The sequence below is a fragment of the Leclercia pneumoniae genome, from assembly GCF_017348915.1.
In the GTDB taxonomy this organism is placed as follows: domain Bacteria; phylum Pseudomonadota; class Gammaproteobacteria; order Enterobacterales; family Enterobacteriaceae; genus Enterobacter; species Enterobacter pneumoniae.
On record NZ_CP071383.1, the window covers coordinates 3,954,001 to 4,011,671 of the forward strand.

47 protein-coding genes and 1 pseudogene (2 of these 48 only partly in view) are annotated in these 57,671 nt (G+C 56.0%); 19 read left to right on the forward strand and 29 right to left on the reverse strand.

What is annotated here, in order from left to right; all coding sequences use genetic code 11:
* The 8 genes from damX to JZ655_RS19310 form a co-directional block, all read right to left on the reverse strand.
* Positions 1-353: the start of a cell division protein DamX gene (gene damX, locus JZ655_RS19275; RefSeq protein WP_207292516.1), read on the reverse strand. 910 nt of this gene lie to the left of the window's left edge; the window shows 353 of its 1,263 coding nt (coding positions 1-353); it begins with the start codon at positions 351-353; its stop codon lies off the left edge, out of view.
* Between the two features lie 92 nt (positions 354-445).
* On the reverse strand, positions 446-1,534 hold the full coding sequence (aroB, locus tag JZ655_RS19280) for a 3-dehydroquinate synthase (protein WP_040078301.1): 1,089 nt from the start codon (positions 1,532-1,534) through the stop codon (positions 446-448).
* Positions 1,535-1,591: 57 nt separating this feature from the next.
* Positions 1,592-2,113, reverse strand: a complete 522-nt coding sequence (aroK, locus tag JZ655_RS19285; RefSeq protein WP_010436374.1) for a shikimate kinase AroK — start codon at positions 2,111-2,113, stop codon at positions 1,592-1,594.
* 296 nt (positions 2,114-2,409) lie between these two features.
* Positions 2,410-3,645, reverse strand: a complete 1,236-nt coding sequence (gene hofQ, locus JZ655_RS19290; protein WP_207292517.1) for a DNA uptake porin HofQ — start codon at positions 3,643-3,645, stop codon at positions 2,410-2,412.
* A complete protein-coding gene (locus JZ655_RS21685; RefSeq protein ID WP_425352458.1) occupies positions 3,590-3,961 on the reverse strand; it encodes a HofP DNA utilization family protein in 372 nt (123 codons plus the stop codon). Before JZ655_RS21685 ends, hofQ begins: the two co-directional genes overlap by 56 nt.
* Positions 3,951-4,415, reverse strand: a complete 465-nt coding sequence (locus JZ655_RS19300) for a HofO family protein (protein ID WP_207292519.1) — start codon at positions 4,413-4,415, stop codon at positions 3,951-3,953. The genes JZ655_RS21685 and JZ655_RS19300 overlap by 11 nt, the downstream gene beginning before the upstream one ends.
* A complete protein-coding gene (locus JZ655_RS19305; protein ID WP_207292520.1) occupies positions 4,396-4,935 on the reverse strand; it encodes a PilN domain-containing protein in 540 nt (179 codons plus the stop codon). The genes JZ655_RS19300 and JZ655_RS19305 overlap by 20 nt, the downstream gene beginning before the upstream one ends.
* Positions 4,932-5,714, reverse strand: coding sequence for a type IV pilus biogenesis protein PilM (locus tag JZ655_RS19310; RefSeq protein WP_207292521.1), 783 nt, complete (start codon positions 5,712-5,714; stop codon positions 4,932-4,934). The genes JZ655_RS19305 and JZ655_RS19310 overlap by 4 nt, the downstream gene beginning before the upstream one ends.
* Before the next feature lie 120 nt (positions 5,715-5,834).
* On the opposite strand from JZ655_RS19310, the gene mrcA reads away from it, so the two are divergent.
* Positions 5,835-8,387, forward strand: coding sequence for a peptidoglycan glycosyltransferase/peptidoglycan DD-transpeptidase MrcA (gene mrcA, locus JZ655_RS19315; RefSeq protein ID WP_046886760.1), 2,553 nt, complete (start codon positions 5,835-5,837; stop codon positions 8,385-8,387).
* A 47-nt stretch (positions 8,388-8,434) separates the two neighbouring features.
* On the opposite strand, the gene nudE is transcribed toward mrcA, so the two are convergent.
* The gene (gene nudE / locus JZ655_RS19320; RefSeq protein ID WP_046886761.1) at positions 8,435-8,995 is read right to left on the reverse strand and encodes an ADP compounds hydrolase NudE; all 561 of its coding nucleotides are present in this window, start codon (positions 8,993-8,995) and stop codon (positions 8,435-8,437) included.
* A gap of 322 nt (positions 8,996-9,317) precedes the next feature.
* Here nudE and JZ655_RS19325 point away from each other — a divergent pair, with 322 nt between their 5' ends.
* The 5 genes from JZ655_RS19325 to pckA all read left to right on the forward strand — a co-directional run bounded on the left by JZ655_RS19325 (position 9,318) and on the right by pckA (position 15,509).
* On the forward strand, positions 9,318-11,453 hold the full coding sequence (locus JZ655_RS19325) for an intracellular growth attenuator family protein (RefSeq protein ID WP_207292522.1): 2,136 nt from the start codon (positions 9,318-9,320) through the stop codon (positions 11,451-11,453).
* A 66-nt stretch (positions 11,454-11,519) separates the two neighbouring features.
* Entirely contained in the window at positions 11,520-12,203 is a 684-nt protein-coding gene (gene yrfG / locus JZ655_RS19330) for a GMP/IMP nucleotidase (protein ID WP_207292523.1), read from the forward strand.
* Complete coding sequence (gene hslR / locus JZ655_RS19335; RefSeq protein ID WP_040078288.1) at positions 12,200-12,601, forward strand: ribosome-associated heat shock protein Hsp15; 402 nt, start codon at positions 12,200-12,202, stop codon at positions 12,599-12,601. Before yrfG ends, hslR begins: the two co-directional genes overlap by 4 nt.
* A gap of 23 nt (positions 12,602-12,624) precedes the next feature.
* A complete protein-coding gene (gene hslO / locus JZ655_RS19340) occupies positions 12,625-13,503 on the forward strand; it encodes an Hsp33 family molecular chaperone HslO (protein ID WP_040078654.1) in 879 nt (292 codons plus the stop codon).
* 389 nt (positions 13,504-13,892) lie between these two features.
* Positions 13,893-15,509: a phosphoenolpyruvate carboxykinase (ATP) gene (pckA, locus tag JZ655_RS19345; RefSeq protein WP_046886763.1), complete on the forward strand. Its 1,617-nt coding sequence runs from the start codon at positions 13,893-13,895 to the stop codon at positions 15,507-15,509.
* Between the two features lie 102 nt (positions 15,510-15,611).
* Here pckA and envZ read toward each other — a convergent pair whose 3' ends face one another.
* Both envZ and ompR read right to left on the reverse strand, forming a co-directional pair.
* On the reverse strand, positions 15,612-16,958 hold the full coding sequence (gene envZ, locus JZ655_RS19350) for a two-component system sensor histidine kinase EnvZ (protein WP_046886764.1): 1,347 nt from the start codon (positions 16,956-16,958) through the stop codon (positions 15,612-15,614).
* Entirely contained in the window at positions 16,955-17,674 is a 720-nt protein-coding gene (gene ompR, locus JZ655_RS19355) for an osmolarity response regulator transcription factor OmpR (RefSeq protein WP_001157751.1), read from the reverse strand. The genes envZ and ompR overlap by 4 nt, the downstream gene beginning before the upstream one ends.
* A 227-nt stretch (positions 17,675-17,901) precedes the next feature.
* Between ompR and greB the strand changes: the two genes are divergently transcribed.
* From greB to feoC, 5 genes are all read left to right on the forward strand, one after another.
* Positions 17,902-18,375: a transcription elongation factor GreB gene (gene greB, locus JZ655_RS19360; protein WP_040078285.1), complete on the forward strand. Its 474-nt coding sequence runs from the start codon at positions 17,902-17,904 to the stop codon at positions 18,373-18,375.
* Between the two features lie 87 nt (positions 18,376-18,462).
* Positions 18,463-20,790, forward strand: coding sequence for a Tex family protein (locus tag JZ655_RS19365; protein WP_207292524.1), 2,328 nt, complete (start codon positions 18,463-18,465; stop codon positions 20,788-20,790).
* A gap of 303 nt (positions 20,791-21,093) precedes the next feature.
* On the forward strand, positions 21,094-21,321 hold the full coding sequence (feoA, locus tag JZ655_RS19370) for a ferrous iron transporter A (protein ID WP_040078283.1): 228 nt from the start codon (positions 21,094-21,096) through the stop codon (positions 21,319-21,321).
* A 30-nt stretch (positions 21,322-21,351) separates the two neighbouring features.
* Positions 21,352-23,670, forward strand: coding sequence for a Fe(2+) transporter permease subunit FeoB (gene feoB / locus JZ655_RS19375; protein WP_207292525.1), 2,319 nt, complete (start codon positions 21,352-21,354; stop codon positions 23,668-23,670).
* 10 nt (positions 23,671-23,680) lie between these two features.
* Positions 23,681-23,917, forward strand: a complete 237-nt coding sequence (feoC, locus tag JZ655_RS19380; RefSeq protein WP_040078281.1) for a [Fe-S]-dependent transcriptional repressor FeoC — start codon at positions 23,681-23,683, stop codon at positions 23,915-23,917.
* A 36-nt stretch (positions 23,918-23,953) separates the two neighbouring features.
* On the opposite strand, the gene JZ655_RS19385 is transcribed toward feoC, so the two are convergent.
* Together JZ655_RS19385 and bioH are read right to left on the reverse strand one after the other, a co-directional pair.
* The gene (locus JZ655_RS19385; protein ID WP_040078280.1) at positions 23,954-24,223 is read right to left on the reverse strand and encodes a YdgH/BhsA/McbA-like domain containing protein; all 270 of its coding nucleotides are present in this window, start codon (positions 24,221-24,223) and stop codon (positions 23,954-23,956) included.
* 112 nt (positions 24,224-24,335) lie between these two features.
* Positions 24,336-25,109: a pimeloyl-ACP methyl ester esterase BioH gene (gene bioH, locus JZ655_RS19390; protein ID WP_207292526.1), complete on the reverse strand. Its 774-nt coding sequence runs from the start codon at positions 25,107-25,109 to the stop codon at positions 24,336-24,338.
* Positions 25,110-25,146: 37 nt separating this feature from the next.
* Here bioH and gntX point away from each other — a divergent pair, with 37 nt between their 5' ends.
* The 3 genes from gntX to gntT all read left to right on the forward strand — a co-directional run bounded on the left by gntX (position 25,147) and on the right by gntT (position 28,131).
* Positions 25,147-25,830 carry a DNA utilization protein GntX gene (gntX, locus tag JZ655_RS19395; protein WP_207292527.1) on the forward strand — a complete coding sequence of 228 codons (684 nt, stop codon included), beginning with the start codon at positions 25,147-25,149 and terminating at the stop codon, positions 25,828-25,830.
* Between the two features lie 58 nt (positions 25,831-25,888).
* Positions 25,889-26,464, forward strand: a complete 576-nt coding sequence (nfuA, locus tag JZ655_RS19400) for a Fe-S biogenesis protein NfuA (protein ID WP_040078277.1) — start codon at positions 25,889-25,891, stop codon at positions 26,462-26,464.
* A 350-nt stretch (positions 26,465-26,814) separates the two neighbouring features.
* Positions 26,815-28,131, forward strand: a complete 1,317-nt coding sequence (gene gntT, locus JZ655_RS19405; protein WP_207292528.1) for a gluconate transporter — start codon at positions 26,815-26,817, stop codon at positions 28,129-28,131.
* A gap of 31 nt (positions 28,132-28,162) precedes the next feature.
* Here gntT and malQ read toward each other — a convergent pair whose 3' ends face one another.
* Entirely contained in the window at positions 28,163-30,253 is a 2,091-nt protein-coding gene (malQ, locus tag JZ655_RS19410) for a 4-alpha-glucanotransferase (RefSeq protein ID WP_207292529.1), read from the reverse strand.
* Positions 30,254-30,262: 9 nt separating this feature from the next.
* The gene (gene malP, locus JZ655_RS19415; protein ID WP_207292530.1) at positions 30,263-32,656 is read right to left on the reverse strand and encodes a maltodextrin phosphorylase; all 2,394 of its coding nucleotides are present in this window, start codon (positions 32,654-32,656) and stop codon (positions 30,263-30,265) included.
* 638 nt (positions 32,657-33,294) lie between these two features.
* Between malP and malT the strand changes: the two genes are divergently transcribed.
* Positions 33,295-36,000, forward strand: a complete 2,706-nt coding sequence (gene malT / locus JZ655_RS19420; protein WP_207292531.1) for an HTH-type transcriptional regulator MalT — start codon at positions 33,295-33,297, stop codon at positions 35,998-36,000.
* 134 nt (positions 36,001-36,134) lie between these two features.
* Here the strand turns inward: malT and JZ655_RS19425 are convergent, their stop codons facing one another.
* Genes JZ655_RS19425 through glpE form a run of 3 tightly spaced genes read right to left on the reverse strand, consistent with a single transcriptional unit; the run spans position 36,135 to position 38,116 of the window.
* Complete coding sequence (locus JZ655_RS19425; protein ID WP_040078270.1) at positions 36,135-36,893, reverse strand: DeoR/GlpR family transcriptional regulator; 759 nt, start codon at positions 36,891-36,893, stop codon at positions 36,135-36,137.
* Positions 36,894-36,911: 18 nt separating this feature from the next.
* Positions 36,912-37,742: a rhomboid family intramembrane serine protease GlpG gene (gene glpG / locus JZ655_RS19430; RefSeq protein WP_040078268.1), complete on the reverse strand. Its 831-nt coding sequence runs from the start codon at positions 37,740-37,742 to the stop codon at positions 36,912-36,914.
* A 44-nt stretch (positions 37,743-37,786) separates the two neighbouring features.
* Complete coding sequence (glpE, locus tag JZ655_RS19435) at positions 37,787-38,116, reverse strand: thiosulfate sulfurtransferase GlpE (protein WP_040078267.1); 330 nt, start codon at positions 38,114-38,116, stop codon at positions 37,787-37,789.
* A 211-nt stretch (positions 38,117-38,327) separates the two neighbouring features.
* Between glpE and glpD the strand changes: the two genes are divergently transcribed.
* A complete protein-coding gene (glpD, locus tag JZ655_RS19440; protein ID WP_207292532.1) occupies positions 38,328-39,836 on the forward strand; it encodes a glycerol-3-phosphate dehydrogenase in 1,509 nt (502 codons plus the stop codon).
* Between the two features lie 81 nt (positions 39,837-39,917).
* Here glpD and glgP read toward each other — a convergent pair whose 3' ends face one another.
* From glgP to asd, 6 genes are all read right to left on the reverse strand, one after another.
* On the reverse strand, positions 39,918-42,365 hold the full coding sequence (gene glgP, locus JZ655_RS19445) for a glycogen phosphorylase (RefSeq protein WP_040078265.1): 2,448 nt from the start codon (positions 42,363-42,365) through the stop codon (positions 39,918-39,920).
* 19 nt (positions 42,366-42,384) lie between these two features.
* Positions 42,385-43,818, reverse strand: coding sequence for a glycogen synthase GlgA (glgA, locus tag JZ655_RS19450; protein ID WP_207292533.1), 1,434 nt, complete (start codon positions 43,816-43,818; stop codon positions 42,385-42,387).
* Positions 43,818-45,113, reverse strand: coding sequence for a glucose-1-phosphate adenylyltransferase (glgC, locus tag JZ655_RS19455; RefSeq protein ID WP_040078263.1), 1,296 nt, complete (start codon positions 45,111-45,113; stop codon positions 43,818-43,820). The genes glgA and glgC overlap by 1 nt, the downstream gene beginning before the upstream one ends.
* A gap of 17 nt (positions 45,114-45,130) precedes the next feature.
* Positions 45,131-47,104 carry a glycogen debranching protein GlgX gene (glgX, locus tag JZ655_RS19460; protein ID WP_207292534.1) on the reverse strand — a complete coding sequence of 658 codons (1,974 nt, stop codon included), beginning with the start codon at positions 47,102-47,104 and terminating at the stop codon, positions 45,131-45,133.
* Positions 47,101-49,287 carry a 1,4-alpha-glucan branching enzyme gene (glgB, locus tag JZ655_RS19465; RefSeq protein WP_207292535.1) on the reverse strand — a complete coding sequence of 729 codons (2,187 nt, stop codon included), beginning with the start codon at positions 49,285-49,287 and terminating at the stop codon, positions 47,101-47,103. Before glgB ends, glgX begins: the two co-directional genes overlap by 4 nt.
* 250 nt (positions 49,288-49,537) lie before the next feature.
* Positions 49,538-50,641, reverse strand: coding sequence for an aspartate-semialdehyde dehydrogenase (gene asd, locus JZ655_RS19470; protein ID WP_207292536.1), 1,104 nt, complete (start codon positions 50,639-50,641; stop codon positions 49,538-49,540).
* Positions 50,642-50,819: 178 nt separating this feature from the next.
* On the opposite strand from asd, the gene yhgN reads away from it, so the two are divergent.
* Together yhgN and JZ655_RS19480 are read left to right on the forward strand one after the other, a co-directional pair.
* Positions 50,820-51,413 carry an NAAT family transporter YhgN gene (yhgN, locus tag JZ655_RS19475; RefSeq protein ID WP_015960802.1) on the forward strand — a complete coding sequence of 198 codons (594 nt, stop codon included), beginning with the start codon at positions 50,820-50,822 and terminating at the stop codon, positions 51,411-51,413.
* Between the two features lie 397 nt (positions 51,414-51,810).
* Positions 51,811-52,065, forward strand: a pseudogene (locus JZ655_RS19480) (hypothetical protein); the annotation flags it as partial.
* Positions 52,066-52,435: 370 nt separating this feature from the next.
* Here JZ655_RS19480 and gntU read toward each other — a convergent pair.
* The 5 genes from gntU to JZ655_RS19505 form a co-directional block, all read right to left on the reverse strand.
* Entirely contained in the window at positions 52,436-53,776 is a 1,341-nt protein-coding gene (gene gntU, locus JZ655_RS19485; protein ID WP_040078256.1) for a gluconate transporter, read from the reverse strand.
* A gap of 3 nt (positions 53,777-53,779) precedes the next feature.
* A complete protein-coding gene (gene gntK / locus JZ655_RS19490) occupies positions 53,780-54,307 on the reverse strand; it encodes a gluconokinase (protein ID WP_207292538.1) in 528 nt (175 codons plus the stop codon).
* 126 nt (positions 54,308-54,433) lie between these two features.
* Complete coding sequence (gene gntR, locus JZ655_RS19495) at positions 54,434-55,429, reverse strand: gluconate operon transcriptional repressor GntR (RefSeq protein ID WP_040078254.1); 996 nt, start codon at positions 55,427-55,429, stop codon at positions 54,434-54,436.
* Positions 55,430-55,519: 90 nt separating this feature from the next.
* Positions 55,520-56,215: a pirin family protein gene (locus JZ655_RS19500; RefSeq protein WP_040078253.1), complete on the reverse strand. Its 696-nt coding sequence runs from the start codon at positions 56,213-56,215 to the stop codon at positions 55,520-55,522.
* Between the two features lie 123 nt (positions 56,216-56,338).
* Complete coding sequence (locus tag JZ655_RS19505; RefSeq protein ID WP_207293884.1) at positions 56,339-57,376, reverse strand: oxidoreductase; 1,038 nt, start codon at positions 57,374-57,376, stop codon at positions 56,339-56,341.
* A 228-nt stretch (positions 57,377-57,604) separates the two neighbouring features.
* On the opposite strand from JZ655_RS19505, the gene JZ655_RS19510 reads away from it, so the two are divergent.
* On the forward strand, positions 57,605-57,671 hold the start of the coding sequence (locus JZ655_RS19510; RefSeq protein ID WP_040078251.1) for a bactofilin family protein. Its footprint extends 605 nt past the window's final position; 67 of the gene's 672 nt are visible here — the first part of the coding sequence; its start codon is at positions 57,605-57,607; its stop codon lies off the right edge, out of view.

Below are 57,671 nucleotides of genomic sequence, written 5' to 3' on the forward strand. Positions count from 1 at the left end.
GAAGGTGCTTTGAGTGCGGAACCGACGCCAATAATCAACAGCAGCAGAACCAGCACACCCAGCCCCATCATCACATACTGGCGGGAGGCGGGCTTAGCGGCGGCTTTTTTACGTTTACGCGGGCGACGCTCTACGGGCGCTTCGTCCATTGAATCATCTTCGGACTCATACTCTTCTTCACGCTCATCGCGTGCCGTGCGGGCTCGCGACGGACGGCGGTCGTCACCATCAAGATCAACGTCATCAAAATTAATCTGCGGCTCGTTATCACGTTCTGAAGATTGACGAGTACGACCAGTACGACGATCGCTGGGATCGGGTTTCAGATCGTCTTCTGGTTTGAATTCATCCATTTAACACCCCACTCAACGGCTCATGCTTACAACGCTGCATATCACCTGAAGCAAAATGGCTACGTTTTACGGTAGCCGGACCTTTCTAGTTGTTACGCTTGCTGGCAATCAGCAATAGCGCCAAGAACGACATCGTGCGGCACTCCGCCGCGTACTTCACTCTTTCCTATTGCCAGCGGGAGCACCAGACGCATCTCGCCAGCCAATACTTTTTTGTCGCGCATCATATGAGGCAGGTAAGCCTGCGCCGACATCTCCTGCGGGCCGCTTACTGGCAAGCCAGCGCGCTTGAGCAGGGTAATGATGCGTTGCGTCTCGTCGGGGGTAAACTGTCCCAGGCGTTCAGAAGTGCGGGCCGCCATAACCATGCCCGCAGCAACCGCCTCGCCGTGCAGCCAGTTGCCGTAGCCCATTTCGGCCTCAATAGCGTGACCGTAAGTGTGCCCCAGATTCAGTAAAGCACGTAAGCCGGATTCGCGCTCGTCTGCGGCAACGACTTCTGCTTTCAGCTCACAGCACCGACGAATGCAGTACGCCATCGCCTGACCATCCAGACGCAACAGCGCATCCATATTCTCTTCCAGCCAGCTAAAGAACTCACCGTCGAGAATAATGCCGTATTTGATCACTTCCGCCAGGCCAGAGGCTAACTCACGCGCAGGCAAGGTTTGCAGACAGTCGAGATCCACCACCACCGAAGCGGGCTGGTAGAACGCGCCAATCATGTTTTTGCCAAGCGGGTGGTTAACGGCCGTTTTGCCGCCCACGGAGGAGTCCACCTGCGAAAGCAGTGTGGTAGGAACTTGAATAAAGCGCACACCGCGCTGATAGCTTGCCGCAGCGAAACCGGTTAGATCGCCAACAACGCCGCCCCCAAGGGCAACCAGCGTCGTATCGCGACCGTGCGGTTTTTGCAGCAGCGCGGTGAAGACGGTATCAAGAACCGCCAGGCTTTTAAATTGTTCGCCATCCGGCAGGATGACGCTGTCGACTTTCACACCCGCCTTTTCAAGAAGAAGGCGGATTTTTTCGAGATAAAGCGGCGCCAGCGTCTCATTGGTGACCAGCATCACCTGATCGCCCGCTTTCAGTGGCAAAAAGGAAGCTGGATCGTTAAACAAGCCAGCCGCGATGGTGATGGGGTAACTACGTTCCCCGAGAGTGACGGTAATCCTCTCCATGACGCGACATCCACCTTAAATGCTTATACCCGCAGGCGAGTGTGTATTAAGCCAGAATCAGTTGCTTTCCAGCATATGAATAATCTGGTTTGCGACCACTTTAGCGCTCTGATCGTCCGTGCGAATGGTGACGTCAGCAATCTCTTCGTACAGCGGATTGCGTTCACCTGCAAGGGCTTCCAGAACTTCGCGCGGAGGCGTTTCAACCTGCAGTAATGGGCGCTTTTTATCGCGCTGCGTACGTGCCAGCTGTTTTTCGATGGTCGTCTCGAGATAAACCACGACACCACGGGCGGAGAGACGGTTACGGGTCTCGCGTGATTTTACAGAGCCGCCGCCGGTTGCCAGCACGATGCCCTGTTTTTCCGTAAGTTCATTAATAACTTTTTCTTCACGGTCACGGAAACCTTCTTCGCCTTCTACATCGAAGACCCAGCCCACATCAGCTCCGGTTCGTTTCTCAATCTCTTGATCAGAATCGTAAAATTCCATATTGAGTTGTTGAGCTAACTGGCGCCCAATAGTGCTTTTGCCGGCACCCATAGGCCCAACCAGAAAGATATTGCGTTTCTCTGCCATTTTTTCGGTACTACTAAGACTATTCGTTAATGGTAAACCCGCTTCGCCGACACCTGGCGTAACAGGGCATGAACTGAAACCTCATATGCGATAGAGCGAGAGTCAGACTAAAAATTATCTCAGTACTCCCGGTTGTTTGGCAACAGAATAAATCACCGGACCAGAAGCTTAAGGCGTAAAGGCGCATGACCAGACAAGCTGACACTCAAATCGGTACTCCTTGTATGCTAATTCATGCCCCACGTCAAACATCTGCAACAAACTGAATGCAAAATCACTACGGGGATCGTTACCTGTTAGCGCGTCGTCACCAGACGAGGCGTAATAAAAACCACCAGCTCCCGGCGCTCTCTCTCTTTTCCGTCATGGCGAAATAGCTGCCCTAACAACGGAAGCCCTCCCAGCCCCGGAACCCGTTGACTGCCGGTTTTATGCTTCTGCGAAAAAATGCCGCCTAGCGCCAGCGTTTCACCGCTTTTGACTTCGACCTGGGTTTCAATCTCTTGCTTATCGATCGCCAGCGTTTCCCCCTCCGCCTGCTGCAATACCTGGCCTGGGGTATTTTCGCTGATCCGCAGCTTTAAGCGCACGCGTCCGTTGGCCAGTACCACGGGCGTCACCTCCATCCCCAGCACCGCCTCTTTAAATTCTACCGAGGTGGCACCGCTCTCTCCGCTGGAGACCTGATACGGGATCTCACTGCCCTGTTTGATGCTGGCAGGCTGCATATGCGAGGCCAATAGCCGCGGGCTGGCAATGATCTCCAGCTGCTGTTTCTGCTCCAGCGCAGAGAGCTCAATATCCAGCAGCCGACCGTTAATCCGCCCGATATTGAACCCCAGCCGCCCGGTAGCATTGGCGACCGCCAGCTCGCTGTTCAGCGTGGTGAGCTGCCCGGGTTTACCCGCCTGCTGCGCTTCCGCCAGGTTCCACTTTACCCCCAGCTCACGCAGGCTCTTTTCGCTGATGGTGACAATATGCGCGGCCAGTTCAACCTGTGCCACGGGCAGATCCATCTGCTCAACCCAGCGCGATATTGACTCCAGGACTGCCCGGCTATCACGAACCAGCAGCCGGTTGGTGCGTTTGTCCACCGCCAGCGTCCCCCTGGCACTGAGCAGTTTCTCCGCCACAGCCTGCAGATCGCTGGCATCCGCATAGGAGAGGGGGATGCTACGCGCTTCCAGCGGAGCGTTCTGGGCCCTTTTATTGCGCTCAGCCTCCTTGCCCGCCTGCTGTTGTTGCTGCCATACAGCGGTATGAACGAAATAAATGCCGTTCTCTTCCCGCAGTACCAGCCCGGCGCTGTTCACCACCGTCTGGATTGCCTGGCGCCACGGCACGTCCGTCAGCCGTAGGGATACCTTGCCCGCCACCTCGGGAGAGATGATCAGATTGCGGTTTTCCTGCTCGGCCAGCGCTTGCAGGACCTGCGCGACGGGTACCTCGTCCACCACCAGGCTGATGGTTGTGGGCTTAGCCATCAGCGGCGGCGTGCAGATCAGTAATAGCGCGACGATCCCTGTTCTCATTTTTTGTTGTTCCTTCTCGTGGCCATCGCCAGTGCTGCGGTTCACACGCAGCTAAGGTATCGATGACGAGTTCCTTCTCATTAAATGCCAGCACTCGCCAGCCGGTGGGCAGCGTTTCACCGTCCCGCACGCGAAGCCAGCGGCCATTCGCATCCCGTACAATCCCGAGCGGCCTCTTTCCACTCACTACCCCTGAATAGCGCCACTCGCCTGTTTTGCCGTTGGGGCAGTTCGACGGCGGCGGCTGAAACGGGTCGCGCATGCCCAGCAACAGGGGCAGGCTGATAAGCAGCCACCCTATCCTCCTACCCCGCATTCTGGCGCTCCAGTTGTAAAACCACCTGTAAACTTTGCTGCTCTGGCGCAACGCTAAAGCTCGTCACCGCCACATCACGCTGGGCCAGCAAGCTGAAGAGCGCAGGGATTACTGCCCAGGTGGCATCCAGGACCAGTTCCCCACCTGCCGCAGCCGGTTGCCAGCGCACCAGACGCAGGCCATTGGCGTTGAACGCCAGCGGCGTAAAAGGCTGAGCGGGAGAAGTTATTGCCTCAGCCGGGGGCGGAAAGAGTTTTCTCGCCGCAGACCACATAGCGCGATGAGAAGCCGCTTCACGTTGTCGCTGCGCCTCCAGCGAAATGAGCTGTTGTTGAGCTGGGCGGTAAAACGAGAGCCACCAACCCAATAGCAACAACAGGGAACTGGCCAGCCAGACGGCGCATCGCCCGCGCGGCGTAAGCGCGTACCAGCGCTCAAAGGGGACCGGCATCATTCTCCTCCCGCTTACTCAGGGCGTAGCTAAACTGCCAGCGTCCCTGCGCATCCTGTCGCATCTCGCCTGCGGGCTTGAGCAGGAAACCGGGGAATCCCTCAAGCGCGCGCTCCAGCCGATTCAGGGCGCCTGGCGTGGAGGTGAAACCGGTCAGGTAGAGTGTGGATTGCTGAAAGCGCAGACGGGTAAGCCATGCCTGCGCGGGCAGAGTGTCTGAAAGGGTGGTTAGCACCGGCTGCCAGTCGCGAGTGGCGGCTTTTTTCTGCTCCCAGCGTTGCCGCTGCTGGCGCTGATTCTGCATCGCCAGCCACTGTTTTTTGCGCTGTTCGAGCGCCTGCTTTAGCGTCAGGTTGCTGTCGCGCCACTGCTGAGATACTGGCAAAGAAGCGAAATGGCTGGCCCGTCCGCTCAGGTACAGCGACAGGACTAGAAACAGTGAGCCGGTAAACAGCAGTCCCCAGAAGCGCACACAGAGGCGCTGGCGGCTCTGGCGCCAGGGCAGTAAATTGGCGGTTCTCACTGGGCGCCCTCCCCCATGGCCAGCGCCAGCGCTACGCTAAATTCTCCACCATTTTCCGGGAGCGGAGGCTGGCAATAAGAGAGCGTTGCCCAGGGGTCGAAGCTATCGCTACCACAGCAGACGATCTCCTCTGGCTGCAGCGCCAGCAGGGCCGCCAGCCGATCTGGCGTCTCCGCCTCGACCAGCGTTCGCCGCCCCCACTGGTGGCGCATCGCCCATAGCCATTGATCCTTGTCGCGCCAGGCGATGCACTGGGCCGGCAAGCTGAGCCAGGGAAGAAAATGCGCCAGCGCACCCGCATCGGGGGTAATGGTTGTCAGCCGCAGCCGTAACGCCACTGCCAGATCAAGTAGCGTCGCAATCTCTCTGTTTTGCGCCGCAGTGACGTGAAAAGCGTGGCTGAAGGTGTCTTCGGTGTAGTCGAAGCGTAGCGCATCAGGAGCCATCTCCAGTTCACGACTGATGGCTGTGTGAATCCAGGCCACCTGCTCGTTTTCACGCAGGGTCATTTCCGGGCGCGGCAGGGTGCGCTGCAGGGTACGGGAAGCAGGGAACGCGAGGAAAATCTGATGCTGCTGTGGCAGCAGCCTACGCCACTCCCCCAGCGCGGTTACCAGCTGTTGGGGTTGCAAAATTTGCCCGTCGCGGATGATGCCAGGCACCAGCGGGATCTGCCACCAGCGGCGTAAACCCCAGCCCGCCTTCTCCTTGACCAGTGCGACGGCAAGCACCTTATCCTGTTGAATATGCAGGCCTGTTCGCCATGTTTTGAACGCCATGTTTCACGATCTCCTTATCACCGCCGGGGATGACGGCTATATCAATGATCCAGGCTTGCCTTTATACTACCGCGCGATTGTTTAGAAACTGCCCAGGTCCAACTAAATGGAAAATCTCCGGTGAAGTTCGTAAAGTATTTATTGATCCTTGCAGTCTGTTGCATTCTGCTTGGAGCAGGCTCGATTATTGGTTTGTACAAATATGTAGAGCCCCAGCTACCTGATGTTGCCACGCTGCGCGATGTGCGACTCCAAATCCCCATGCAGGTCTATAGCGCTGATGGCGAGCTCATTGCTCAATACGGTGAGAAGCGCCGTATCCCGCTGACTTTAGATCAGATTCCGCCGGTGATGGTGAAAGCGTTCATCGCAACGGAAGACAGCCGTTTTTATGAGCATCATGGCGTTGACCCGGTGGGGATTTTCCGTGCCGCCAGCGTCGCGATGTTCTCAGGCCATGCGTCTCAGGGTGCAAGTACCATTACCCAGCAGCTTGCGCGTAACTTCTTCCTCAGCCCTGAAAAGACGCTGATTCGAAAGATCAAAGAAGTGTTCCTGGCGATCCGCATCGAACAACTGCTGAACAAGGACGAGATCCTTGAGCTTTACCTCAACAAGATCTATCTCGGCTATCGCGCCTATGGCGTGGGGGCTGCGGCTCAGGTCTATTTTGGTAAGTCGATCGATCAATTGACGTTAAGCGAAATGGCGACCATTGCCGGCCTGCCGAAGGCGCCGTCAACCTTTAACCCGCTCTACTCGCTGGAGCGCGCAACTGCCCGTCGTAACGTGGTGCTGTCGCGTATGTTGAGCGAAGGCTATATCAGCCAGACGCAGTACGAGCAGGCGCGTAACGAGGTGATTAACGCCAACTATCACGCCCCGGAAATCGCCTTCTCGGCCCCTTATCTCACCGAGATGGTGCGTCAGGAGATGGTTTCCCGCTACGGCGAGCAGGCGTACGAAGATGGCTATCGTATTTACACCACCATCACCCGCAAAGTGCAGCAGGGTGCGCAGCAGGCCGTGCGTAATAACGTCATGGATTACGATATGCGCCACGGTTACCGTGGCCCGTCGAACGTCCTGTGGAAGGTGGGTGAAGCGGCCTGGGATAGCAAAAAAATCACGGATTCCCTGAAAACGCTGCCGACGTATGGCCCGCTTATCGCCGCAGTCGTGACCAGCGCCAACCCGCAAGAGGCCACGGCGATGATGGCCGACGGCACCTCAGTGTCACTGCGTATGGAAGGGATCCGCTGGGCGCGTCCGTACCGCTCTGATACCGCACAGGGCCCAACGCCACGTAAAGTGACCGATGCCGTCCAGGCGGGCCAGCAGATCTGGATCCGCCAGGTCGGAGACAGCTGGTGGCTGGCACAGGTTCCGGACGTCAACTCTGCGCTGGTCTCAATCGATCCCCACAACGGTGCCGTGCTGGCGCTGGTAGGTGGCTTCGATTTCAACCAGAGCAAATTCAACCGTGCAACCCAGGCGCTGCGCCAGGTCGGCTCGAATATCAAGCCATTCCTCTATACCGCGGCGATGGATAAAGGGTTGACGCTCGCCAGTATTCTGAACGACGTGCCGATTTCTCGCTGGGATGCCGGGGCCGGTTCCGACTGGCGTCCGAAAAACTCCCCGGCGGAGTATTCCGGGCCTATCCGCCTGCGTCAGGGGCTGGGTCAGTCGAAGAACGTGGTGATGGTACGTGCGATGCGTGCCATGGGCGTGGATTATGCCGCTGAGTACCTTCAGCGTTTCGGTTTCCCGGCACAGAACATTGTCCATACCGAATCGCTGGCGCTGGGTTCCGCCTCCTTTACGCCGCTGCAGGTGGCGCGCGGTTATGCGGTGATGGCGAACGGCGGTTTCCTTGTCGATCCGTACTTCATCAGCAAAATCGAGAACGATCAGGGCGGCGTGATTTTTGAAGCGAAGCCTAAAATTGCCTGCCCGGAGTGTGATATTCCGGTGATTTATGGCAACACGCCGAAGTCTGACGTGCTGGAAGGCAAAGATATGGAAGATGTTGCCGTGTCGCAGGAGCAGCAAAACGCCACCGTGCCAATGCCGAAGCTCGAGCAGGCTAACCAGGCGCTGGTGTCGCAGGTGGGTGCGCAGGAGTACGCTCCGCACGTCATCAACACCCCGCTCTCCTTCCTGATTAAAAGCGCGCTCAACACCAATATCTTTGGTGAGCCGGGCTGGCAGGGCACAGGCTGGCGCGCAGGACGTGATTTACAGCGTCGAGATATCGGCGGAAAAACCGGTACCACCAACAGCTCGAAAGATGCGTGGTTCTCCGGCTACGGCCCGGGGGTGGTGACCTCCGTCTGGATCGGCTTTGACGATCACCGCCGTGATTTGGGCCGTACCACTGCCTCTGGCGCCATTAAGGATCAGATCTCGGGCTACGAAGGCGGAGCGAAGAGTGCTCAGCCAGCATGGGATGCCTATATGAAGGTGGCCCTGGACGGCGTACCGGAACAACCTCTGACCCCGCCGCCAGGCGTGATCACGGTGAATATCGACCGCAGCACCGGTCAGTTAGCGAACGGCGGCAACAGTCGTGAAGAGTTCTTTATCGAGGGCACCCAGCCAACGCAGCAGGCTGTGCACGAGGTAGGTACAACGCTAATTGATAACGGCGAAACGCACGAGCTGTTCTGACAGCCATAAAAATAGCCCGGCTCGCCGGGCTATTTTTTTATAAGCGATTACAACCGCCCCTGTCCTTTTAGCCATTCCCTCACCAGGAACAACGCACTGACGTTGCGCGCTTCATTGAAATCAGGTTCTTCCAGCAGATCCATCAGATGCGCCAGCGGCCAGCGTACCTGCGGCAGCGGCTCGGGCTCGTCGCCCTCCAGCCACTCCGGGTAGAGATCTTCTGCCAGAACAATATTCATTTTGCTTGAGAAGTAGGACGGCGCCATGCTCAGTTTTTTCAGGAACGTGAGATCCTTCGCACCAAAACCCACCTCTTCTTTCAACTCACGGTTTGCTGCCTCAAAGACAGATTCACCCGGGTCGATAAGCCCTTTCGAGAACCCCAGTTCATAAGACTCTGTACCTACCGCATATTCGCGGATCAGAATCAGATGATCGTCAATAATCGGAACAATCATTACCGCTTCGCGCGTGGACGGCCGCATACGTTCATAGACGCGACGCACGCCGTTGCTGAATTCCAGATCCACGCTTTCGACATTAAACAGACGCGACCTGGCGACAGTTTCAACATTCAGAATCGTGGGCTTTTGTAATGGTTTGCTCATATTGGGGGGTCTTTGCTGAGTGGACTCACGTCATTGTGCGATATGCCGCACGGGTTCGGCAATGTTCATCGCTCTGTATTTACATTTATGCAACTTATAGGGATTCATCCCCTATTTCAAACTGAAAGTCAAGAGGTTGAAATATGTCCAGGAATTTGCTGATATCCGCCATAGATTGCCTTTGCTATCATGACGGATCACTGGGACGCGTTTCAAATTGCTCAAGTTTGACTCCACACATGCCGATAGCCGAACACAGATTCTCATTCATTGTAAAAGGTGCAACTGATTACACCTGTAAAATAAGTAAGATGGGGAAAGCATGAGCACCATTTTGTTTTTTATCGCTGCTATGCTGGCCTGCGCAATGATTGCAGGGTGGGTGTACAGGCGTCGGGCAAAACGTCAGTATCGACTGCCCTTTTTAAATGCGTTTGCTGGCGCAGGCACGCGTAAACTCACTGCCGAAGAGCGCAGTGCCGTTGAGCAATATCTTGACGCCTTTAACCGCATTCAGCTAACGCCAGGTCCTACAGGCGCCAGCGCGGCACCGGTTTCCCTTACTCTGAATGCGCAGAGCAATACCGTGCTTTGCGTAACACGTTCTATTACCCGCTACGGCATTACCACTGACGATCCCAACAAGTGGCGTTATTACCTGGACTCTGCCGAAGTCCACCTGCCGCCGTTCTGGGAGCAGTACATCAATGATGAAAACAGCGTTGAACTGATTCAGACCGACTCCATTCCACTGGTGATTGCCCTTAACGGCCACACCATTGGTGAGTATGTGCAGGAAGCGCCTCGCTTTGCGCTGGAACATGTCAGCGCTACCCAGGCCTCTATCCGCGGTGAAGAGACCGAGCAAATCGAGTTGCTTAATATCCGACAGGAGACGCACGAAGAGTATGCCTTAAGCCGCCCGGACGGGATCCGCGAAGCGGTACTGATTGTGGCCTCTTTCCTGCTGTTCTTCTTCTGCCTGGTTACGCCAGACGTGTTTGCTCCCTGGCTGGCTGGCGGCGGTGTTCTGCTGCTGGCTGCCGGTTTATGGGGGCTTTTTGCCCCGCCAGCGAAAAATACCCTGCGTGAAATTCACTGCCTGCGCGGTACGCCAAAACGCTGGGGTCTGTTTGGCGAGACCGATCAGGACCATATCAATATTTCGCTCGGTATTATCGACCTGATTTATCCCCGTCACTGGCAGCAGTGGATTGCCCAGGACATCGGACAAAAAACCGATATTGATATCTATCTCGACAGGCACGTCGTGCGCCAGGGGCGCTATTTATCCCTGCACGATGAAGTAAAAAACTTCCCCCTCCAGCACTGGCTGCGTAGTACCGTCATTGCGGGCGGCGCAGCCATTGTGCTGGCGATGCTGTTCTTCCTGGTGCCGCTGGATATGCCGCTCAAATTCACCCTGTCATGGATTAAAGGGGCGCAAACCGTTGAGGCCACCAGCGTCAAACAGCTTGAAGAAGCAGGTATCCGCGTGGGTGACACCCTGCGTCTGAAAGGAACAGGAATGTGTAACATCCACGCGCCTGGCACTTGGACGACCCGACAGAACTCGCCGTTCTCGCCGTTTGACTGCTCACAACTTATCTGGAATGACGCCCCGCCGCTGCCGCTGCCGGAGTCCGACACCGTTAACAAAGCCGTTGCGTTAACCGAGGCGCTGAGTAACCAGCTCCACCCGAAACCAGACACGAACTCTCGCGTTAGCCCGGCGCTCCGCTCGGCCATTCAGAAATCAGGCATGGTGCTGTTGGATGACTTCGGCGACATCGTGATGAAAACGCAGGATCTCTGTTCAGCGCAGGATGAGTGCGTGAGGCTGAAAAATGCGCTGGTGAATCTGGGTAACAGTAAAGACTGGGAGACGCTGGTCAAACGTGCCAGCGCCGGCCGACTGGATGGCGTGAACGTACTATTGCGCCCGGTCAGTGCGGAGTCTCTCGATAATCTGGTAGCGACCTCCACCGCGCCGTTCGTGATACGTGAAACCTCCCGTGCAGCGCAGGCGCTGAACAGCCCGGCTCCCGGTGGCTTTATCATTATCAGCGATGAAGGCACCGATCTGGTCGATCAACCCTATCCACCGGTGGCGTTGTATGACTATCCGCCTCAGGAACAGTGGGGCGAGTTCCAGCGCCTGGCGCAGATGCTGATGCAAACGCCGTTCAGCGCGGAGGGGATTGTCACCGGTATCTTTACCGATGCCAACGGTACCCGCCATGTTGATCTGCATCGTATGCCGGATAGCGCAGGGCTCTGGCGCTATATCTCCACCACCCTGCTGATGTTGGCGCTGGCTGTCTGTATTATCTGGAATGGTTTCCTGGCGCTGCGCCGCTATCAGCGCTCGCGCACTCGTCTGGATGAAATCCAGCAGTACTATGATAATTGCCTTAATCCGAAGCTCATTCCCTCTCCTGAAAGCCTGATCGGATAACGCTGCTGCGCGACAAGATGTGCTACCCTGTCGCGCATCTTTCTTCTGGCTGGAGAGTCCCCCCTCATGCACCTTGATATCACCTGGCAGGACGTTGATACCGTCCTGCTGGATATGGACGGCACGCTGCTCGACCTCGCGTTTGATAACTATTTCTGGCAAAAGCTGGTGCCCGAAACTTACGGCGCGCAGCAGGGCATCACTCCGGCAGAAGCCCAGGATTATATTCGTCAGCAGTATCATGCCGTGCAGCATACGCTAAACTGGTACTGCCTGGATTACTGGAGCGAGCGCCTCGGTCTGGATATCTGCGCGATGACCACCGCCCAGGGGGCACGCGCGGTACTTCGTGAAGACACGGTTCCTTTCCTGGAGGCGTTGAAAGCGTGCGGCAAGCGACGCATCTTGCTGACGAATGCGCATCCTCATAACCTGGCCGTGAAGCTGGAACATACCGGACTGGCCTCACACCTTGATTTATTACTTTCCACCCACACATTTGGTTATCCGAAAGAGGATCAGCGTTTGTGGCAGGCGGTGGCTGAGCAAACCGGATTGCAGCCTGAAAGAACGCTGTTCATTGACGACAGTGAGCCGATTCTGGATGCCGCCGCGCAATTTGGTATCCGTTATTGTCTGGGTGTGACCAATCCTGATTCTGGTCTGGCAGAAAAAAGCTACCTGCGCCATCCGGGACTGAACGATTATCGCCGGATGATCCCCTCACTCAGCGTGAAGGAGACGCCATGAAAGAAAAACCCTCTGATGGGGTAAGACTGGATAAATGGCTGTGGGCTGCCCGTTTTTATAAAACGCGCGCCCTGGCCCGCGAGATGGTTGACGGCGGCAAAGTGCACTACAACGGGCAGCGCGCTAAGCCCAGCAAGATTGTTGAACTGAATGCCACCCTGACGCTGCGTCAGGGAAATGACGAGCGTACGGTGGTGATCAAAGCCATCACTGAACAACGTCGACCCGCGACCGAAGCCGTGTTGCTCTATGAAGAGACCGCAGAAAGCATCGAGAAACGCGAAAAAACGGCGCAGGCGCGCAAGCTGAATGCCCTGACCATGCCGCATCCCGACAGGCGACCGGACAAGAAAGAGCGCCGCAACCTGATAAAATTTAAATACGGCGAAAATGAGTGATCGTCGTTAAACGAGAGAAAACTATGGCCCAACACGACCAATTACACCGCTATCTGTTTGAGCAATTTGCTGTTCGCGGCGAGCTGGTGACTGTATCTGAAACCTGGCAGCAGATTCTGGAAAACCACAACTATCCGCTGCCGGTGAAAACCCTCCTTGGCGAGCTGCTGGTTGCCACCAGCCTGCTCACCGCCACGCTGAAGTTCGCGGGCGACATTACCGTGCAGTTGCAGGGTGACGGGCCAATGAACCTGGCCGTGATTAACGGTAATAACCAGCAGCAAATGCGCGGCGTTGCGCGCGTGCAGGGCGACATCCCGGAAGGTGCAGACCTGAAAACGCTGGTCGGCAACGGCTTCCTGGTGATCACCATCACCCCGGAAGAGGGCGAACGCTATCAGGGCGTGGTAGGTCTGGAAGGCGATACCCTGGCCGCCTGCCTGGAAGATTACTTTATGCGCTCCGAGCAGTTACCTACTCGTCTGTTTATCCGTACCGGCGAAGTAGAAGGTAAACCCGCCGCGGGCGGTATGCTGCTGCAGGTACTGCCAGCGCAGAATGCGCAGGGCGATGATTTCGAACACCTGGCTACGCTTACCGAAACCATCAAAGCGGAAGAGCTGCTGACGCTACCCGCGAATGATGTACTGTGGCGTTTGTATCACGAAGAAGAGGTCACGCTTTACGATCCACAGGATGTAGAGTTCAAGTGCACCTGTTCCCGTGAACGCTGTGCAGGCGCACTGAAAACGCTGCCGGATGAAGAGATCGACAGCATTCTGGCGGAAGACGGTGAGATCGACATGAACTGCGATTACTGCGGTTCACACTATGTCTTTAACGCCATGGATATAGCAGAAATTCGTAATAACGCCTCTCCGGCGGATCCGCAGGTTCACTAATCCTGTTATGAACTGCCCTCTCTGCAGGGCAGTTCATCTTCTTCTCGCTTCCTTTTTCCCGCGCCTCCCAGCCTGACTCATCTTTTTCTCTCCGTTTACGTTATGCGAATCACTTTCCATTCTGTAAGTATTACGTAATTTACTTTCATGTATGCGATTACATTCACATTCTTTTGGATTAAATCACCACCTCTTAACCTTTTAGGAACATTTTCTCCAACCAAAAAATGAATCCTGCCATAATCTGTGCCGCGGAGTGACAGGAGTTACAGCGTTTTCCGTTAAAAGGGTTTTGTCCGGATACGTAAATCTATGAGCCCCGTCGCGGTCAACAAACTCAGAAAAACCCTACAATTTTAGGCAGTACATATTGGCTAAGGAGCAGTGACATGCGCGTTAAAAGTTTAACCCCGCAAGATCTCAAGGCTTATGGTATTCACGACGTCCAGGAAATCGTTTATAACCCCGATTACGATACGCTGTATCAGGAAGAGCTTAATCCGGCACTGGAAGGCTACGAACGCGGGATATTAACGAATACCGGCGCTATCGCCGTTGATACCGGTATCTTTACCGGCCGTTCGCCAAAAGATAAGTATATTGTCCGTGACGACACGACCCGTGACACCCTGTGGTGGGCAGATAATGGTAAAGGGAAAAACGACAACAAACCGCTTTCCCCTGAAACATGGCAGCACCTGAAATCGCTGGTCACCCATCAACTTTCTGGCAAGCGTCTGTTTATTATCGACGCTTTCTGTGGTGCCAATGCCGATACCCGTCTCTCGGTGCGCTTTATCACTGAGGTGGCCTGGCAGGCACATTTCGTCAAAAATATGTTTATCCGCCCGACCGATGAAGAATTACAGGATTTCGAACCTGACTTTATCGTGATGAACGGCGCGAAGTGCACCAACCCGCAGTGGAAAGAGCAGGGGCTGAATTCCGAGAACTTTGTGGCATTCAACCTCACGGAGCGTATTCAGCTGATTGGCGGAACATGGTACGGCGGCGAAATGAAAAAAGGGATGTTCTCGGTCATGAACTACCTGCTGCCGCTGAAAGGCATTGCCTCTATGCACTGCTCGGCTAACGTGGGCGAGAAGGGTGACGTAGCGGTCTTCTTCGGCCTTTCCGGCACTGGAAAGACGACTCTCTCCACCGATCCGAAGCGCCGTCTGATTGGCGATGATGAACATGGCTGGGATGATGACGGCGTGTTTAACTTCGAAGGCGGGTGCTATGCCAAGACCATTCGTCTCTCACCCGAAGCGGAACCGGATATCTATCAGGCCATCCGTCGCGACGCGCTGCTGGAGAACGTTACCGTCCGTGCCGACGGTAGCGTCGATTTTGACGATGCGTCAAAAACCGAAAACACCCGCGTGAGTTACCCGATTTACCATATCGACAATATTGTGAAGCCGGTATCGAAAGCGGGTCATGCCACGAAGGTCATCTTCCTTACCGCCGATGCGTTTGGCGTGCTGCCGCCGGTATCTCGTCTGACCGCGAGCCAGACTCAGTATCACTTCCTTTCGGGCTTTACCGCCAAGCTGGCAGGTACCGAACGTGGCGTCACCGAGCCGACCCCGACCTTCTCGGCCTGTTTTGGCGCAGCGTTTCTCTCTCTGCACCCAACGCAGTATGCCGAAGTGCTGGTGAAGCGCATGCAGGCAGCCGGTGCGCAGGCCTACCTGGTAAATACCGGCTGGAACGGCACCGGCAAGCGTATCTCGATTAAAGATACCCGCGCCATTATCGACGCCATTCTGAATGGTTCGCTGGATGATGCGGAAACCTTTACGTTGCCGATGTTTGATCTGGCCATCCCAACGGCGCTGCCGGGCGTAGAGACGCGCATTCTCGATCCGCGTAATACCTACGGCTCACCGGAGCAGTGGCAAGAAAAAGCGCAATCGCTGGCGAAGCTGTTTATTGAGAACTTCGAGAAGTATACCGATACCCCGGCGGGCGCTGCGCTGGTGAGTGCGGGACCAAGGTAAAGGTAAAAGTAAAAAGGCAACGAACGTTGCCTTTTTTCATGTTTTCTTTCTCTCCCTGTGGGAGAGGGCCGGGGTGAGGGCATCAGACCGCACCTTCACGATCTAACTCTCTTTCACCTGCCCTCGCGTAACCGGCACCGGTAACCAGGCACGAATGCTCAACCCGCCCCGCTCACTGGTACCAATCTCCAGCAGGCCGTTATGGTTATCAACAATACGCTGCACAATCGCCAGGCCAAGACCGGTCCCGCTCGTGCTACGGGCACTGTCGCCACGCACAAACGGCTGAAACAGGTGCTTACGCTGCTCAGGTTTAATGCCCGGGCCATCATCCTCCACCTGGAACCAGGCGCGGTTCAGTTCAGAACCGCTGCTCACTCTAATCCAGCCATTACCATAGCGGGCAGCGTTCACCACCATATTGGCGATAGCGCGTTTGATGGAGAGCGGGTGCATACGCACCTGAATTTCGCCTGGCTGCATCGCGGTTTCGATTTCGCGTTCATAACCACTCTCTGCTGCCACCACTTCACCAAGCACCGCGTTCAGATCGGCCATCTCCATGGGCATCTCCTGCCCGGTACGCAGGTAGTCGATGAACTGCTCAATAATGGCATTGCACTCTTCGATGTCTTTATTAATCGACTCGGCGAGATACCCGTCCTCTTCGCCCATCATCTCTGTCGCCAGACGGATGCGCGTAAGCGGCGTTCGCAGATCATGGCTGACACCCGCCATCAATAGCGTTCGGTCATCCGCCAGTTGCTTCACCCCTGCCGCCATATGGTTAAAGGCACGGGTTACCGACCGCACTTCCGATGCGCCATATTCACGCAGCGGCGGCGGAATAATCCCTCTACCGACCTGCAGCGCAGCATGCTCCAGGTCGACCAGGGGTCGGTTTTGTATACGGATGAATAGCCATGCGCCGCCTATCGCCAGCAGCATAATGGCCAGGGTGTAACGGAACAGCGGCGAGAAGTCGCCCTGGTGGATTTCGGTGAGCGGTACGCGCACCCAGATATTGGGTGACAGCCAGGTTTTCAGCCAGACGACTGGCGAGCTTTTGTTAACCTCGACGCGCACTTCCGTCGGGCCACCCAACTGCTGCGCCATCTGCTGGCTGAGAAATTCATAGTGCTGGGCCCAGCGCAGGCCTGCGTCTTCCGCCGCTTCGTTTGAATAGAGCGATATCCCCAGCTCCCGGTAAATTTCACGGCGGAACGCCGGCGGAACCACCAGCTGGGTGCCATCTTCCAGCTGCAGTTTATCGGTCATCAGCATACGGACTTCGTACGCCAGAACCTTATTAAACTGTTGAAGACTAGGCAGAATCGCAAAGTTCAGCACCACCAGATAGGTCGTCACCAGGCTGACGAACAGCAAGGTGACGATCAATAACAGGGTGCGGGCAAACGAGCTTCGCGGCGAGAAACGCATTCGCCTCATGCTTTAGAGCCGTCCGGCACAAATACGTAGCCCAGGCCCCAGACGGTCTGGATATAGCGCGGATGCGCGGGATCTTCTTCCACCATGCGACGCAGGCGAGAGATCTGCACGTCGATGGAGCGCTCCATGGCGGAATATTCGCGGCCACGCGCCAGGTTCATCAGCTTATCGCGCGAGAGCGGCTCACGCGGGTGGCTGACCAGCGCTTTCAGAACCGCAAACTCACCGCTGGTGAGCGGCATTGGCTCATCTTCGCGGAACATCTCGCGGGTGCCGAGGTTAAGCTTGAACTTACCGAAAGCGATAACCGCCTCTTCCTGAGAAGGCGCGCCCGGCAGTTCGTTCGCCTGGCGGCGCAGCACAGCGCGGATACGCGCCAGCAGTTCGCGCGGGTTAAACGGTTTTGGAATGTAGTCGTCGGCGCCGATCTCCAGCCCTACGATACGGTCAACTTCTTCCCCTTTCGCCGTCACCATAATGATTGGCATCGGGTTGCTTTGACTGCGCAGACGGCGGCAAATAGACAGGCCATCTTCGCCCGGTAACATCAGATCCAGTACCATCAGGTGGAAGGATTCACGGGTCAACAGGCGGTCCATCTGTTCGGCGTTGGCTACGCTACGAACCTGGAAGCCCTGCTCGGTCAGATAACGCTCAAGCAGCGCGCGCAGGCGCATGTCGTCATCTACCACCAGAATCTTATAATTCTCTTGCATTGTGTGTACTCCCAAAGGTTCGGATACTCTTGAAGAACGTATTCTAAAAAAGTGCGCGTCTACGACCAGCTAATTCTGGTATAAATTCTAGTCGAAATTGTTACAAAGCATATTTAACAGCAGCTTATCTGCATAATCCATCACATAAATCATTATTAATCCTGTCTGTTACGCTCAGTGATACCTAATGTGCGTAAATGAGACAGGCCAGGTAGTAAGGCAAGATGATGAAAACGCCCCTGATCACCCGCGAAGGGTATGAGAACCTCAAGAAAGAGCTGGATACCCTGTGGCGCGAAGAGCGCCCGGAAGTGACTAAAAAAGTGACCTGGGCGGCTAGCCTGGGCGATCGCAGTGAAAATGCGGACTACCAGTACAACAAAAAGCGGTTACGCGAAATCGACCGCCGGGTGCGTTACCTGACCAAATGCCTGGAGAACCTGAAAATCGTCGATTACTCCCCCCAGCAGGAGGGCAAAGTCTTCTTTGGCGCCTGGGTTGAAATTGAAAACGACGACGGCGATCTCAAGCGTTTTCGCATTGTCGGCTACGATGAAATTTTTGGTCGTAAGGATTACATCTCCATCGACTCCCCCATGGCCCGCGCGCTGTTGAAAAAAGAGGTAGGGGATATCGCCATCGTCCACACCCCTGCGGGTGAAGCGAGCTGGTACGTGAATGAGATCCAGTACGTTAAATAGTCCGAGAGCACCCTCCCCGGCTGGCATTTTGCGGTGCCAGCCCGTATAACTATCCCCCTGATTTTTGATCCACAAGATGAACCAATCATGATGAAAGAGTCGCTCTGCCGCATTATTGCGGGTGATATTCAGGCCAGAGCCGAACAGGTAGAAGCTGCCGTTCGCCTGCTTGACGAAGGGAACACCGTGCCGTTTATTGCACGTTATCGTAAGGAAGTCACCGGCGGCCTGGATGATACCCAGTTGCGTAACCTGGAGACCCGTCTGGGCTACCTTCGCGAACTGGAAGACCGACGTCAGGCGATCCTGAAATCCATCGGCGAACAGGGAAAGCTGACCAGCGATCTGGAAAAAGCCATCAATGGCACCCTGAGCAAAACGGAATTAGAAGATCTCTATCTGCCCTACAAACCGAAGCGCCGCACGCGTGGGCAGATTGCGATCGAAGCGGGCCTTGAGCCGCTGGCCGATCTGCTGTGGAACGACCCCTCGCATGACCCGGAAACAGAAGCCGCCAAATTTATCGACGCCGACAAAGGGGTGGCGGATACCAAGGCCGCGCTCGACGGAGCACGCTACATTCTGATGGAGCGTTTTGCCGAAGATGCCGCCCTGCTCGCCAGGGTGCGTGATTATCTCTGGAAGAATGCCCACATTGTTGCCACCGTGGTGGCAGGGAAAGAGGAAGAAGGCGCGAAATTCCGCGACTACTTCGATCACCATGAGCCGATTGCTACCGCCCCTTCTCACCGTGCGCTGGCGATGTTCCGCGGCCGCAACGAAGGTGTGCTGCAACTCTCCCTGAATGCTGACCCGCAGTTTGACGAGCCGCCAAAAGAGAGCCATTGCGAGCAGATCATTGCCGATCACCTCAATCTTCGCCTGAACAACGCCCCGGCGGACAGCTGGCGCAAAAACGTGGTGAGCTGGACCTGGCGCATCAAGATCTTAATGCACCTCGAAACCGAACTGATGGGCACCGTGCGCGAACGCGCGGAAGACGAGGCGATCAACGTCTTCGCCCGTAACCTGCACGACCTGCTGATGGCTGCGCCTGCTGGCCTGCGCGCGACCATGGGTCTCGATCCGGGTCTGCGTACCGGCGTGAAAGTGGCCGTGGTTGACGGCACCGGCAAGCTGGTTGCCACCGATACCATCTATCCACATACCGGCCAGGCCGCGAAAGCCGCCGTTGCGGTGGCCGCCCTGTGCGAGAAATATAACGTCGAGCTGGTGGCGATTGGCAACGGCACGGCGTCGCGTGAAACCGAGCGTTTCTACCTTGACGTGCAGAAGCAGTTCCCGAAAGTGACGGCGCAGAAAGTGATCGTCAGCGAGGCGGGCGCCTCCGTCTATTCCGCATCTGAACTGGCGGCCCAGGAGTTCCCGGATCTGGACGTTTCTCTGCGCGGTGCGGTCTCTATCGCCCGTCGTCTGCAGGATCCGCTGGCGGAGCTGGTGAAGATTGACCCGAAATCCATCGGCGTGGGCCAGTATCAACACGACGTCAGCCAGACGCAGCTGGCGCGTAAGCTGGATGCGGTGGTGGAAGACTGCGTAAACGCCGTTGGCGTAGACCTGAACACCGCCTCGGTTCCTCTCCTGACCCGCGTGGCAGGCTTAACCCGCATGATGGCGCAAAACATCGTCGCCTGGCGTGACGAGAACGGCCAGTTCCAGAATCGTCAGCAGTTACTGAAGGTCAGCCGCCTGGGGCCTAAAGCTTTTGAGCAGTGCGCGGGCTTCCTGCGTATTAACCACGGCGACAACCCGCTCGATGCCTCCACCGTTCACCCGGAAGCCTACCCGGTTGTGGAGCGTATTCTGGCCGCCACCCAGCAGGCGCTGAAAGATCTGATGGGCGACAACAGCGCGCTGCGCAACCTGAAGGCCGTCGATTTCACCGACGAGCAGTTCGGCGTGCCGACGGTCACCGACATCATCAAAGAGCTGGAAAAACCGGGCCGTGACCCGCGTCCTGAATTTAAAACCGCCACCTTTGCCGACGGCGTCGAGACCATGAACGACCTGCTGCCGGGCATGGTGCTGGAAGGCGCGGTAACCAACGTCACCAACTTTGGCGCGTTTGTAGATATTGGCGTCCATCAGGATGGCCTGGTTCACATCTCTTCGCTGGCGGATAAGTTCGTGGAAGACCCGCACACCGTAGTCAAAGCAGGCGACATCGTGAAAGTGAAGGTGCTGGAAGTGGATCTGCAGCGCAAGCGTATTGCCCTGACCATGCGTCTGGATGAGCAGCCGGGCGAGACCAACGCGCGCCGTGGCAACGGCGGCGCTCGCGATCAGCAGCGTCCGGCAGCCAAAGCGGCGAAACCGCGCGGGCGTGACGCACAGCCGGCGGGTAATAGCGCGATGATGGATGCCCTGGCGGCAGCCCTGGGTAAAAAACGCTAAACCTCTCTACCCTCTCCAGCCGGAGAGGGTATTTAATCCTGTAATAGTATTGCTTTATTCCTCACCCTTTATTTCATTCTGAAACCGATTGCACATCCGTTATTAAACTGTAATTTATCACTCCATTAACAAATAAGTCATTTTTCCCACGAATCGAATATTCATTAAATATTGAGCAAGGTCAAACAGCCCGCAAATTAATAGCGCTATGCACATTTCGTCACAGTTTGAATATTGCTGGTAGTAACCATTCTCATTATCATTGCATCTGTTTATTATTTCACCTCAGTGTAAGTAGGCACTATGCAATTCACTCCAGACAGTGCATGGAAGATCACCGGATTCACGCGTGAAATCAGCCCGGCTTATCGACAGAAACTCCTGTCATTGGGCATGTTGCCGGGGTCCTCGTTCCAGGTCGTGCGGGTAGCACCTCTGGGCGATCCCATACATATCGAGACGCGCCGGGTGAACCTGGTGCTGCGCAAAAAAGATCTCGCATTCATTGAAGTCGAAGCCATGCCTCAATAATCCGCCAGCCGTCACCACGAGTTTTGAAAAATGAATAAATTAACCATTGGCTTAATTGGCAATCCAAATTCCGGCAAAACCACATTATTTAATCAATTAACTGGCGCACGTCAGCGCGTGGGAAACTGGGCGGGCGTTACGGTTGAACGAAAAGAGGGACAATTTTCGACGACGGATAATAATGTCACTCTGGTTGACCTGCCGGGTACCTATTCTCTTACCACTATCTCGTCGCAAACCTCGCTCGATGAACAAATAGCTTGTCACTATATTTTGAGCGGCGATGCGGATTTACTGATTAACGTGGTGGATGCCTCTAACCTCGAGCGCAATCTCTATCTGACATTACAGCTGCTGGAGCTTGGGATACCCTGCGTGGTGGCGCTGAACATGCTCGATATTGCGGAGAAACAGAAAGTCCGCATCGATATCGACGCGCTGGCCGCGCGCCTCGGCTGCCCGGTGGTGCCGCTTATCTCTACCCGTGGTCGTGGTATCGATGCCCTGAAGCTGGCCATTGACCGTCACCAGAAAAACAGTGACCTTGAGCTGGTGCATTACCCTCGCCCGCTACTGCGCGAAGCCGATCGGCTGGCGCAATTCATGGACCCGACGATGCCGCAAAAACAGCGCCGCTGGCTTGGTCTGCAGATGCTGGAAGGAGATATCTACAGCCGCGCCTTTGCCGGCAATGCCGCCCAAAAACTGGAGGCGTCGCTGGCCCATCTCAGCGAAGAGCTGGATGACCCGGCCCTGCATATCGCCGATGCCCGCTATCAGAGTATCGCCGCCGTCTGCGAAGTGGTTAGCAATACCCTGACCGCTGAGCCCAGCCGCTTCACCGCTGCGGTAGATCGCATTATCCTCAACCGCTTCCTCGGTCTGCCCGTCTTCCTGCTGGTGATGTATTTGATGTTCTTGCTGGCAATCAACATTGGCGGGGCGCTGCAACCGCTGTTTGACGTCGGCTCGGTGGCAATCTTCATTCACGGTTTGCAATGGCTCGGCTACACCCTGCACTTCCCCGAATGGCTGACCATTTTCCTCGCCCAGGGGATTGGCGGCGGGATCAACACCGTTCTGCCGCTGGTTCCCCAGATTGGCATGATGTATCTGTTCCTCTCCTTCCTGGAGGACTCTGGCTACATGGCCCGCGCGGCTTTTGTGATGGACCGTCTGATGCAGGCGCTGGGTCTGCCGGGCAAATCCTTCGTGCCGCTGATTGTCGGCTTCGGCTGTAACGTCCCGTCGGTGATGGGGGCGCGAACCCTGGATGCGCCACGTGAACGTCTGATGACCATCATGATGGCACCCTTTATGTCCTGCGGCGCGCGTCTGGCGATTTTCGCCGTCTTTGCGGCGGCGTTCTTCGGCCAGCAGGGAGCGCTGGTGGTCTTCTCGCTGTACGTGCTCGGGATTGTGATGGCTATTCTTACCGGCCTGATGCTGAAGCACACCATTATGCGTGGCGAAGCGTCGCCCTTCGTGATGGAGTTGCCGGTCTACCACGTCCCGCACCTGAAAAGCCTGTTGATTCAAACCTGGCAGCGTCTTAAAGGCTTCGTGGTGCGCGCCGGTAAAGTGATCGTGGTGGTCAGTATTTTCCTTAGCGCCCTGAATAGCTTCACCCTCAGCGGAAAAGCGGCCGATAACATCAACGACTCCGCGCTGGCCTCCGTCAGCCGCGTCATCACGCCGCTGTTCAAACCCATCGGTGTGCATGAGGATAACTGGCAGGCCACCGTTGGGCTGTTTACCGGTGCGATGGCTAAAGAGGTGGTCGTCGGAACACTGAACACGCTCTACACTGCCGAAAACATTCAGGAAGAGGCCTTTAACCCGGCGGAATTTCACCTCGGTGACGAGCTGTACAGCGCCGTGGATGAAACCTGGCAGAGCCTGAAAGAGACCTTCAGCCTGAGCGTGCTGGCCAACCCCATCGAAGCCAGCAAAGGCGACGGTGAAATGGCGACCGGCGCCATGGGCGTGATGAGCGAGAAATTTGGCAGCGCCTCGGCCGCCTACAGCTATCTGATCTTCGTTCTGCTCTATATTCCGTGCATCTCGGTTATGGGGGCGATTGCCCGCGAGTCCAGCCGCGGCTGGATGGGCTTCTCCGTACTGTGGGGGCTGAACATCGCGTATTCGCTCTCTACGCTCTTCTATCAGACGGTCAATTTCAGCCAGCATCCGCAGTTCAGCCTGGTCTCTATTCTGGCGGTGGTGTTGTTCAACGTGGTACTGCTTGGCATGCTGCGCCGGGCGCGCAGTCGTGTGGATATTAACCTACTGGCGACACGTAAAACGCCGGCTCACTGCTGCGACAGCCCGGCAGAAAGTTGCCACTAAGGAGCGCAATATGGCATCGATGATTGACGTTCGGGATTTACTGGCGCTCCAGGGAAGAATGGAGGCGAAACAGATCGGTCTTCGTCTGCATACCCCGCAGGCGCTGGTGGATGCCATGCTGCACCGTCTTGAGGCGATGGGTAAAGCAGTACGTATTCAGGAGGAGCGCGAAAATTGCCTCTCCGGCAGCTGTAAAAGTTGCCCCGAAGGGAAAGCCTGCCTCAGAGAGTGGTGGGCACTGCGTTAATCAGGAAGCCGGGCATCACTGCCCGGCTCGCCTCGCTTACTTAAAGACTTCTGCGGTTGCGCGTACGTTTTTCGTATCTTTATTGGCGCTGGTAACCACAAAATATTTTCCGCCCATTTCGTCCGCTTTCTGTGAAAGCTCTTTTTTAGCGTCCATTGGCGCCGTGGTGTCAGACGTTGAAATCTCACCGACTTTGGTCAAATTCATCTCTTTCGCTTTGTCTTTTTCCAGCTCCTGTGCCGCAAAGACGCCAAAAGAAAGTGACCCGATAACCAGAGATGTAACAATACCTGTAACAAGTTTCATAGTCATAACTCCCAAAGAAATTGTTGTTTTGATAGCCGTAGGCAGAACAACCGCAACGACTTCTTGAGTATTGTTGCGGCACGTGACTTTTGCCAGGCGGATTAAAAAACAATCATTCGATGCGTTGACGTAGCGCAATCAGCGCGGCGCAAAATTCGGCGGGATGAGAGACAAACGGCGCATGTGCCGCTTTGGGAATTACCAGCGATTCGCTATCAGGCCATAGCGCATCCAGCAAGGGGACGATCTTGCGCGGTACCAGCCCATCCAGGTAGCCGTAGATCCGCAGATGCGGCATCGCCAGCGCAGCCAGCGGCGCGCGCAGATCGACCGTTTTTAGTATCTCCAGTCCACCGTTCAGCACGCTGACGTCGGGCATTGGCAAAGACAGCACGATGCTTTTGAGCAGGCGCGCATCCTGGCGAGCAGTGTCGGTGCCCATGGTTTGTAGCGCCAGAAAACGCTCTACCGTGCGCTGAAAATCGTCACTCAGCTGTTGCTGGAACCCGGCTAACACCTCGGATTTGATACCCGGCCACCCCTCACGCGCACTAAAGCAAGGCGAGGATGCCACCGTCACCAGCGCCTGAACACGCGTCGGGTGCGTCAGTGCGATCTGGCTCGCCACCAGCCCGCCCAGACTCCAGCCGAGCCAGATCGCGTTTTGCGGCGCCCGTTCCAGAACCTCTTCGGCCATCGCCTCCAGCGTCAGGGCCTGATAGCCGCGGCTGCGGCCGAAACCGGGCAGATCCACCAGGTGCAGGGTAAAGTGCGAGGCGAGTTCCTCGCGAATTGTATTCCATACTTCGGCATTCAGCCCCCATCCGTGCAGCAGCACAAGATGACAATTTCCTGTGCCTACGGTCTGCCACCAAAGACTCTTCATCGCTTACTGTTCTCTTTTATCTACAAGGAGGAGAGCTATGCTAACAGTGCCTGGCTTGTGCTGGCTATGTCGGATGCCCTTAATGCTGAGCCATTGGGGCATCTGCTCAGTCTGTGAGAAAGCCATTACGCCACCGCGTGGATGCTGTCCGCAGTGTGGCTTATCGGCATCCAGCCTTTTTCTGCCGTGCGGACGCTGTCTGCGCAGGCCACCGCCCTGGCAGGCACTGGTGGCAGTCTGTCCCTATATCCCCCCGGTCAGCAGGCTGGTGCATCAGTTTAAATTTTCTCGTCGCAGCCAGCTGGCGCAACCGCTGGCAAGGCTGTTGCTGTTAGCAATATTGCGGGCCAGACGCACCCGGGCACTGCCTCCGGTGGAGATGATTGTCAGCGTGCCGCTCTGGTCTCGGCGTCACTGGCGGCGCGGGTTTAACCAGAGCGACCTGCTCTGCCGTCCGCTGGCGCGCTGGCTCAAGTGTGACTACAACCCCGCCGCCCTTCGACGCACCCGGCCCACCGCTACCCAGCACCAGCTTAGCGCCAGATTGCGAAAGCAGAACCTGAAGCAGGCGTTTCAGCTTGAATTCCCGGTGGCGGGTCGCCATATCGCTATTGTGGATGATGTCGTGACAACAGGTACGACCGTGGCTGAACTATCCCGCCTGCTTTTGCGAAGCGGCGTGGCCTCGGTTCAGGTATGGTGTCTGTGTCGAACCTTGTAGCGCCCCCAGGTTGGGCGTATTATAACCAGGTATTTTAGTCAACTATTAGGCCAATGCTATGATCCGTATTTCCGATGCTGCACAAGCGCACTTTGCCAAACTGCTGGCAAATCAGGAAGAAGGGACCCAGATTCGCGTTTTTGTCATCAATCCGGGTACCCCGAACGCAGAATGCGGCGTCTCTTATTGCCCACCGGACGCTGTGGAAGCAACTGACACCGCCCTGAAATTTGAGCAACTGACTGCCTATGTCGATGAGCTGAGCTCACCGTATCTGGAAGATGCGGAGATTGATTTTGTGACCGACCAGTTGGGTTCGCAGTTAACGCTGAAAGCGCCAAATGCCAAAATGCGCAAAGTGAGCGATGACGCTCCGCTGATGGAACGCGTTGAGTACCTGCTGCAGTCGCAAATTAACCCGCAGCTGGCCGGGCACGGCGGTCGCGTCTCCCTGATGGAGATCACCGAAGATGGCCTGGCGATTCTGCAGTTCGGCGGTGGCTGTAACGGCTGTTCCATGGTCGACGTCACCCTGAAAGAAGGGATTGAAAAGCAGCTGCTGAATGAGTTCCCGGAGCTGAAAGGCGTGCGCGATCTCACCGAGCACCAGCGCGGCGAGCACTCTTACTACTAAGTTCCCGTCTGTTTTGCCCGGTGGCGGCGTCGCTAACCGGGCCATAGAACCCGACTCCAGGCCGGGCCATGCGTTTACGCTGGCCCGGCTTTTCTTTTGCCCTCTCCTGCACCATAAGTTGACCTGCGTCTCATAATTCAAATTTTGACCGGCCGGGTGATTCTCAAATCACCAATGTTACCCGTATCATTCGCGTGGGCACTAACCCCCCCAATAACAGCCGACTAAACTAGGTAGTCTGGACGGTATCAGTGTTAGTGCCATTACAACTCTGTTCCCAGTTGGGGCAATTGGACAATAGTCGTTGAAACAACGACGTTACCCATAACAATTCAAAGGCCAGGTCAATCATGCCATTAGTCATCGTAGCTATCGGTGTTGTGTTATTACTGCTCTTGATGATCCGTTTCAAAGTGAACGGCTTCATCGCTCTGGTTCTGGTGGCGCTTGCAGTCGGTTTGATGCAGGGTATGCCGCTGGTAAAAGTTATCAGCTCTATTAAAGCCGGTGTCGGCGGTACGCTGGGTAGCCTGGCGCTGATCATGGGCTTCGGTGCCATGCTCGGTAAAATGCTGGCGGACTGCGGTGGCGCACAGCGCATTGCAACCACGTTGATTGCCAAATTTGGTAAGCAGCATATCCAGTGGGCGGTGGTGTTAACCGGCTTTACCGTGGGTTTCGCCCTCTTCTATGAAGTCGGTTTCGTACTGATGCTACCGCTGGTGTTCACCATTGCCGCCGCGGCGAATATCCCTCTGCTGTTCGTTGGCGTTCCGATGGCGGCGGCGCTCTCCGTCACGCACGGCTTCCTGCCACCGCACCCGGGCCCGACCGCAATCGCGACCATCTTCCATGCCGATATGGGTAAAACCCTGCTGTTCGGTACTATTTTGGCTATCCCGACCGTTATCCTCGCAGGCCCGGTGTTTGCACGCTGCCTGAAAGGGATCGACAAGCCTATTCCGGAAGGTCTGTACAACGCTAAAACCTTTACGGAAGACGAGATGCCAAGCTTTGGCGTCAGCGTCTGGACCTCTCTGGTACCGGTTGTGCTGATGGCGATGCGCGCCGTGGCGGAGATGGTTCTGCCAAAAGGTCATGCTTTCCTGGGCGTGGCTGAATTCCTCGGCGACCCGGTTATGGCTACCCTGATTGCGGTGCTGATTGCCCTCTTCACCTTCGGCCTGAACCGTGGCCGTAGCATGGATCAGATTAACGATACCCTGAGCTCTTCGATCAAAATCATCGCCATGATGCTGCTGATTATCGGCGGCGGCGGTGCGTTTAAACAGGTTCTGGTTGATAGCGGCGTGGATAAATACATTGCCTCTATGATGCACGAAACCAATATCTCGCCGATCCTGATGGCCTGGTCTATCGCCGCAGTACTGCGTATCGCCCTCGGTTCTGCAACCGTGGCAGCCATTACTGCCGGGGGGATTGTTGCCCCGTTGATCGCCACTACCGGCGTCAGCCCGGAGCTGATGGTGATTGCCGTCGGTTCAGGTAGCGTGATTTTCTCGCACGTGAACGATCCGGGCTTCTGGCTGTTCAAAGAGTACTTCAACCTGACTATCGGCGAGACCATTAAGTCCTGGTCGATGCTGGAAACCATTATTTCGGTCTGCGGCCTGGTGGGCTGTCTGCTGCTGGCAACGGTGGTATAAAAAACGAAACCCGCCATCCGGCGGGTTTTTGTTATTTCTGGCGTTTTGACAGCGCTTTTCGCCGCTTATCCAGATCCTTAATCAGCTTGTTGACCCCGTCATCGGCAAACATCGCCTCCAGCGAGGTGGATAACTTCCGGCGCCAGTTCTTGTACTGATAACTGGTGCCAGGAATGTTCACCGGCCCGGCCATATCGAGCCAGTCTTCTGGCTGCAACCCTAACAGCGCACTGTTGCTATCGGCAATGTAACGCTGCATACCGCGATTCAGGGTTGGGGTCATCGCCATCAGCGACGCTTTGTGACCGGTACGTTTCGGCAGACAGCCATGTTTATGTAACGCATCCAGCAGCCCCTGCTTCGACAGCTCTCTGTCCTGATACAGCCCGCGCAGCACTACCTCATCGGGATACAGCCCTAAGGTTTTACCGAGCGTGAGATCGCCACTCTCCCAGTAGCCTCTGAGCGTAGGAAGGTCATGCGTCGTCGCGACTGCCATTGACTGCTGAGGATACGCTTGCGGCGCACGGAAATTCTTCTCATGGTCGTTTTCAAAATAGAGCACCTTGTAGGAGTAAACGCCGCTGTCGCGCAGTTTACTGACGATCTCGACCGGCACGGTGCCAAGGTCTTCGCCAATCACCATGCAGTTGTGGCGCTTGCTTTCCAGCGCCAGGATCGCGAGCAGATCGTCTACCGGGTAATGAACGTAAGCGCCGTGATCCGCGGTTTCACCGTAGGGGATCCACCACAGACGCAGCACCGACATCACATGATCGATACGCAGCGCGCCGCAGTTCTGCATGTTGGCACGCAGCAGTTCGATGAAGGGCTCGTAGGCACGAGACACGATAACGTGCGGATCCATCGGCGGCAGTCCCCAGTTCTGGCCCAGGGGGCCGAGAATGTCCGGCGGTGCGCCTACCGAGGCTTTCAGACAGTAGAGTTCACGGTCGCACCAGGTCTCCGCTCCCCCTTCTGCCACCCCCACCGCCAGGTCGCGATAAAGACCAATCGGCATGTTGTAACCCTGGCTTACCTGCCAGCAGGCGGCGAACTGGGTATACGCCAGCCACTGCAGCCAGAGGTAGAACTCCACTTCGTCAGCATGCTGTTCGCAAAAGGCGCGAACCTGAGGGGAGTCAACGGACTGATAGGCCTCCGGCCAGACCGGCCACCCCCAGCGCATTTCGTCCTCTTTAACCTGCTGCGCATGCAGCGCATCGAACGCCGCCTGCCAGTACAGGCTTTCGCCTTCGGCGGCGATAAACTGCCGGAAGGCCAGCATATCGGCATCGTCACGCTGAGAAAAACCTTTCCACGCCATACGCAGGGCGGCCATTTTCAGCGCCGTCACGGTGGCGTAATCCACCCATTCAGCCTCACGCGCCTGCCTCAGCGCCTGTTGCGTGGTATCTAACGCCCACCATGCTTGCGCCTCAGCACTGTTTTTAAAGTCATCTAAGGCATTAACGTCGATATAAATCACGTTCAGCCAGCGACGAGACGACGGGCTGTACGGGCTGGCGCTCTCCGGGTTCGCCGGGTAAAGCGCATGAATCGGGTTCAGGCCAATAAAGGCGCCGCCGCGCTCACCCACTTCGGCGAGCATCGATTTGAGATCGCCAAAATCACCGATCCCCCAGTTGGCTTCTGAACGCAGGGTGTAGAGCTGTACGCAAGCCCCCCACAACTTTTTCCCTTCCAGCAAGGCCTGGGGTTCATAGCAGCGTTTGGGCGCCACAATCACGCGGCAGTGCCAGCGATGGTCGTCCTGGGTTAGCGTCAGAGTGTGGTAGCCCTCCGGCAACTTTGCCGGAAGGTTCAGGTTTTTGCCGCCAGTGGCATGGCCTTTATGCTGTTGCCCCGTTTCAGTGGTCAGCAGCCAGGCAAACTCACCGTGGCCTTCGATCGGCAGCGGCATTTTTTTACCGGCAGTGAACACTTTCACATTCGGTACAGGGGTGACCGCTGCTTTTGCGCCGGGTGTGGCTTTGTGCATAGCATCCAGCAAACGCCTTTTGGTCTCAGCACCAATAGACTGCGGTTTACCATGAGCATTGATGTAGCTGGGGCTGATCCCCGCCGCCAGGGCGGCATTATCGAGACGTTTGCTTTCCATCGCGCTTCCTTAGCGTTTTGCCTGCCAGATACGAGCCTGGTAGTCACGGATTGAGCGGTCAGAGCTGAACATGCCGCAGCGCGCGGTATTCAGAATACAGGCGCGGGTCCAGGCATCCTGGTCACGGTACAGCACGTCCACCTGTTTTTGCGCATCCACATACGCCGTAAAGTCGGCCATCAGCAGATAAGGATCGCCGCCCTGTTTACCTATGCTGTGCAGCATCTGGTCGAAGGCGTGCTTATCCCCGTCGCTGTATTTACCGCTTTCCAGCTCTTTCAGTACGGCATCCAGCACTTTATCTTTCTTACGCCATTTCACCGGGTCGTAGCCTTTGGCTTTCAGGGCCTTCACCTCTTCCACGGTATGACCAAAGATAAAGATGTTTTCGTCGCCCACCTGTTCGGCAATTTCCACGTTCGCGCCGTCCAGGGTACCTACGGTCAACGCGCCGTTGAGTGCCAGCTTCATGTTACCGGTGCCCGAGGCCTCTTTACCGGCCGTGGAGATCTGCTCTGAGACATCCGCCGCCGGGATCAGCAGCTCTGCCGCTGAAACGCAGTAATCCGGCAGGAAGACCACTTTCAGCTTATCGCCCACTTTCGGGTCGTTATTAACCGCTTCTGCCACCTTATTGATAGCAAAGATAATGTTTTTCGCCAGGTAATAACCCGGCGCCGCCTTGGCACCGAACAGGAATACGCGCGGTACGCGATCGGCCTGCGGGTTCTCGCGGATCTCTTTGTACAGCGCCAGAATATGCAGCAAATTCAGGTGCTGACGTTTGTATTCGTGCAGGCGTTTAATCTGGATATCGAACAGCGCGTGCGGGTTGATCTCAATGCCGGTGCGCGCTTTGACAAACTCTGCCAGACGCACTTTGTTCTCCTGCTTGATGGCCCGATACTGCTCGCGGAATTTCGCGTCATCGGCATACTTTTCCAGGTTGATGAGCTGATCAAGATCGTTAGCCCACTCTTTCTGCAAAGTGCTGTCGAGCAGTGCAGAGAGCGCCGGGTTGCACTGCTTGATCCAGCGACGCGGCGTAATGCCGTTGGTCACGTTGTGGAATTTGTTTGGCCACAGCTGGTGATATTCCGGGAACAGATCTTTCACCACCAGATCGGAGTGCAACGCAGCCACGCCGTTCACCGCAAAGCCACTCACCACGCAGAGATTCGCCATCCGCACCTGTTTGTCATAGACGACCGCCAGCTTCGCCCAGATTGCTTTGTCGCCTGGCCAGGTTTGCTCGACCTGTTTTTTGAAGCGGTTGTTGATCTCGTTAATCAGCTGCATATGGCGTGGCAGCAGGGTTTTAATCAGCTTCTCATCCCAGCACTCCAGCGCTTCTGGCATCAGGGTGTGGTTGGTGTAAGCAAAGGTCTTACTGGTGATGGCCCAGGCATCGTCCCAGCTCATCTGGTGCTCATCGATCAGCACACGCAGCAGTTCCGGGATAGCGATCGTCGGGTGAGTGTCGTTCAACTGGATAACTTCGAAATCAGCCAGATCGGCCACGTTACGGCCCGCCAGGTGGTGGCGACGCAGAATATCGGCCACTGAACAGGCGCACTGGAAATATTGCTGCATCAGACGCAGTTTTTTACCCGCCAGATGGTTGTCGTTCGGGTAGAGCACTTTTGTCAGTTTGTCGGCGTCGATACCCTGCTGCTCTGCGCGCAGGAAATCACCGTCGTTGAATTTGGTCAGGTTGAACGGGTGAGCGTGTGTCGCTTGCCACAGACGCAGCGGCTGAGCCACGCCGTTACGGTAGCCCAGCACTGGCAGATCCCAGGCCTGGCCGGTAATGGTAAAGCCTGGCTCCCAATGCCCCGCTTTTGTCACTTTACCGCCGATGCCCACCTGCACATCCAGCGCCTCGTTGTGGCGGAACCAGGGATAGCTGCCGCGATGCCAGTCGTCCGGCGCCTCCTTCTGCTGACCATCCGCAAAGGATTGACGGAACAGGCCGTACTGGTAATTCAGACCATAGCCGGTGGCCGACTGGCCAACCGTCGCCATTGAGTCCAGGAAACAGGCAGCCAGACGCCCCAGCCCACCGTTACCCAGCGCCGGATCGGTCTCCTCTTCGAGCAGATCGGTAAGGTGAATATTGTGGCCTTTCAGCACATCGCTCACCTCCTGGTACCAGCCCAGGTTCAGCAGGTTGTTACCGGTAAGGCGGCCAATCAAAAACTCCATGGAGATATAGTTGACGTGACGCTGCCCTTTAACCGGCTTTGCCGCAGGTTGGGCGTTCAGTAACTCGGCGAGCGCACCGCTAACGGCTTGCCACCACTGGCGAGACGTCATCTCCTCTGCGGCGACTAAACCAAAACGTTGCCACTGACGCGTCAGTGCGGCCTGAAATTGCGCTTTGTTGAAGGTAGGCTGTGACATAGGGAAACGGCATCCTGTAGAAAAAAATAAACACGTTGGTGCTAGTGTGCCTGGCTCATAAACGCTCTTCCTCCTCCTGCCAGGGATTAGCCAGGGAGGAGTACCGGGGATGAGCATCAAAGTGTGATCGTGGCCACTTTATCCACCCGGTTTCGCCCTTCAGCGCTCAAGAAAACAGTCCGAATCGCCGCCTGTCTCAGAAGAGGATGAACGAAATGTCATCAACACAATAAGGTCATCCTTGTGACAATATGTTTTATAAGGCCGTCAGAAATAGCGCAGGCAAGAAATAATTACTCACGTGAAATAATATTTTTCGACATTAACGTTAAACCAACGTTTTATTTTATAGGGATGACAGTCGCGAAACTTTATTAACTCAGGTGATTGTTAACCTTCGTTTACGGTTTGGCTTGTTAAAGCAGCAGCTTCGGTGCAACCCAGTATCCATGCGCTCTCAAGGCCAATATAAAAGTTCCCTGCTATGCGGTAATATTTTTGTGACAGAGTGCAAATTCAGGCGCATTAAAAACGGTCATAACTTGCAATAAAAGTGTTTCTGGCCGAACTTATAAGCATTAATTACGAAGCGCAAAAAAAATCAAAATTCTCGTTTTCCACACAGTGAAGTGAATACCATGTTGATTCCGTCCAAATTAAGTCGCCCCGTTCGTCTTGACCATACCGTGGTTCGCGAACGGTTACTGGCGAAACTTTCCGGCGCGAACAATTTCCGACTGGCGCTGGTAACGAGCCCTGCGGGCTATGGCAAAACAACGCTCATTTCACAGTGGGCGTCAGGTAAAAGCGATCTTGGCTGGTTCTCCCTTGATGAGGGCGATAACCAGCAGGAGCGCTTTGCCAGCTATCTGATCGCTGCCATTCAGCAAGCCACAAACGGCCACTGCGTCACCAGCGAAGTCATGGTGCAAAAGCGCCAGTATGCCAGCCTCTCTTCACTCTTCTCGCAGCTGTTTATTGAGCTGGCCGAGTGGCACCGTCCGCTATTCCTGGTCATTGACGATTATCATCTGATCACCAATGCGGTGATCCATGAATCGATGCGCTTCTTCCTGCGCCATCAGCCAGAAAACCTTACCCTGGTGGTGCTGTCGCGTAACCTTCCGCAGTTGGGCATTGCCAACCTGCGCGTTCGCGATCAACTGCTTGAGCTGGGCAGTCAGCAGCTCTCCTTTACCCATCAGGAGGCGAAACAGTTCTTCGACTGCCGCCTGACGTCCCCGATTGAAGCCGCCGAGAGCAGCCGTCTGTGTGACGATGTTGCCGGCTGGGCCACCGCTTTACAGCTTATCGCCCTCTCCGCGCGGCAGAACAATAGCCCCACACATCAATCCGCACGGCGTCTGGCAGGCATTAACGCCAGCCACTTGTCAGATTATCTGGTCGACGAAGTGCTCGACAGTGTTGACACCTCCACGCGGCAGTTCCTGCTGAAAAGCTCGCTGCTGCGTTCGATGAACGATGCGCTGATCGTCCGCGTCACCGGTGAAGACAATGGCCAGATGCGGCTGGAGGAGATTGAACGCCAGGGGCTGTTCCTGCAACGCATGGACGACTCAGGCGAATGGTTTAGTTACCACCCGCTGTTTGGTAGCTTCCTGCGCCAGCGTTGTCAGTGGGAGCTGGCCACCGAGCTGCCGGAGATCCACCGCGCCGCAGCGGAAAGCTGGATGGCGCAAGGCTTCCCGAGCGAGGCCATCCACCATGCGCTGGCGGCGGGTGATGCCCATATGCTGCGCGATATCCTGCTCAATCACGCCTGGAGCCTGTTCAACCATAGCGAACTGACGCTGCTGGAAGAGTCGTTGCGTGCCCTGCCGTGGGAGAGCCTGCTGGAGAACCCGCGTCTGGTGCTGCTGCAGGCATGGCTGATGCAGAGCCAGCACCGCTACAGCGAAGTGAATACCCTGCTTGCCCGCGCCGAGCAAGAGATGAAAGGCGATATGGATAGCTCGCTGCACGGCGAGTTTAACGCCCTGCGCGCCCAGGTCGCCATTAACGATGGCGATCAGGAAGAGGCTCAACGCCTGGCGATGGTTGCTCTCGATGAGCTGCCGCTGGCGAACTTCTATAGCCGTATCGTTGCCACCTCGGTGCATGGCGAAGTGCTGCACTGTAAAGGCGATCTCGCCCGCTCGCTGGCGCTGATGCAGCAGACCGAACAGATGGCACGTCGGCACGATGTCTGGCACTACGCGCTGTGGAGCCTGATTCAACAAAGCGAGATTCTGTTTGCCCAGGGCTTTTTACAGGCCGCCTGGGAGTCGCAGGAGAAGGCATTCCAGTTGATCCGCGAGCAGCATCTTGAACAATTACCGATGCACGAATTCCTGCTGCGTATTCGCGCACAGCTGCTGTGGGCCTGGGCCCGTCTGGATGAAGCAGAAAGCACCGCCCGCCACGGCGTGGAAGTGCTTTCGGCATTCCAGCCGCAACAACAGCTGCAGTGCCTGGCGCTGCTGGTGCAGTGTTCACTGGCGCGCGGCGATCTGGATAACGCCCGTAACCACCTTAATCGCCTGGAAAACCTGCTTGGCAACGGCCAGTACCATAGCGACTGGGTCTCTAATGCGGATAAAGTGCGGGTGATTTACTGGCAGATGGTGGGTGATAAAAAGTTGGCCGCCAACTGGTTACGCCAGACGCCGATGCCAGAATTTGCCAATAATCACTTCCTGCAGAGCCAGTGGCGCAACATCGCCCGGGTGCAAATTTTACTGGGTGATTTCGAACCGGCAGAGATCGTGCTGGAAGAGCTGAACGAAAACGCACGCAGCCTGCGTCTGATGAGCGACCTGAACCGTAACCTGCTGTTGCAAAACCAGCTCTACTGGCAGGCAGGTCGTAAAACTGATGCCCAGCGCGTCTTACTGGAAGCGCTGCAGCTGGCTAACCGCACCGGTTTTATCAGTCACTTTGTGATTGAGGGCGAAACCATGGCGCAACAGTTACGTCAGCTGATTCAACTGAATACCCTGCCCGAGCTGGATCAGCACCGTGCGCAGCGTATTCTGCGTGAAATCAACCAGCACCATCGGCACAAATTCGCCCATTTCGATGAGACCTTTGTCGAGCGTCTGCTGACCCATCCGGAAGTGCCTGAGCTTATCCGCACCAGCCCGCTCACCCAGCGTGAATGGCAGGTGCTGGGGTTAATTTACTCGGGATATAGCAATGAGCAGATCGCCGGGGAGCTGGCGGTAGCCGCAACCACTATCAAAACCCATATCCGTAATCTGTACCAGAAACTTGGCGTGGCGCATCGCCAGGATGCAGTACAGCATGCCCAGCAGCTGCTGAAGATGATGGGGTATGGCGTGTAGTTATGCGCGTACAGAAATGAAAATGGCAACCTCGGGTTGTCATGCCATATTCCGCTGAACATGAGGTGAACGGAACAATTCCACCCTGTTTAACCGATCGGCATGACAACCGAAGTTTTCGTGTTGCTTTTACCTCAGCACAGCTCAAGCTGCATTTTATGGTCGTTAATCACCTTCAGCACCCCTTCAGGCGGCACCTCATCGGTATAGACCGCATCCACCATGCTGATACTGCCCATATTCACCATCGCGTTACGCCCGAATTTCGAGTGATCGACCACCAGCATGACGTGGCGGGAGTTCTCAATAATGGCGCGCTTGGTACGCACTTCATGGTAATCGAATTCCAGCAGCGAGCCGTCGGTGTCAATGCCGCTAATACCAAGAATGCCGAAGTCGAGGCGGAACTGGGAGATAAAATCGAGTGTCGCTTCGCCAATGATCCCGCCGTCGCGGCTGCGCAACTCTCCCCCGGCGAGGATGATGCGGAAATCCTCTTTCTGCATCAGCGTATTGGCCACGTTCAGGTTGTTCGTCACCACGCGCAGATTCTCATGGTCCAGCAGCGCGTGGGCCACCGCCTCCGGTGTGGTACCGATATCGATAAATAAGGTGGCGCCGTTTGGGATCTGGCTCGCGACCTTACGGGCGATACGCTCTTTTTCTGACGTCTGGGTCGCTTTACGATCATGCCAGGAGGTATTGACCGAGCTGGAGGGAAGCGCCGCACCGCCGTGGTGGCGTAAAATTCGGTTCTGATCGGCCAGGTCGTTCAGGTCACGGCGAATGGTTTGCGGGCTGACGGCGAACTGTTCAACCAGCTCTTCCGTACTGACATACCCCTGCTTTTTCACCAGCTCGATAATGGCATCATGACGTTGTGTCTGTTTCATCAAATATCCCTGCCAGAATTATGTTCGTTTTCGCGCATGTAGCGTATCGGCAAACGCCATCGCCAGCCCAACGGCCAGACCGGCCACGTGTGCACCGTTAGCTATCGCCATTCCGAACAGATCAAACCATCCGGCAATTAACCATATTAACGCAAAGGCAATTAAGCCGCGCTGAAGAAAGATGCCGCTTTCAGGATCACGCTCGCCGCGCAGCCAGACGTAGCCCATCAAGGCGTAAACGACGCCCGAGAGCCCACCGAACCACGGGCCGCTGAATTTATGCTGCACATAGCCGCTCAGCAAGGCGCTGATAAGGGTGATAACAATGAGTTTACCGCTGCCGAGCCGTTTCTCTACGGCACCGCCGAGATACCACCACCACAGCAGGTTAAAGAGAATGTGCAGGAAGGAGAAGTGCATCAGCGCATGGCTGAAGTAGCGCCAGACATCGAACTGCACCGACGGATCATAGGGCCAGGCCAGCAGCACCATCACACTTTGGTCACCTACGACGTTCATGATGATAAACGTCAGGATACAGGCCGCCATCAGCAGCAGCGTGAACGGGCCGGCACGCTCACGCACCGTGGCTAAAAACGGAAAACGGCGGTAGTGCAGCCCGCTACCGGTGTGGCCGGATTGCCAGCTGGCCGCCAGATAGCGCGGGTCGCCCGGGTTTTCCAGAAAGCGCGCCAGCTCGGCATGCACGCGTTCGGCCTGGCTCTCATCTGCCAGCCAGACGTCCGTTTGCGTATGTTGTTGGATAGTCAGGATCACACCCTGCGTCGCCATGTAATCGACAAACGCCTGAGCGACGCGCGGGTTGGTAAAAGAGGTAATCATCAGCATTGGCAGCGGTCGCTTATTCCACACAAAGGGGGACAGTATATACCTTAAAACCCAGTGTGCTCGACTTCCGCCGGGAAATGACGGTGCCAGGCGTCGAAACCGCCATCCACGCTGTAGACCGCGTCATAACCCTGTTGCAGCAAGTATTGTGCTGCACCTTTGCTACTGTTGCCGTGATAGCACATCACCATCACCGGGGTATCGAAGTCGTTGTCACGCATGAAATCACTAAGGGAGGCGTTAGTGAGGTGAAACGCACCCGGGGTGTGACCCATGGCAAAGCTTTGCGGGTCGCGAATATCTACCAGTACAGCGGTTCCCTGGTGCATCTTCTGGTGGGCTTCTTCGACATTAATACATTCAAACTGATCCATGCGGCTCTCTTTCGGTTATTCAGGGTGGTGCGAAGTGAGGTAAGGACCCCACTATTTTACCTTCTAGTGTACGTCCTGGCGGCGGGTAAACGCCATTATGTTAGCTGTATCACTCTAAATTGTTTTTTTAATGTTACCAAAGGCGCGTTCCTTTGCTATTATGAGCGATATCGAACATTTTTGAACGTAAGCGAAAGTGCGTGAGGATACGATGGAAACCAAAGATCTGATTGTGATAGGTGGCGGCATCAACGGTGCCGGGATTGCGGCCGATGCCGCTGGCCGTGGTCTGTCGGTATTAATGCTGGAAGCGCAGGATCTCGCTTGCGCAACCTCCTCCGCCAGCTCCAAGCTGATTCACGGCGGCCTGCGCTACCTTGAACACTACGAGTTTCGCCTCGTGAGCGAAGCGCTGGCTGAGCGCGAAGTGTTACTGAAAATGGCCCCGCATCTCGCCATCCCGATGCGCTTCCGTCTGCCTCACCGCCCGCACTTGCGCCCGGCGTGGATGATTCGTATCGGTCTCTTTATGTACGATCATCTGGGTAAACGCACCAGTCTGCCCGGCTCTACCGGTGTGCGTTTTGGCGCAGAATCGGTCCTTAAGCCAGAAATCGTGCGCGGATTCGAATATTCAGACTGCTGGGTCGATGATGCCCGTCTGGTGCTCGCAAACGCGCAAATGGTGGTTCGCAAAAACGGTGAGGTGAAAACCCGCACCCGCGCGACCTCCGCACGCCGCGAGAATGGTCTGTGGATTGTTGAAGCAGAAGATATCGATACCGGCGAGAAGTTCAGCTGGCAAGCGCGCGGGCTGGTTAATGCGACCGGTCCATGGGTGAAACAGTTCTTTGACGACGGCATGAAGCTGCCTTCGCCGTACGGTATTCGCCTTATCAAGGGCAGCCATATCGTCGTGCCTCGCGTGCATACCCAGAAGCAGGCTTACATTCTGCAGAACGAAGACAAGCGCATCGTGTTTGTGATCCCATGGATGGATGAGTTCTCCATTATTGGCACCACCGACGTGGAGTACAAAGGCGACGCCAAAAATGTCGAAATCGACGAGAGCGAAATCAGCTACTTGCTGAAGGTATATAACGCGCACTTCAAAAAGCAGCTGGGTCGCGAAGATGTGGTCTGGACTTACTCCGGCGTGCGTCCGCTGTGCGATGACGAATCCGATTCGCCGCAGGCCATCACCCGTGATTACACGCTGGATATTCACGATCAAGACGGTAAGGCGCCGCTGCTCTCCGTGTTTGGCGGTAAGCTCACCACCTACCGTAAGCTGGCGGAACACGCGCTGGAGAAATTGACTCCGTATTACACCGGCATTGGCCCGGCATGGACCAAAGGCGCTACCCTGCCGGGGGGTGATATCGACGGAAACCGGGATGACTACGCGGCAAAACTGCGTCGCCGTTATCCGTTTATCAGCGAATCGCTGGCCCGCCATTATGCCCGTACTTATGGCAGCAACAGCGTCCAGCTCCTCGGCGATGCCAAAGAGATAGCCGATTTGGGCGAGCACTTCGGACATGAGTTTTACGAAGCGGAGCTGCGCTACCTGGTTGAGCACGAGTGGGTGCGCCGTGTAGATGATGCGCTGTGGCGTCGTACGAAAGAGGGGATGTGGCTGGATGCCGAACAGCAATCGCGCGTGGCGCAGTGGCTGGTCAGAAACGCCCCAAAGCGTGAATTATCGCTTGCGTCCTGATGGGACAGAGCGGGCTGATGCCCTCACCCATAGGATGAGGGTGAAAAAATGAAAACGGCAACCGACGTTGCCGTTTTGCTTTTACAACCTTACCGGGTCGATATGCCATATAGTCTCGGCATACTCTTTAATCGTCCTGTCTGAAGAGAAATACCCCATATTGGCGATATTGTGCATCGCTTTGGTGGTCCACTCTTCGGGACGGCGATAAAGCTCGTCAACCTTATCCTGACAATCCACATAGCTCCGGTAGTCGGCGAGCACCTGATAGTGATCACCAAAGTTAATCAGCGAATCCACCAGGTCGCGGTAGCGGCCAGGCTCGTCCGGATTAAAGACCCCGGTGGCGATCTGCGTCAGCACCTGACGAAGCTCTTCATCCTGCTCGTAGTAGTCACGCGGTGAATAGCCCTTCGCTCTTAACGCCTCAACTTCTTCGGTGGTATTGCCGAAGATAAAGATATTCTCTTCACCCACGTGCTCCAGCATCTCGACGTTGGCCCCATCCAGCGTGCCGATAGTCAGCGCACCATTAAGGGCAAATTTCATGTTACTGGTGCCGGACGCTTCCGTCCCTGCAGTGGAGATCTGCTCAGAGAGATCCGCCGCCGGAATGATCAACTGCGCCAGGCTCACGCTGTAGTTAGGAATAAAGACCACCTTCAGCTTATCGCCAATCTGCGGATCGTTGTTGATCACTTTCGCTACATCGTTGATCAGGTGAATGATGTGCTTCGCCATGTAGTAGGCCGAGGCCGCTTTACCGGCAAAGATGTTGACCCGCGGCACCCAGTTGGCGTCCGGATCGGCCTTGATGCGGTTGTAACGGGTGATCACGTGCAGCACGTTCATGAGCTGGCGTTTGTACTCGTGGATACGTTTAATCTGCACATCGTAGAGCGCTTTCGGGTTCGCGACCACGTTCAGATGCAGCGCCATCCATACCGACAGCCGTTTTTTATTCAGCAATTTGGCGTCACGCACCGCTTTGTTCACGGTCGGGAAGTCGGCATGCTGCTCCAGCTCGCTAAGCTGGCTCAGATCGGTACGCCAGTTGCGGCCAATGTTCGCATCCAGCACCTCAGAGAGCGGCTTATTGGCCAGCGCCAGCCAGCGACGCGGGGTAACACCGTTGGTGACGTTACAGAAACGCATCGGGAATATTTTGGCAAAGTCAGCAAACAGCGACTGCACCATCAGGTTGGAGTGCAGTTCCGACACACCGTTGACCTTATGGCTAATCACCACCGCCAGCCATGCCATGCGCACGCGACGGCCATTAGACTCATCGATAATAGAGGTGCGGCTCAGCAGCCCGGTGTCGTTCGGGTACTGTTCCTGAAGCGTTTTCAGGAAGTAGTCATTGATCTCGAAGATAATTTGCAGATGGCGCGGCAGAATTTTGCCAAGCATGTCCACCGGCCAGGTTTCCAGCGCTTCGCTCATCAGCGTGTGGTTGGTGTAGGAGAAGACCTGGCAGGTTACCTCAAAGGCATCGTTCCAGCTGAACTTATGTTCGTCGATCAGCAGGCGCATCAGCTCCGGAATTGAGAGTACCGGGTGGGTGTCATTAAGGTGGATGGCGGTCTTCTCCGCCAGATTGTTATAGGTTTTATGCAGCTGGTAGTGGCGGTTCAGAATGTCCTGCACCGTCGCCGACACCAGGAAGTACTCCTGACGCAGACGCAGCTCACGGCCCGAATAGGTGGAGTCGTCCGGGTAGAGCACGCGTGACACATTCTCCGAGTGGTTTTTATCTTCCACCGCGGCAAAGTAGTCGCCCTGGTTAAATTTACCCAGGTTGATTTCACTACTGGCCTGCGCGTTCCACAGGCGTAGGGTGTTGGTGGCATCGGTGTCGTAACCCGGGATAATCTGGTCATAGGCGACGGCAAGGATCTCTTCGGTTTCAACCCAGCGGGATTTTTTCCCTTCCAGCTGAACGCGGCCGCCAAAGCGCACTTTATAGCGGGTATTGTGGCGCTTGAACTCCCAGGGGTTACCGTATTCGAGCCAATAGTCCGGCGACTCTTTCTGCCGCCCGTCGACGATGTTCTGCTTGAACATGCCGTAATCATAGCGAATACCGTAGCCGCGCCCCGGCAACGCCAGAGTCGCCAGCGAGTCGAGGAAACAGGCCGCCAGGCGCCCCAGCCCCCCGTTGCCGAGACCCGGGTCGTTCTCTTCGTCGATCAACTCTTCTAAATCTAACCCCATCTCTTCCAGAGCGTTTTTTACGTCGTCATAAATCCCTAGCGACAACAAGGCGTTGGAGAGGGTGCGGCCAATCAAAAACTCCATCGACAGGTAGTAAACCTGGCGTGTCTCTTGCGACAGCTGGGCACGGTTGGAGCGCAGCCAGCGTTCTACCAGACGGTCGCGCACCGCGAACAAGGTGGCGTTAAGCCACTCGTGTTTATTGGCGATGACCGGATCTTTCCCAATGGTGAACATCAGCTTATAGGCAATGGAGTGCTTTAAAGCCTCTACGCTGAGGGTGGGTGATGCATAAGAAAAAGGTGCATTCATATCTATGATTCCAGCGTTGTTATATCAAGCGTTGATAAAGATCGCGGTAAGACTGCGCCGCAACTTGCCAGCTAAAATCCATCGCCATCGCCTGACGCTGCACAAAACGCCAGAGAGAAGGACGAGACCACAACACGAAAGCACGGCGGATCGCACGCAACAGCGACCAGGCATTACTGCCTTCAAACGCAAAACCGGTGGCGATGCCGTCCGCCAGGTTCTCCAGCGAGGTGTCGGATACCGTATCCGCCAGCCCCCCGGTGCGACGCACCAGCGGCAAGGTGCCGTATTTCAGACCATACAGCTGAGTCAGGCCGCAGGGCTCGAAACGACTCGGCACCAGAATCACGTCCGCACCGCCCATAATGCGATGCGAGAAGGCTTCGTGATAACCAATCTGAACCCCTACCTGCCCCGGATGCTCTGCCGCAGCGGCCAGGAAGCCCTCCTGCAACACCGGATCGCCCGCCCCCAGTAGCGCCAGTTGCCCGCCTTGCTCCAGCAGGCCTGGCAAGGCTTCCAGCACCAGATCCAACCCTTTCTGGCTGGTCAGACGGCTGACGACCGCGAACAGCGGGACTTTGTCGTTAACCTTCAGCCCCATTGCTATCTGCAGCTGGCGCTTGTTTTCGGCCTTATCTTCAACCGAATCCCGGTTGTAGCGCGAGGCCAGCAGCAGGTCTGTTTCCGGACTCCAGATCTTCTCATCCACGCCGTTAAGAATGCCCGATAAGCGCCCTTCACGGTGGCGCTGGGTCAGCAATCCTTCCATACCGTAGCCAAACTGCGCTTCGGTAATTTCCCGCGCGTAGGTCGGACTCACCGCCGTAATGTGATCGGCGTAGTAGAGGCCGGCCTTCAGGAAAGAGATCTGGCCGTTGAACTCCAGCCCGTGCATGTTAAAGAATGACCATGGCAGTTCGATGTCATCCATGTGCTGCGCATAAAACATGCCCTGATAAGCCAGGTTGTGTACCGTAAACACCGACTTTGCCGGACGCCCTCGCGCCGCCAGATAGGCAGGCGCTAACCCGGCATGCCAGTCGTGCGCATGAACCACATCGGGATGCCAGAAAGGATCCAGGCCGCAGGCCATTTCACAGCCTACCCAACCCAGCAGCGCAAAACGCAGCACGTTGTCGGTATAGGCAAATAAGTTAGTGTCGTGATACGGGCTTCCAGGCCGGTCATACAGGTGCGGCGCATCAATCAGATAGATACCCACGCCGTTGTAATGCCCGAACAGCAGTGTGATGCGCCCGGCAAACGTCTCCCGGCGGCTCACCACCTGTGCATCAGGTATGCCGCGACGGATGTCTGGAAAAGCGGGCAGCAGCACGCGCGTATCAACACCACCGGCAATTTGCGCAGCCGGTAAAGCACCAATAACATCCGCCAGCCCGCCCGTTTTCAATAATGGGAACATCTCCGAACATACATGTAAGACCTGCATTATCGCTCCTGTTTGACCTGCAGTTTGCGCAGCATTTCACGCGTAACCAATACAATGCCTTCTTCTGAGCGGTAGAAACGACGCGCGTCCTCTTCCGCGTTCTCACCAATCACCATCCCTTCCGGAATGACGCAGGCACGGTCTATAACACAGCGGCGCAAACGGCATGAGCGCCCTACCCACACATCCGGCAGCAGTACCGCCGAATCGATATTACAGAATGAGTTCACCCGTACTCGCGGGAAGAGCACGGACTGCACCACCACGGAGCCGGAAATAATACAGCCGCCAGAAACCAGCGAGTTCAGCGTCATACCGTGGCTACCGGAACGGTCCTGCACAAACTTCGCGGGCGGCAGCGACTCCATATGGGTGCGGATCGGCCAGTTCTGGTCGTACATATCCAGCTCCGGCGTAACGGAGGCCAGATCCAGGTTCGCCTTCCAGTAGGCTTCCAGCGTTCCCACATCGCGCCAGTAAGGCTCTGAAGCCGGATCGGACTGAACGCAGGAGAGCGGGAAAGGATGTGCATAGGCCATGCCAGATTTCGTGACCTTCGGAATAATGTCCTTCCCGAAATCGTGGCTGGACTGCTCGTCATTGTCGTCCTCTTCCAGCAGCTGGTAGAGGTAGTCGGCGTCAAAGACGTAGATGCCCATACTGGCCAGGGAACGATCGGGGTTACCGGGCATGGCGGGCGGATTGGCAGGTTTCTCGACAAAATCAATCACTTTGTCGTGTTCATCCACGGCCATAACGCCAAAGGCGGTTGCCTCGGCAATGGGCACCGGCAAGCACGCCACGGTGCAACGTGCACCCTTTTCAACGTGATCGATGAGCATGCGCGAGTAGTCTTGCTTGTAGATGTGGTCCCCGGCGAGGATCACCACATACTCCGCATCGTAGCGACGAATGATATCCAGGTTCTGGGTGACCGCATCCGCTGTACCGCGGTACCAGTTCTCACCATGCACACGTTGCTGGGCAGGCAACAGATCGACAAACTCGTTCATCTCCTCACTGAAGAACGACCAGCCGCGCTGAATATGTTGCACCAGCGTGTGGGACTGGTACTGGGTGATCACGCCAATGCGGCGAATACCTGAGTTAAGGCAGTTTGAAAGTGCAAAGTCGATAATACGGAACTTGCCGCCAAAGTGGACGGCGGGTTTGGCACGCGTGATTGTTAAATCTTTTAAACGGGTACCGCGACCACCAGCAAGAATCAGGGCTACAGATTTTAATGGCAGTTGACGCGCTAGCATTAATGGATCGTTCTTATCTAACCTAACCATGACTAACTCCTTTTTTATCATTTCTGGAATACGCACACTCCGTGCGCAGGCCCATGCCAGACGGCCATCACCACCGGGTTGTCCTCACCGGCAAAGGGGGGAATAGCTCGCCACTCCCCATCAGGTAAAACCATTTCTGCTACTTCAGTGGTCGCGTTTAGTGTAATCAGCCATCGCTCTGAAAGCAGGATCTGCAGACGTGGAACGCCCCACTGCCACTCTTGCGCACTTAAAGGTTGCGCTTTGCTATTGAGCCAACGAACGTTGCCGTCACCCTCTTCCCACCACCGATCGGCCGTGAGTGCCGGGATTTGCTGGCGCAGGTGAATCAGCGCAGCAGCGAAGTTTGTTAGCCCGGTATTTGCCTCGTCCCAGGCAAGCCAGGTGAGTTCGTTATCCTGGCAATATGCATTGTTGTTGCCATGCTGGCTGTGGCCGTGTTCATCTCCGGCCAGCAGCATCGGTGTACCTTGCGAAAGCAGTAGCGTGGTCAGTAGCGCATGCACGCTGGCCCGCCGACGCTCAATCACATCCTGACTGCCCCCTAAACCTTCTATACCATGATTAAAGCTATGGTTATTGTTGGTTCCGTCGCGATTCTCTTCGCCGTTGGCCTCGTTATGTTTTCGGTCATAACAGACGCAATCACGCAGGGTAAAACCGTCATGCGCCGTGACCAGGTTGATCGAGGCCGACGGCAACCGCCCGCTGCGTTTAAACAGATCGCTGGAGGCGGCAAATCGTCCGGCTACGTCACCGAGCGACAGGTTACGCGTGAGCCAGAACCTGCGGGCTGCATCGCGAAAGTGGTCATTCCACTCGGCAAAGGGGGGCGGGAAATTTCCCACCTGATAACCCCCTTCACCAATGTCCCATGGCTCGGCTATCAGCTTGACGCGAGAGAGCAGCGGACAATTTTTTATAGCCTCAAACAACGGCGCCTGCTGGCTAAACGTCGGCGTACGTCCGATAACGGAGGCTAAATCAAAACGAAAACCGTCCACATGGAAGGTCTCGACCCAGTATTTCAGGCACTCATACGCATACTGCATGACTGCCGGGTGGCTAAGATTCAGCGTGTTACCGCATCCGGTCCAGTTGTGATAATCGCCATCCTCTCTGATCCAATAATAGCTACGGTTATCAATTCCGCGCAGGGAGAACGTCGGTCCCTCATAATCCAGCTCCGCGCTGTGGTTCAACACCACGTCGAGGATGACCTCGATTCCCGCCGCATGTAGCACTTTAACCGCATCGCGAAACTCATCCCGGGCTTTAACAGGATGCGCGGCATAGCGCGGGCTGAGGGCAAACATTGCCATGGGGTTGTAGCCCCAGTAGTTGCTTAACCCCAGCCGTTGCAGACGCGGCTCGCAGGCGTAATGGGCGACAGGCAATAGTTCCAGCGCCGTAATGCCCAGATGTTTGAAATAGCGAATCATGGCCGGATGGCCGAGCGCTTTATAGGTGCCGCGCATCTCCGCTGGAATGGCCGGATGTTTGAAGGTAAGCCCTTTGACGTGGGCTTCATAAATGACCGTATTGCCCCAGGGCGTCGCGGGAGGTGAATCGTCTTCCCAGTCGTAACGGTCGGCGATCACTACCCCTTTGGGTGCGGCGGGCGCACTGTCGCGGCTATCGGGTTGATCCAGACCGCCGCACAGCAGAGCGGTATCCCGCAGCCCGCCCTCCACCTGAAGGGCATAAGGGTCGAGCAACAGTTTCGCCGGGTTAAAGCGGTGTCCGTTAGCCGGATCCCAGGGGCCATGCACCCGATAGCCGTAACGCAGACCCGGTTTGACGCCGTCGAGGTAGCCGTGCCAGACCTCACCGGTACGGCCAGGGAGATCGAATCGTTGCTCATTCCCGTGGGCATCAAACACGCAGAGTTCGACCCGCTCCGCATGAGCGGAGAAGAGGGTAAAATTTACCCCCTTACCGTCAAAGCTTGCACCGAGCGGTTCGGCCTGGCCTGCGCTGAGCTGGGTCATTCACCCTCCCTGACCAGCCAGATGGTAGACAATGGCGGCAGCGTCACGCTGAGGGAGTGAGGACGACCGTGGCTTTCGTGCTCATCGCTTTGCACCAGCCCACCGTTTCCGGCATTGCTGCCGTGGTAGTGCACAGAGTCGGTGTTGAGTATTTCACGCCACTTGCCCGGCTGGTTGATGCCAAACCGATAATTATGGCGCGGAACCGGGGTGAAGTTACTGGCAACGATAATCTCATTCCCGGCTTTATCACGACGCACAAAGACAAAGATTGAGCGTTCGTGATCGTCCACCACCAGCCACTCGAAGCCGTATGTGTCGAAATCCAGTTCATGCAGTGCTTTGTGGTAACGGTAGGTCAGGTTGAGATCGCGCACGAGGCGCTGTACGCCGTGGTGCCAGTTGTCGCCCCCTTCCAGCAGATGCCAGTCAAGGCTGGCGTCGTGGTTCCACTCTCGTCCCTGGGCGAATTCATTCCCCATGAACAGCAGCTTTTTACCCGGGAAGGCGAACATCCAGCCGTAGTAGGCGCGCAGATTGGCGAACTTCTGCCACGCATCGCCCGGCATCCGATCAAGGATCGATTTTTTGCCATGCACGACTTCATCGTGTGAGAGCGGCAGAACGAAGTTCTCGGTGCCGTTATAGAGCATGCCAAAGGTGAGTTTGTCGTGGTGATACTGACGATGCACCGGATCCAGTTTCATATAATCCAGCGTGTCGTGCATCCAGCCAAGGTTCCACTTATACCAGAAGCCCAGCCCCCCCATCGACGGTGGACGAGAGACGCCAGGGAAATCGGTAGACTCCTCGGCCATGGTTACCGCGCCAGGCACCTGCTCGCCGAGAATACGGTTCGTGCTGCGCAGGAAGTCAATGGCCTCCAGGTTTTCGCGCCCGCCGAACTCATTCGGGATCCACTCTCCTTCTTTACGGCTATAGTCGCGATAGATCATGGATGCCACCGCATCCACGCGCAGAGCGTCGATGCCAAAGCGTTCAATCCAGTAAAGGGCGTTACCCACCAGATAGTTGGTCACTTCACGACGGCCATAGTTGTAAATCAGGGTATTCCAGTCCTGATGATAACCTTCGCGCGGATCGCTGTGCTCATACAGGTTGGTGCCGTCGAACTCAGAGAGACTAAAGTCATCCGACGGGAAGTGGCCTGGCACCCAGTCCAGAATCACGTTCAGACCGGCCGCATGCGCGGCGTCGATGAAGTAGCGGAAGTCGTCACGGGTCCCGAAGCGGCGGGTCGGAGCGTAGAGTCCCGTGGGCTGATAACCCCAGCTTCCATCGAAGGGATGCTCGTTAATCGGGAGCAGTTCCAGATGGGTAAAGCCCATCCACTTCGCGTAGGGAACCAGTTGGTCAGCCAGCTCACGATAGCTCAGCCAAAAATTGTTGTCCGTATGACGGCGCCAGGAGCCGAGATGCACTTCATAAATGGAAATGGGCTGATCGAACTGGTTGGCCTTAACGCGCGCCTCGCTCATGGCGATCTTCTCTGGCAGGCCGCAGATCATTGAGGCCGTATCCGGACGCATCTGCGCCTCAAAGGCATAGGGGTCCGCTTTAATGCGCAGCTGTCCGTGGGCATCGACCAGCTCAAATTTATACAGTTGTCCGGTGTGCGCGCCGGGGATAAACAGCTCCCAAATACCGGTTTCACGGCGCAGGCGCATCGGGTGGCGGCGGCCATCCCAGTAGTTGAACTGACCCACGACCGAAACACGACGCGCATTAGGCGCCCAGACGCTGAATCGGGTACCGGTGATGCCATCCATCGTATCGGCATGGGCACCCAGGGTTTCGTAAGGACGCAGGTGCGTACCTTCAGAGAGGAGCCAGGCATCCATCTCCTGCAGAAGCGGGCCGAAGCTGTAAGGATCGTCAATCAGGTTTTGCTGACCATGCCAGAGTACGGCAAGCTGGTAGCGGAAGGGATTTTTACGACGGGGCATAATGCCCGAGAAGAAACCACGTGAGTCAAGGCACTCCAGTTTGCCCACTTTGCGGCCCGTTTTGGGTTCGATGACCCAGACTTCCGTCGCGTCAGGTAACAGCGCGCGGACTTCCAGTCCGGCCTCTGTACGGTGCATGCCAAGTACAGAAAAGGGGTCCGCAAAATGACCCGTAATAAGCGCATTAATCACGTCTCTATCAATACGAACGGACATGGTGTTCATCCTGTTTTTTTTGTTGTCGGCCCTGGCGTGCTAAGGGTTCGACCTTATTGTGACCTGAATGGAACAGCACATTGTGCATCCTCTCTGTTCCACCCATCCTCCAGGCTGGATGCCACGCATCCAACTTAAAGCATAGCCAACGCTTTATATGACTCCCGATAAATAATGACTCATCTGCGTTTTACTCCGTGTATTACGCAAAAAAAGGGGTGTCTAAGCACCCCTGAGATTTAACAAATTATTACGCCAGCTGGCGAAGCATCCTGCGAAGCGGCTCGGCGGCCCCCCACAGCAGTTGGTCGCCAACGGTGAAGGCGGAGAGATACTCCGGCCCCATATTGAGTTTACGCAGGCGCCCTACCGGGGTAGAAAGCGTGCCGGTGACCGCCGCCGGGGTCAGTTCGCGCATCGTGATGTCGCGATCGTTTGGTACCACTTTTGCCCACGGATTGTGCGCAGCCAGCAGCTCTTCCACGGTCGGAATAGACACATCTTTTTTCAGTTTAAGGGTGAATGCCTGGCTGTGGCAGCGCAGCGCGCCAACGCGCACGCAGAGGCCATCGACCGGGATCGCGGAAGCGGTATTGAGAATTTTGTTGGTCTCAGCCTGGCCTTTCCACTCTTCACGGCTCTGGCCGTTGTCGAGCTGTTTGTCGATCCACGGAATCAGGCTACCCGCCAGCGGTACGCCGAAGTTATCAACCGGCAGCTCGCCATTGCGGGAGAGCTGAGTCACTTTACGTTCGATATCCAGAATGGCCGATGCCGGGTTCGCCAGCTCGTCTGCCACGTGATGATGTAGCTGGCCCATCTGCGCCAGCAGTTCACGCATGTGACGCGCCCCGCCGCCGGAGGCTGCCTGATAAGTTGCCACGGAAACCCACTCCACCAGGTCCTGTGCGAACAGGCCGCCCAGCGACATCAGCATCAGGCTAACGGTGCAGTTCCCGCCAACAAAGGTTTTCACCCCTTTGTTCAGGCCGTCGGTGATAACATCCTGGTTGACCGGGTCGAGAATGATGATGGCGTCGTCTTTCATGCGCAGTGAAGAGGCTGCATCAATCCAGTAGCCCTGCCAGCCGCTTTCACGCAGCTTTGGATAGATTTCGTTGGTATAATCGCCGCCCTGGCAGGTGACTATAATGTCGAGTGCCTTCAGCGCTTCCAGATCGAAAGCATCCTGCAACGTACCAGTGCTACCGCCGAAAGAAGGCGCAGCCTGGCCGAGCTGGGAAGTTGAGAAGAAGACCGGGCGGATGGCGTCAAAGTCGCGCTCTTCAACCATGCGTTGCATGAGTACAGAGCCGACCATACCGCGCCAGCCGATGAAACCAACGTTTTTCATAGCGTATTTTTCCTGCAGAGGTGTGTGCTGAGTGTGCCGAACCAGATTCCAACTGGCTCCAGCCTTCACATTACAAAATGCAGCCAAAGTCGCAAGCGAAATTAATCGATGATTGCGCCGCAATCAGTAATACCACTTATTACGATAATAACCATAAGTATTCAGGGGATAAATAATAATGACTGAAATAATTTCCGCGGCGGTTCTTTTAATCCTGATTATGGACCCCCTGGGGAACTTGCCCATCTTTATGTCGGTGCTGAAACACACCGAGCCGAAGCGCCGGCGGGCGATCATGATCCGCGAGCTGCTCATCGCGCTGCTGGTGATGTTTATCTTCCTGTTTGCCGGGGAAAAGATCCTCGCCTTCCTTAACTTGCGCGCGGAGACCGTCTCCATTTCCGGCGGGATTATTCTGTTCCTAATTGCTATCAAGATGATTTTCCCGAGCGCGGAAGGCAGCAGCAGTGGTCTGCCTGCCGGTGAAGAGCCGTTTATCGTACCGCTGGCCATCCCGCTGGTGGCCGGCCCGACCATTCTGGCCACGCTGATGCTGCTGTCGCATCAATACCCAAATCAGATGAGCCACCTGGTGATTGCCCTGCTGATTGCCTGGGGCGGCACCTTTATTATTCTTTTACAGTCGTCGCTGTTTTTGCGTCTGCTGGGCGAGAAAGGGGTGAATGCTCTGGAGCGCCTGATGGGGTTGATCCTGGTAATGATGGCGACCCAGATGTTCCTCGACGGGATCCGGGCGTGGATGAAGGGCTAGGTAAAAGCAAAACGACAACCCCTGGTTGTCGTTTTTAGTATTTGCTCCCTCTCCCCGTGGGAGAGGGCTGGGGTGAGGGCAACAGACCGCACCATCAAAAATAATCCTGCGTTTTGCGAGCCGCCTTCCAGAGCCTCTCTTGCCACCTGTTCAGCAAAGCAGTATCGTCTCGCCACGCCTGCAAAATCAGGCGTCAGGGTTGGTCCCCTGTTATCCTCATCCGTGATAAATAACGTTTTTATCGCGTGGCCAGTTACACCTCAATGGTGGGCTGGACGGTGGCGCCGTAAGGCGCGCCGGTAGCTGATGAGGCCGGTAGGACCAACGCCGTTCAGTCCGCCACCAGTGAGGTTGGTCCCTCCTTTGGCGGCCCATTCAACTCATCAGAGGCTGTCTTATGACTACTACCCCAGGCTTTTCTCACGCTTTATTCACAACTGCGCTCGATCACACCGCCGATTTCACCGACCTGGCAGACAACTGCGAGCGATTCGTAGATGTGCTGGTTGAATGTGAAGACCCGGCACAAAAGATGGCGCTGTGTGGGCGGCTCGCAGCCTGCCTTGCTCTGCTCCAGCCCATGCTGCTTGATCCTGTGCCGGAACATTTGAAAGCAAGTCTGTCGGTGGATGACCTGCCGCTGGAGGCGCCGCGCTGGCTGCGCACGGAGAACGGTGCCGTACTGCTGTAGAAGCTTGCGCTACCGGGGCTGCGGTTTTTGGGGGGGGTCGGGTCGGGTATGGCGAAGCTGCCGCCTGACAAAATAGCACCTCTGCGGCCTGATGCCCTCACCCCGGCCCTCTCCCACAGGGAGAGGGGGAAAACCAGAGTCAGCCTGGCGGTTGAATACCCTCACCCCGACCCTCTCCCACAGGGAGAGGGGGAAACCCAGGGTCAGCCCGACGGTTGGATGCCCTCACCCCGACCCTCTCCCATAGGGAAAGGGGGAAAACAAGGGTCAACCCGGCGGTTGGATACCCTCACCCCGGCCCTCTCCCAGAGGGAGAGGGGGAAAACAAGGGTCAGCTCAGCAGTGAAAACGCAATCATCCCGACAATCGCGCCTGTGGTGCCGAGAATCGTCTCCATCAGCGTCCAGGTCTTCAGGGTTTGCGCTTCGGTGGCGCCGGTAAATTTACCGAACAGCCAGAAGCCGGCATCATTCACGTGTGAAACCACAATTGACCCACCCGCGATACAGATAGAGAGCGCCGCCATCTGCGCACCGGAGTAGTTCAGCTGTTCAATGACCGGCATCACCAGCCCCACGGCAGTTAAACACGCCACGGTAGCAGAGCCCTGAATGATACGTACCGCTGCCGCCAGCACGAAGCAAGTCACCGCAATCGGCAGCCCCATGCCGGTTAACGCTTCACCGAGCGCCGGGCCGACGCCGGAATCCACCAGCACCTGCTTGAACACCCCACCGGCACCGATCACCAGCAGGATAATCCCCGCAGGTTGCAGCGCCGCGCCGCAGATCTCCATCACTCTGTCTTTCGGCATGCCCTGACGCATCGCCAGACCATAAATCGCTACCAGACAGGCTACCAGGATCGCCGTGAACGGGTGGCCGATAAACTCAAACCACTCGTAGGCGCTGGAACCGACCGGCACAAAGCGTGCGGCGATGGTCTTCAGGCCCACCAGCACCAGCGGCAGCAGGATCAGCGCCAGGCTGAAGCCGAAGGAGGGCATTTTGCCTTCGCCCAGGTGCGGCTCGGTGATGTCGTCAGGAATATGAAGTTCAACGTAGCGGCTAATGAAGTTGCCCCACAGCGGGCCAGCAATAATCATTCCCGGGATAGCGGCGCAGAGGCCAATCAGGATCATCCAGCCAAAGTCAGCGTGCATCTGCGAGGCCAACAGCATCGGCGCGGGCCCAGGCAGCAGGAATGCCGCCGCTGCCGCCACCCCCGCAAACAGCGGAATGACCAGCTTCACAAGATTGGTACCGGTATGGCGCGCCATGGAGAATGCCACGCTTATCAGTAGCACAACGGCCACTTCAAAGAACAGCGGCAGGGCGCAAATCAGACCGGCCAGGCCAATGGCATAATGTGCGCGGCTATGGCCGAACGATTTCAGCATCTTGACGGCAATCTGATCGACCGCACCCGTTTCATGCAGAATCTTGCCAAACATCGCGCCCAGTGCGACCACTATCGCCAGAAAGCCCAGCGTGCCGCCCATCCCTTTTTCCATTGTCGCTGCGATCTTGTCGAGCGGCATACCGGAAAAGAGACCTGCACCAATAGACACCACCATCAATGCCACGAAAGCGTGCATACGCGCTTTCATGACCAAAAACAGCAGCAGTAAAACGGAGCCCACTGCTGTCAAAACAAGCGTTAAAGTACTCAAAACTTACTGCCTTTTATTAATAACCTCGATGGTGCTTGCTACCACACCGTCCAGCGGCTGATCGATATCAACCACTAATACATCTTGCTCGTCCGCACCCGGCTCTTGCAGAGCTTCAAACTGGGTGACCAGCATCTGGGTTTTGAAGAAGTGACCTTTACGCGCCTTCAGACGGCTTTCAATCACCGCAAAATTGCCCTTCAGATAGATGAAAGAGAGATTCGGGTTACCGTCACGCAGCAGGTCGCGGTAGGTTTTTTTCAGCGCAGAGCAGACAATCAGCGACACTTTATTGGTGCGCTGCATGGCAAAGGCGGCGTCATTCAGCGCCTGCAGCCAGGGCTTACGATCGTCGTCGTTCAGCGGCTCGCCGGCGGCCATTTTCGTGATATTGCTGCGCGGATGGAGGAAGTCACCATCAAGAAACGCAGCATGGAGTTGATGCGCCACTTCGCTGGCCACCGCAGATTTACCGCTACCGGAAACGCCCATCAGGACGTATACGTGGTGATCGTGGTTAGTCGTGCTCAAAGGGAGTCCCTCGGTCAATTGTTACGGGTAACTGTTATCGGTAACATTGTCCTGCCGGGGCTATGGAGAAGCAATATCCAAAGGTGCGAGAAATGAATAAGTGTGAGCTACTTCAAATTTGTCACACTAAATGGATCCACCCGGTGACAAGGTGAAACCTAAATCTAACATTTTCGGCGTCACCGCTTCCCCACGAATACGCGCCAGCAGACGTTCTGCACCGATGCGGCCCATACGCTCGCGCGGTGTTAACACGCTCGCCAGACGCGGCTCCATCACCTGGCCGATGTCGTGGCCGTGGAAACCGGCAATGGCCATATCTTGCGGAATTTTTAACCCCAGGCGCTGGCATTCGAAGGCCGCGCCAACCGCAAGGTCATCGTTAGTGCAGAAGATACCGTCGAGCTGCGGATACTCGCGACGTGCCTGACGCATCAGTTCAATACCGGAAGTGTATGAGGAAGATTGTTCCACCATCACGCTGTAGGGCGTTAAACCGGCATCGAGCATCGCCTGCTCATATCCCTTCTGTTTGATGATAGTACGTTCATCAAGACGTGCGCCAAGATAGGCGACGTGACGATGACCACGGGCAATAATGGCTGCGGTCATCTGCCGGGCCGCTTCAAAGTTATCGAAGCCAACGGCAATGTCGAGACACGGCGACTGGCTGTCCATCAGCTCCACCACCGGGATACCCGCTACTTCAATCATTTTAAGGGTACGCGGAGTGTGAGTACGTTCCGTTAAAATCAGGCCGTCGATGTTCCAGGAAAGCATGGATTCAAGACGCTCTTCTTCCAGTTCCGGTTTATACCCATAGTGCGCAAGCATGGTCTGATAACCAAAGGCATCCGTCACGCTTTCAATACCGCGTAGGACTTCGGCAAATACCTGGTTAGTTAAGGAAGGTAACAGGACACCCACCGCGCGGCTGGTGGCATTCGACAGAATATCGGGTGCGCGATTGGGGATATAGCCCAGTTCATCCAGAGCAGCGGCAATCTTGCCACGCAACGCCACGGAAACCTGTTCCGGGTTACGTAAAAAGCGGCTGACCGTCATTTTGGTCACACCGACGCGATCGGCGACATCCTGAAGTACGGGGCGTTTCTTTTTCATCGTCCTGAGAAATCGGTAGGGAAAGATTCCTTCAGTTTATCACGGACAAAGCTCAACCTTCCCCGTTTAAAGGGAAGGTTGAGTAATTATTTATACCGGTGGCAGATCGAACAGCAAGATTTCACTTTCGCTGTCGGCATGCACAGAGAGTGCCTGCTCATCCCAGATAGCCAGGCCATCGGCCGTGGTCGCTTTGGTGCCGTTGATAGACACTTCGCCTTTCACCACCTGGATCCAGACGCGGCGGTTAGCGGCAATCTGATGAACAGACTGTTCGTCTTTCGCCAGCGCCCAGCGGTACAGCTCCATATCCTGATGCACTTTCAAAGACCCATCACGCGCATCCGGAGAGAGCACCAGCTGTTTGCCCTGCTCTGCATCAAAGCGGCGCTGTTCATAGCGTGGCGTGATGCCGGTTGTCTCTGGAATGATCCAGATTTGATACAGGTGCAGTTTGTCTGTTTTGCTCGGGTTGTACTCCGAATGACGCACGCCGGTACCCGCGCTCATAATCTGGAACTCACCTGCCGGAACCTGCTCTTTGTTGCCCATGCTGTCCTGGTGCTCTACCGCCCCTTCCAGCACATAGGTCAGGATCTCCATGTCTTTATGCGGGTGGGTACCGAAGCCCTGGCCTGCATCAATCACGTCATCGTTAATCACCCGCAGTGCCGAGAAGCCCATAAAGTTCGGGTCATAATAATCGGCAAACGAGAAGGTGTGCCATGAGTCCAGCCAGCCATGATTTGCGTGACCACGTTCGTTAGCTTTGCGTAAGAAGATCATCTGTTTTTACCCCAGTTCGTTTCGATGGAGTAAGTGTGGACGCAATCGACCTGGGATCATAGAGGGTGAAAATTGACTCCTCTGTTCAAAATCATTGAACAAGAACAAAGGAGCCAGAACTGCTTATTTGGCGAGGGTTACCGTGGAGGGTGATGCCTGTTCGAAGGCCCGTTCCAGGATTTCAAGATTGGTGAGAACTTCAGTTTCCTTGACGTAATTCGGCACGCCATTGCTGAGGGTGTCATACAGCGCATCGTAGACCCGACCGTAGTCCCCGATTTCCGGCGCAAGCGTCTCTTTTACCGTCTCGCCCGCCTCGTTGACATACTCCAGCACCCCTACGGAGTCATCCGCCGCGAAGCCCGCTTCGCCCGGCATGATATTGGCCTTCAGGCTGGTCTCCTGTTGGTCGATGCCATATTTGATAAACGAGCCCCGGGTGCCGTGCACGATAAATTTCGGGTAGTCGATTTTCACCAGATGGCTGGTTTTGACGATGGCTTTCAGGTCACCGTAGAACAGCTGAGCCTCGAAGGTGTCATCCGGGTTGGCTTTGTTGCGCAGGCTGCGGATGTCATAGGCCACATGATCCGGGCGGCCAAACAGGGAGATAATCTGGTCCATGGTGTGTACGCCCAGACCGTAAAACGAGCCGTCCTGCGGCAGGCCCGGTTTGGTCTCTACGACCGGGCGGTAGTAATCGAAGTGGCTTTCAATTTCGACAATGTCACCCAGCTTGCCGCTCTCAATCGCCTTCTTCGCGGTCAGGAAGCAGCTGTCGAAGCGGCGGTTCTGATACGGCGTGACGGTCAGCCCTTTGCTGTTTGCCAGCGCGAACAGCTCTTTTGCTTCCGCAATGGTCGGGGTGAAGGGTTTTTCCACCAGCACGTTTTTACCCGCTTCCAGCGCACGCTTCGCGTAATCAAAGTGGCTATCCGCATGGGTGCAGACAATCACCAGTTTGACCTGCGGATCCGTTAGCACTTCATCGAGATCGCTGGTGAAGTGGATATGAGAATATTGCGGGGCCTGCTCTTCGGGCTTTGCGCTGCGGCGAAAGATATGGGCGACATGCCAACTCTCTTTCCGGTTAAGAACGTAAGGCAGATGATACCGGGTGGTGCTTTTACCAAAGCCAATAAAGGCGCAATGTAATGTCATCATGTTGTCCTGATTCAGAAAACTGCTTTAACCATAGCGCAACCCGCGGGTGAATTTAATCAGACCGCTTCACCCTTTCACGATCCCATGCGCTTAAACGCGTTAACAGAGCGGCTAATAGCAGGCTTTGTCCATTCCTAAAATGCGGGCAACAGCTTGACCTGAAGAGAGCGAATCCCGATAAATACTAGCCAAAACCACATGGTCGCTAAGGGAGTAGCTACGCATATGGCTGGCAATTATTTCGCGTTAAATATCGCGCTGGTTTTCTGGTTTCTCACACTGATCTGCTGGA

Bases quoted from the DNA above. Each gene is read 5' to 3' on its own strand.
- pckA (WP_046886763.1), top strand. From the start codon at position 13,893: ATGCGCGTTAAAAGTTTAACCCCGCAAGATCTCAAGGCTTATGGTATT.
- bioH (WP_207292526.1), bottom strand. From the start codon at position 25,109: ATGAAGAGTCTTTGGTGGCAGACCGTAGGCACAGGAAATTGTCATCTT.
- hslO (WP_040078654.1), top strand. From the start codon at position 12,625: ATGGCCCAACACGACCAATTACACCGCTATCTGTTTGAGCAATTTGCT.
- malQ (WP_207292529.1), bottom strand. From the start codon at position 30,253: ATGGAAAGCAAACGTCTCGATAATGCCGCCCTGGCGGCGGGGATCAGC.
- glpG (WP_040078268.1), bottom strand. From the start codon at position 37,742: ATGCTGATGATTACCTCTTTTACCAACCCGCGCGTCGCTCAGGCGTTT.
- feoC (WP_040078281.1), top strand. From the start codon at position 23,681: ATGGCATCGATGATTGACGTTCGGGATTTACTGGCGCTCCAGGGAAGA.
- hofQ (WP_207292517.1), bottom strand. From the start codon at position 3,645: ATGAGAACAGGGATCGTCGCGCTATTACTGATCTGCACGCCGCCGCTG.
- glgA (WP_207292533.1), bottom strand. From the start codon at position 43,818: ATGCAGGTCTTACATGTATGTTCGGAGATGTTCCCATTATTGAAAACG.
- JZ655_RS19500 (WP_040078253.1), bottom strand. From the start codon at position 56,215: ATGATCTTCTTACGCAAAGCTAACGAACGTGGTCACGCAAATCATGGC.
- glgP (WP_040078265.1), bottom strand. From the start codon at position 42,365: ATGAATGCACCTTTTTCTTATGCATCACCCACCCTCAGCGTAGAGGCT.
- aroK (WP_010436374.1), bottom strand. From the start codon at position 2,113: ATGGCAGAGAAACGCAATATCTTTCTGGTTGGGCCTATGGGTGCCGGC.
- JZ655_RS19505 (WP_207293884.1), bottom strand. From the start codon at position 57,376: ATGACATTACATTGCGCCTTTATTGGCTTTGGTAAAAGCACCACCCGG.
- nudE (WP_046886761.1), bottom strand. From the start codon at position 8,995: ATGAGCAAACCATTACAAAAGCCCACGATTCTGAATGTTGAAACTGTC.
- gntX (WP_207292527.1), top strand. From the start codon at position 25,147: ATGCTAACAGTGCCTGGCTTGTGCTGGCTATGTCGGATGCCCTTAATG.
- JZ655_RS19325 (WP_207292522.1), top strand. From the start codon at position 9,318: ATGAGCACCATTTTGTTTTTTATCGCTGCTATGCTGGCCTGCGCAATG.
- JZ655_RS19300 (WP_207292519.1), bottom strand. From the start codon at position 4,415: ATGATGCCGGTCCCCTTTGAGCGCTGGTACGCGCTTACGCCGCGCGGG.
- glpE (WP_040078267.1), bottom strand. From the start codon at position 38,116: ATGGATCAGTTTGAATGTATTAATGTCGAAGAAGCCCACCAGAAGATG.
- asd (WP_207292536.1), bottom strand. From the start codon at position 50,641: ATGAAAAACGTTGGTTTCATCGGCTGGCGCGGTATGGTCGGCTCTGTA.
- hslR (WP_040078288.1), top strand. From the start codon at position 12,200: ATGAAAGAAAAACCCTCTGATGGGGTAAGACTGGATAAATGGCTGTGG.
- JZ655_RS19310 (WP_207292521.1), bottom strand. From the start codon at position 5,714: ATGGCGTTCAAAACATGGCGAACAGGCCTGCATATTCAACAGGATAAG.
- yrfG (WP_207292523.1), top strand. From the start codon at position 11,520: ATGCACCTTGATATCACCTGGCAGGACGTTGATACCGTCCTGCTGGAT.
- gntT (WP_207292528.1), top strand. From the start codon at position 26,815: ATGCCATTAGTCATCGTAGCTATCGGTGTTGTGTTATTACTGCTCTTG.
- ompR (WP_001157751.1), bottom strand. From the start codon at position 17,674: ATGCAAGAGAATTATAAGATTCTGGTGGTAGATGACGACATGCGCCTG.
- feoA (WP_040078283.1), top strand. From the start codon at position 21,094: ATGCAATTCACTCCAGACAGTGCATGGAAGATCACCGGATTCACGCGT.
- JZ655_RS19365 (WP_207292524.1), top strand. From the start codon at position 18,463: ATGATGAAAGAGTCGCTCTGCCGCATTATTGCGGGTGATATTCAGGCC.
- glgB (WP_207292535.1), bottom strand. From the start codon at position 49,287: ATGTCCGTTCGTATTGATAGAGACGTGATTAATGCGCTTATTACGGGT.
- JZ655_RS19425 (WP_040078270.1), bottom strand. From the start codon at position 36,893: ATGAAACAGACACAACGTCATGATGCCATTATCGAGCTGGTGAAAAAG.
- JZ655_RS21685 (WP_425352458.1), bottom strand. From the start codon at position 3,961: ATGCGGGGTAGGAGGATAGGGTGGCTGCTTATCAGCCTGCCCCTGTTG.
- glpD (WP_207292532.1), top strand. From the start codon at position 38,328: ATGGAAACCAAAGATCTGATTGTGATAGGTGGCGGCATCAACGGTGCC.
- envZ (WP_046886764.1), bottom strand. From the start codon at position 16,958: ATGAGGCGAATGCGTTTCTCGCCGCGAAGCTCGTTTGCCCGCACCCTG.
- JZ655_RS19385 (WP_040078280.1), bottom strand. From the start codon at position 24,223: ATGAAACTTGTTACAGGTATTGTTACATCTCTGGTTATCGGGTCACTT.
- aroB (WP_040078301.1), bottom strand. From the start codon at position 1,534: ATGGAGAGGATTACCGTCACTCTCGGGGAACGTAGTTACCCCATCACC.
- yhgN (WP_015960802.1), top strand. From the start codon at position 50,820: ATGACTGAAATAATTTCCGCGGCGGTTCTTTTAATCCTGATTATGGAC.
- nfuA (WP_040078277.1), top strand. From the start codon at position 25,889: ATGATCCGTATTTCCGATGCTGCACAAGCGCACTTTGCCAAACTGCTG.
- malP (WP_207292530.1), bottom strand. From the start codon at position 32,656: ATGTCACAGCCTACCTTCAACAAAGCGCAATTTCAGGCCGCACTGACG.
- glgC (WP_040078263.1), bottom strand. From the start codon at position 45,113: ATGGTTAGGTTAGATAAGAACGATCCATTAATGCTAGCGCGTCAACTG.
- greB (WP_040078285.1), top strand. From the start codon at position 17,902: ATGAAAACGCCCCTGATCACCCGCGAAGGGTATGAGAACCTCAAGAAA.
- gntR (WP_040078254.1), bottom strand. From the start codon at position 55,429: ATGAAAAAGAAACGCCCCGTACTTCAGGATGTCGCCGATCGCGTCGGT.
- glgX (WP_207292534.1), bottom strand. From the start codon at position 47,104: ATGACCCAGCTCAGCGCAGGCCAGGCCGAACCGCTCGGTGCAAGCTTT.
- malT (WP_207292531.1), top strand. From the start codon at position 33,295: ATGTTGATTCCGTCCAAATTAAGTCGCCCCGTTCGTCTTGACCATACC.
- feoB (WP_207292525.1), top strand. From the start codon at position 21,352: ATGAATAAATTAACCATTGGCTTAATTGGCAATCCAAATTCCGGCAAA.